This is a genomic window from Streptomyces sp. NPDC002868 (assembly GCF_055563295.1).
The window spans coordinates 1-55,058 of the sequence record NZ_JBVHDR010000018.1; the positions used below are offsets into that span (position 1 = coordinate 1).

A 55,058-nucleotide genomic window follows, 5' to 3' on the forward strand; every position below is an offset into this window, starting at 1 on the left:
CACACCAAGGCACTCGCACTGCCCACCACACAGACCTGATCACAACACCGGCGACGAGCTCAACACGACCGCACACCAATCACGCACGAGGTCGTAAAGCGTGTTGCAGAAGGCTGTGATCTGGGCATTTCCTTTGTATGCGTGGGGTGTTGAGGGCCGAGCCGTTGTGGGTGGAGACGTTCACGGGTCTGCGGATGAGGCAGTTCGAGCGGCTGCTGAAGGTGGTGCGGGAGCGAGGCGAAACGGTCCCGGTGGCGGCTGGCCGTGGTGCCTGCCGCTGGCAGACCGGGTGCTGATGGTGGCCGTCTACTACCGCACGAACCTCACGATGCGGCAGCTCGCGCCGCTGTTCGGGATCTCGCCGGCGACCGTGTGCCGGGTCATCCAGCGGCTGCGGCCCCTGCTCGCCCTCGAGCCGGCCGCCCGTTCCGCCGACGCCGCGGATCGGTTGTGGATCGTGGACGGCACCTTGATCCCGGTGCGTGACAGGACGGTCGGCGCCTCGAGCCGAGATAGGCGCGCCTGGCTGCTCTGCGCTGCTCCTGGAGGCCTGCAGCCTCGTTCCAGGTGGTCTTGGCGGTGTCGCGTGCTTCGGTCAGTTCGACGACTCTCGCTCTGGTGGAGCAGCCGCTTGGCGTTCCCCTTGTCGATTGCGTCGTACATGCGGTCGAGGTGGTGCACCCGCAGGTCTCTGCGCTTGATGTGTCCGAGGTGGGGGACCAGGTAGTTGGTGATGTGCTCCTCGTAGCCGTGTCTGGTTGTGGGCGAGAAACTTCTTGCCCTTGATCCAGCGCACCACGTATTCGCCGAAGGTCTCGTTCGACAGGACGTCGGTGCCGCGGTCGGCGTCACGGTAGAGCTGTGCAGCTTCGGTCTTGGCGTCGTCCTTGGTGGCAAAGCCACCGCGCCGGACGCGGCGTCGCTTGCCGTTTTCGCCTGGCTCAAGCTCGAAGTAGAAGTACCAGCTGCCGTGCCCCTTCTGCCCCAGCCTGGAGCAGGACAGGCCGATCTCCTTCATCTTGGCTGTGCCGTCGTCGTTGAGTATCGGCCTTCCCGCGGAGTCGGCAGCCGACTCCTTGCACTGGCAGCCGGTAATAGCTAGGCGCGAACATCCCATCCCCCTCAGTTCCCGACACGGAGCTGAGAGGCTTCCCGCGATCAATTAATCGCACAGTTGTCCGAAAATCTGGTTACGTGCGACCTCCCGCACACCTAGCGTTGCCGCCGGTCGCAACGGCAACGAGACGAGAGGCACATGCGCATACCACGATTAAGCATCAAGCTCAGAGCGTTTATGTCGGCGGGAGTGGCACTCTTCGCCGTGGCTCTCGCTCCACAAGCCACAGCCCAGCAAGTACCCCAGAACGACACGCCGCCCGTACAGGTCGAAGTAGGCGAACCGCTCGGGATGCCGGGAAACCCGCGGGCAGTTGGCTGTGACGACACCAACTTCACGAACCGAACTGAGTCCTGCTACGTCAACCTCCACCCGCTGATCTTCCGCGCAGTCCAGCCCCCGACCTACCCGATAGTCGGCGAGGCGCTGCTGTACGTGAAGTCCGAGGCAAAGCTCAATCCGAAGAACCGGTACGCGTGGACCCACAGCGTGAGCTTCGAGGTCCGTGATCCCAAAGGTGCCGCCGCTCAGGGAATCAGCGGCAGTGTGGAACTGAACTGCCAGGCATGCGACGCCACAGCTGGCGGAACAAAGGCCCTGCCGGCCAACCAACTGGTAAAGTTCACCATGAGTGTCGCGTCCCCAGGCCGTGCCACCGTGAAGGACAACCAGATCCCCGCAGTCAGTTTCACCGTCCCGACATACCCCGGAGGGACCGTACCCGTCGAGGAAGAGATTCCTGAGGCGGCGACGACGGTTCGCTGTGACAACGACCCTACGATCAACCCAACGCAGGGTGGTTGCGTCTACCCCAACTTCACTCCCACGTACAACGTGTCCACGGTCCTCGCTGACCAGGATCAGGTGGCGTGGCACATCTGGTGGGGGCAGAACAACTTGAACCAAGCCTGGGGGCGCAAGGGGCATGGCCCGGCGCTCAGCCGGACGATGGACCAGACCCTCATCGACGCCAACCGGGCAAAGGCCTGCCCGGCCAGCATTCCCAGGCCGCCTGGCAAGTCGTGTGACGAGTACCCGTTTGCGTCGACTCACGAGGGCGCATCGAAGAACGCCGACTTCTCGTGCCACATGGTTCCTGCAGACGAGAACAGCAAGGAAGGCTCACTGCGCGGCGCGTGGTACGGAGCCAACCGCGTCCTGGAGAAGGACAAGTTCTGGGCCAACGTGATCCTGCCCCCGGCCGAATCCAACATCACACCGCCCCCCGCTCCCCGGGTGCAGTGCCCCGGGTAGGCAAATAACTGGACGGAGCATGGGGTGCGTTGATGCGTGACTTCGTTGACGCACCCCCGTGCGCATCGCGTCCCGAAAGAGGAGAGCCGGATGGCCACACTGCTTGCACGTCTCGAGCCGCAGAAGGAGTTTGCGGCAGACGGGTTCACCATCACTGTCCTGTCGCCGCCCGACGAAAGCGACGATGGATCGTCCACGGACAGCATTCTCCGCGTTCTTCACCTCGGTTCCGTCGTGACCATGCGCACCAAGTCCGAAAACAGATGGGTCACGGTCCTCGCGGAGTTGTGGGACGGGGAGCCACCCATGGACACCCGCGAGAGATGGGAAGCGTCCGGTGAGCTGGACTTCGAGTGGCACCACCAGACGGTGGTCATCGGGCGGAGTCCGAATGTCGATGACGACAACCCCAACTTCTTTCCCCTCTCCCCGGGAGCCTCCAGGGTGCGCGTGCACAGAGTGGGTGAAGAAGGTGAAGAGAGGGTCCTGGTGCAGATCTGGTCACAACACCCGTGAACCAGCATGTCCATAGAACAGGAACGGCCTGCGTGCCGGTCACGGCTACTCAATGTCCGCTGCGAGGACGTTCGCACATAGCGTGCCGCACCTCGTGGCCACGGTCTGGTCATTGGACGGTGTCCTATGTGGTGAGGCGGACGAGTCGTTTGTAGCAGCCGAGGGCGGCTGCGTGACGTGTCTGCCGGTCGACGGCGACGGCCTGGTCGACCCGGCGGCGCTGGCCGGCGCACTCACCGAGTACACGGTGCTCGTCTCGGTCATGGCCGCCAACAACGAGACCGGCGCGCTCCAGCCCATCACCGAACTGGCCCGCATCACCCGCGCCCACGGGGCACTGTTCCACTGCGATGCTGCTCAGGCGGCGGGAGAACCGCTGGACGTACAGGACTTGGGCGTCGACCTGCTGAGACAGTCGTCGGCGACAAGATGTACGCGCCAAAGGGCATCGCCGCCCTGTACATCCGCGCAGGAGTCGCCCTTGAACCGCTGGTCTACGGCGGCGGGCAGGAACGCGGCCTGCGCGCGCCGGCACCGAGAACGTCGCGCTCGCCGTCGCCCTGGGTGCCGCCGCCCAACTCGCCGTCGAACTGGCCGACGGCGGCGACCGGCGCATCGCCGCGCGCCGCGGCCGCCTCCACACCCGCCTTGCCGCCCGGCTCCCCGGCCGGATCCGCCTCAACGGCCCCGCCGACGGCCGCCTGCCCAACACCCTCAACATCAGCATCGACGGCGTCCAGGGCCATGAACTCCTCGCGGCCGTCCCCGACATCGCCGCCTCCACCGGCTCGGCCTGCCACAGCGGCGACCACACACGCTCGCCCGTACTCCGCTCGATGGGCCTGGACGACGACCGCAGCTTTGCCGCCCTGCGGCTCTCCCTCGGCCGCTGGACCACCCCCGACGAGGTCGACCGCGTGGCCGACCTCCTCGCCACCGCCGCCCGCATGACCGCGACCCTGCCCGCGCCACCGGACCAGCCCCTGGTCATCGACGGCACCGGCATGCTCTGCGTGGTCCTGCTGCTGCACCTGCGCGCCCGGATCGCCGACGCCCCGCCCGGAACCGAGGTCCACCTCATCGCGGACGATCCCGCCGCTCCGTTGGACCTGGCCGCCTGGTGTCATCTGACCGGCCACACCTACCTCGGCCCCGTCCCCACATCCGACGGCGGCCCGGTCTACTCCGGCACCGGCACCGGCACCGCGGAGCCCACCCACCCGACGTCGCCCTGGCGACAGTGCGAGAGCGAGAGCGCCGCCCCAGAGCGATAAACAAGACAGCCGACCTGTGCGACCGCGCAGCCGGTACGAGGCGGCACCCCATGACCGACGCCGAGAATGCAACCCCACCCATCCGACGGAAGACATGACCGCAGCCCAGGCTTCCGTCACCCAGCTGGAGCGCCTTGCCGAGAAGCTGGGCGGCCGCGCCTCCGTAACCGCCGTCTACGGCGAACGCGTGGTCAGCGAGGGCGTCACCATCAACCCGGTCGCCAAGGCCGGCTTCGGTTTCGGCGGCGGAGCCGGCCGTGAGGTCGGTGCCCGCTGACGGCGAAGGCTCCACCCCTGCGTTCAGGGTGGAGCCTTGTGCCGTACCGGCTCAGCAGCAGTCGCAGCCGGGGCGGCAGCCACACGCGTCCGACTCCGCGACGGACGGAGCGGTGTGGGCGGTGGGTGCGCAGCAGCCTTTGCCCTGCCAGGCGTCGCGGCCTTCCTTGACGGCAACGGCCGCGATGACGAGGGCAGCGATCGGGTCGGCCCAGGACCAGCCGAGTGTGGCGTTGAGGACCAGACCGACCAGCAGGACCGCGGACAGGTAGGTGCACAGCAGGGTCTGCTTGGAGTCCGCGATCGCGCTGGCGGAGCCGAGGTTCCGTCCGGCTTTGCGCTGGGCGGCGGACATGAACGGCATGACCACCAGGGAGAGTGCGGCGATCACGATGCCGGGGATGGAGCGGTCGGCCTCGCCGGTGCCGGTCAGGGCTCGTGCGGCGTCGACGGTGACGTAGGCGGCGAGGGCGAAGAAGGAGGCGGCGATGATCCGCAGCGCGGTTTTCTCCCGCGCCTCGCGCAGCGCGTGGTCGCGGGCGGAGAACTGCCAGGCGACCGCCGCGGCGGAGGAGACTTCGATGACGGAGTCCAGGCCGAAGCCGATCAGCGCGGTGGAGGAGGCGCTCGTCCCGGCGGTGATCGCAACGACTGCTTCGATGACGTTGTAGGTGATCGTCGCCGCGACCAGCAGTTGTATCCGCCGGGCCAGTGCGTCGCGGCGGGCCGGTGTCGGGCCGAGGGATATCGAGGCCATCTCAGCAGCAGCCCTTGGTCTCGGCATCGCGGCAAGTGCGGTCGGTCTCGACGGCGACGACCGCGGTGCGCAGGTCGTCGAGGGCGTGACCAAGGCGCGGGTCGGCGAGTTCGTAGCGGGTGCGTCGGCCGTCGGGGACAGCCACGACCAGGCCGCAGTCCCGCAAGCACGCCAGGTGGTTGGACAGACGGGTCCGGGAGACGCCGATCCGGTCGGCCAGATCGGACGGGTAGGCGGGGGCGGCTCGGAGAGCCAGCAGTAGCTGGCAGCGGATGGGGTCGGCGAGAGCGCGGCCGAAGCGCGCGAGCACCTCGGCCTCCGGGGCGATGGTCAGCACCCGTCCGACGGTACACGGGATCGTGAATTCATAAAACCTTGGATCATTCGCGAGGGGCCCGCGTGCTGCGTAGTCTGCGGTCACGCCGGAATTCGGCCGCTTTGTCCCTGCGCCGACACCCAGAGTGCCGGCCCTGGACGCGCTCTGGATACGGACAGGCTGTCCTGGCCCTGCGCTTGGGTCTGTCGGTGCGGCCCGGCTCAGCCCACGATCAGGCGCCTGAACTCGGCTCAGTGACGCCGAGGAAGATGCCACCTGGCGTGTTGAGGTCGTCGTTGTAGAGGTGGAATGCCCGGAGCGACCTGGCGACCTCTCGCTGGGAGATGAAGGCGTCGCCGTCCAGGTCCAGCCGCTGGAAGATGATCGTGGCGTCAGTGCTGGGGATCTCGCAGAAGGCCAGGTACCGGGCGAACTCGTCCCTGTTGATCCGCTTGTCGCCGTCGACGTCCAGGACATTGAAGATGGCCTGCGCAATGTCCTCCAGCAGGTGGGACGCATTCGTGCTGTCACCCGCAGCGCGGTGCGCCGCGACGAACTCGTCCCGGGACAGACGGTCCTGCCCGGGGTTCGCCTGCGTCAGGAGTCCCAGCCACTGCGCCCAGTACGCCTTCTCCAGTGACTTGATCCTGTCGTCGCTCTTCGCCAACGCATAGCCGGTCATGTACTTGTCCACGATCCGCTGGTAGTCACCCCACGTGACGAAGCCGTCAACGTCGGTGTCCAGAACCGAGAAAAGTCGCCGGAGTCGACGGGTGATCGGATCGAACGTCGCCATGCGTTCCGTGTCCTTCCGGTAGAGCTGATTGACGATAGTGCTTGCACACGGCGATGACGCTGGTCCATGCCTGCTGCATGCTGTCCGCCCTTCTCGAGAACGAACGTCGATGTGTTAGACGTCCATAGGCCGCCGAAGGTTCACCGCCCGCCGAACGATCATGCAGAAGGCCTGGGTAAATGGGATCCAGGCCACCGGATCTCCCGACAAGGTCGTCGACCATGTCCGGAGGCAGCTCATCGATCTGCTGTAGCTGCGGGACTGCCGTTTCGAGTACGGAAGTCTGCTCGGGCATCCGCCGCAGCTGGAGCAGGACGGCGGGCCCTGCCCTGGAGGCATGAGCTCCTCACGCTGCGCTCGGTGACTGAAAGAGGCCTGTTCAGTGGGGCCGTATGCCACCGACCGGGGTGCGACAGGACCGTATTTCCGGGGGTCGGCGCCCTGGTGCGTAAGAACTCCGTCAAGAGTGAGGCAATGGCCGTAAGAGGCACGTCAACGGAGCGTGTGGCCGCCTGGAACAGAGGTTTCCTCTACACGTCCGTTCAATCCGAATCTCTTCCAGGAGCTCACGATGGCCGACGTGGCCTTCGTCGTCACCACGATCGCGGGTTTCGCGCTTGTGGCGTTCATCGCCAAGGGGGTGGCGAAGCTGTGACCGCCGAGAACATCGTCGGCCTGATCGTGGCCGTCGCCCTGCTGGGTTACCTCGTCCTCGCCCTTGTGTACCCGGAGAGGTTCTGAGCCCCGATATGAGCCCCATCCTCGCTGGTGTGCTCCAACTGCTCGCGCTCATCGCTGCGCTGGCGCTGGCATACCGTCCGCTCGGCGACTACATGGCGCGGGTCTACTCCTCGACGAAGCATCTCCGCGTCGAGAAGTGGATCTACAAGGCCATCGGCGCCAACCCCACCGCCGAGATGCGCTGGCCCGCCTATCTGCGTGGCGTGCTGGCCTTCTCCGCGGTCAGCGTCCTCTTCCTCTACCTGCTGCAGCGCCTCCAGGGCTCGCTGCCCGGCTCGCTGGGCTTCTCCTCCATCGACCCGGACCAGGCGTTCAACACCGCCGCGTCGTTCGTGTCGAACACCAACTGGCAGTCGTACTACGGCGAGCAGGCCATGGGCCACGTGGTGCAGACCGGCGGCCTGGCGGTGCAGAACTTCGTCTCCGCCGCGGTGGGTATTGCGGTGGCGGTGGCTCTGGTGCGGGGCTTCGCGCGTTCCCGTACCGGTGAACTGGGCAACTTCTGGGCCGACATGGTCCGAGGTGTCGTCCGCATCCTGATCCCGATCTCCGTGATCGGCGCGATCGTGCTGGTCGCGTGCGGTGCGATCCAGAACTTCGCCGGGATTCATGAGGTCGGTCAGTTCATGGGCGGCTCTCAGCAGTGGAACGGCGGCGCGGTCGCCTCGCAGGAGGCCATCAAGGAGCTGGGCACCAACGGTGGTGGTTACTTCAACGCCAACTCGGCTCATCCCTTCGAGAATCCGAACGGCTTCACCAACCTGTTCGAGATTTTCCTGATCCTGCTGATCCCGTTCGCGCTGACCCGCACCTTCGGCCGGATGGTCGGCTCACTGAAGCAGGGTTACGCGATCCTGGCGACGATGGTGACGATCTGGATCGGGTTCACCGCGCTGATGATGTGGACCGAGTTCCACCACGGCGGCCCGGCGTTCGACGTCGCCGGCGGGGCGATGGAGGGCAAGGAGACCCGGTTCGGAGTCGGCGGCTCGTCGATCTTCGCGGTGGCCACCACGCTCACCTCGACCGGTGCGGTCAACTCCTTCCACTCGTCCTTCACCGGTTTCGGCGGCGGCATCACCATGCTGGGCATGCAGTTGGGTGAGATCGCGCCCGGTGGTACCGGATCCGGCCTCTACGGCATGCTGATCATGGCGATCATCGCGGTGTTCATCGCGGGCCTCATGGTGGCCGTACGCCCGAGTACCTGGGCAAGAAGATCGGCACCCGCGAGATCAAGCTGGCGGCCTGCTACATCCTCATCACCCCCGCGCTGGTGCTGTGCTTCACCGCCGCCGCGATGGCCCTGCCGACCCCGGTGAACTCGATGACCAACTCGGATGCGCACGGCTTCTCCGAGATCCTCTACGCCTACACCTCGGCCGGCAACAACAACGGCTCGGCCTTCGCCGGTCTGAACGCGGACACGCAGTGGTTCAACACCACGATCGGTCTGGCGATGCTGCTCGGCCGGTTCCTGCCGATGGTGTTCGTCCTGGCGCTGGCGGGCTCGCTCGCCGAGCAGAAGCCCGTCCCGGCCACCGCGGGTACCCTGCGCACCCACAAGCCGCTCTTCACCGGGCTGCTGGTCGGCACGATTCTGATCATCACCGGTCTGACCTACTTCCCGGCCCTCGCGCTGGGTCCGCTCGCCGAAGGGCTGGCGGCATGACCACCAACGTAAAGAAGCAAGAGGAGCCCGGCTCCATGTCCACTGTCACCCCGACCCGGGCGCCGCACTCCGATGTGCCGACCGGTCACAAGACCGAGCCCTCACGTGTCGGCGGGGGGTTGTTCGACCCCAAGCAGCTGATCAAGTCCTTCCCGGTCGCCGTCACGAAGCTCGACCCGCGGGTGATGGTCAAGTCACCGGTGATGTTCGTGGTCCTGGTCGGCTCCGTGCTGACCACGATCTTCGCGATCAAGGACCCGACCGACTGGTTCGGCTGGGCGATCGCCGCCTGGCTCTGGCTGACCACGATCTTCGCCAACCTGGCGGAGGCGGTGGCCGAGGGCCGCGGCAAGGCGCAGGCCGACACCCTGCGCAAGGCCAAGACCGACACGGTCGCGCGCCGACTGTCCAAGGACGGCAAGACCGAGGAGCGGGTGCCGGGCACGGACCTGCGCATCGGGGACCTGGTGGTCTGCGAGGCGGGCGACATCATCCCCGGCGACGGAGATGTCGTCGAGGGTGTGGCGTCGGTCGACGAGTCGGCCATCACCGGTGAGTCGGCCCCCGTCATCCGCGAGTCGGGCGGTGACCGCAGTGCTGTCACCGGCGGCACGAAGGTTCTCTCCGACCGCATCGTCATCAAGATCACGACGAAGCCCGGTGAGACGTTCATCGACCGGATGATCAGCCTGGTCGAGGGCGCTGCCAGGCAGAAGACGCCCAACGAGATCGCGCTGAACATCCTGCTCGCCTCGCTGACGATCGTCTTCCTGCTCGCGGTCGTCACGCTGCAGCCGTTTGCGAAGTACGCGCACGCCGAGCAGACCATGATCGTGCTGGTCGCGCTGCTGGTCTGCCTGATCCCGACGACCATCGGCGCCCTCCTGTCCGCCATCGGTATCGCGGGCATGGACCGCCTGGTGCAGCGCAACGTACTGGCGATGTCGGGGCGTGCGGTCGAGGCCGCCGGTGATGTCTCCACGCTGCTGCTCGACAAGACCGGCACGATCACCCTCGGCAACCGTCAGGCCGCCGAGTTCGTCCCGGTCAAGGGCGTCACGGAGGCCGAGCTGGCGGATGCCGCCCAGCTCTCCTCGCTCGCCGACGAGACGCCCGAGGGCCGCTCCATCGTCGTCCTGGCGAAGGAGAAGTACGGTCTGCGTGAGCGCCACCAGGGCGAGCTGTCGCACGCCGAGTGGGTGGCCTTCACCGCCCAGACCCGTATGTCGGGTGTGGACGTCGACGGGCGCATGGTTCGCAAGGGCGCGACCGGTTCGGTCGTCGCCTGGGTCACCGAGCGCGGTGGCCAGGTCGCCGACGATGCCGACGTAACCGCCAACAAGATCTCGCAGGCCGGCGGTACGCCGCTGCTGGTCGCCGTCGAGGACGACAAGAGCGCCCGCGTGCTGGGTGTCATCCACCTCAAGGACGTCGTCAAGGAGGGCATGCGGGAGCGGTTCGACGAGCTGCGCCGGATGGGCATCAAGACGGTCATGATCACGGGCGACAACCCGCTGACCGCCAAGGCAATCGCGGATGAGGCGGGTGTCGACGACTTCCTCGCGGAGGCGACTCCCGAGGACAAGATGGCGCTGATCAAGCGCGAGCAGGCAGAGGGCAAGCTCGTCGCGATGACCGGCGACGGCACCAACGACGCTCCGGCGCTGGCTCAGGCGGACGTCGGCGTGGCCATGAACACCGGTACCTCGGCCGCCAAGGAGGCCGGGAACATGGTGGACCTGGACTCCAACCCCACCAAGCTGATCGAGATCGTCGAGATCGGCAAGCAACTCCTCATCACCCGGGGCGCGTTGACGACGTTCTCGATCGCCAACGACGTCGCTAAGTATTTCGCGATCATCCCGGCGATGTTCGCGGTGGTCTACCCGGGCCTGGACAAGCTGAACATCATGAACCTGTCCTCGCCCCAGTCGGCGATCCTGTCCGCGGTCATCTTCAACGCGCTGATCATCATCGCGCTGGTGCCGCTCGCCCTGAAGGGTGTGCAGTACAGGCCGACCAGCGCGGACAAGATGCTTCGCCGCAACCTGGGGATCTACGGCCTGGGCGGCCTGATCGCACCGTTCATCGGCATCAAGCTCATCGACGTGATCATCTCTTCCATTCCTGGCATCGGGTGACGACCATGAACAACTCCGTAGGAAACACAGCCCGGTTGATCGGGGCCGGGCTGCGCGCCCTGCTCGTGCTGACGATCGTCTGCGGCGTCATCTACCCGCTCGCCGTCACTGGTGTCGCGCAGGCCCTGTTCAACGACAAGGCCAACGGCTCCGAGATCAAGTCGGGGGGCAAGGTCGTCGGCTCCGAGCTGATCGGGCAGACCTACAACCTGCCGAAGAAGGACCCCAACGACGCGGAGGAGGCGGCGGTTGCGGACCTGAAGTGGTTCCAGCCGCGCCCGTCCAACGGCCTCGGCACCAACAGCGTCAACACCCAGTACAAGCTGATCCTGTCCGGCGCGACCAACCGGTCCGGCGACAACGGCGCGGAGGACGGCCGCTGCCCGGAGGAAGCCAAGAACGCCGAGGAAGGCACTCTCTGCGCCTGGGTCGTCGCCGCCAAGGCCGCCGTGGTCAAGGACAACACCACCGCCACGTACAAGGTCAAGCCCTCGGACGTGCCGCCCGACGCGGTCACCTCCTCCGGCTCCGGCCTGGACCCGGACATCTCCCCGGAGTACGCCAAACTCCAGGTCCACCGCGTCGCCGAGAAGAACAACCTCTCCGTGGCCGAGGTCGACAAGCTCGTCAAGGACAACACCGACGGCCGCACCCTCGGCTTCATCGGCGAGCCCACGGTGAACGTCCTCAAGCTCAACATCGCACTGAAGGCACTCACCGAGAAGTGATCGTCTTATGCCGGCTGGTGGGAGTCCGAGGGGCGAGGTGTCTCTTCGGTCCTCGGACTCCCGCCCCGGTTCACGACGACACGCTCCTCGCGCACGACAGGAAGGCGGCACGCCGATGACTCGGGTGGCGGTGGAGGACGAGCCACAGCTCGGTCCCTCGCGGAGCAGGGTGGCCACATCAGTGGCCGCGGGTACGCGCGGGGCGTGGATGTCGTAGACACCGGGCCCGGCCTCGCGCGGGTACCCGGCCGACGCCGGCTCATCGGCGACCTGCACGTGGGCGGGCGCGGAGCAACCTCATCCTTTGCTCCGCGCCCGCTCCACAGCAGCCCGGGCCCCTCAGCCCCGGCGCCAACCCGGGCCCCTCAGCCCCGGTCGTAGCTGTGGAATCCCCGGCCCGTCTTACGGCCGAGCAGCCCCGCCTCCACCATTCGCTGCAACAGCGGCGGCGGGGCGTACAGGGGTTCTTTGAACTCCTCGTACAACGACTCCGCGATGGCCGCGACAGTGTCCAGGCCGATCAGGTCGGCGAGCTTGAGCGGGCCCATCGGGTGGGCACAGCCCAATTCCATACCGGCGTCCACGTCGGCAGCGGTGGCGAAGCCTGACTCGGCCATGCGGATCGCGGAGAGGAGGTACGGGATCAGCAGGGCGTTGACGACGAACCCGGCCCGGTCCTGGGAGCGGATCGTGGTCTTGCCAAGGGTGTCGCGGGCGAAGTCCTCGACGGCTGTGACGGTCTCCGGTGCGGTGTGGAGGGATGCGACGACCTCCACCAGTGGCAGGACGGGCACGGGGTTGAAGAAGTGCAGCCCCAGGACCCGGTCGGCGCGGTGTGTTGCCATGCCCAGGCGCATGATCGGGATGGACGAGGTGTTGGTGGCCAGAATCGCCTCCGGATCCTCGATCATCTTGTCCAAGACGGCGAAGATTTCGGTCTTGGCGTCGGTGTTCTCCACGACGGCTTCGACGACGAGTTGCCGGTCTGCCAGGTCGTGGAGGCTGCCGGTGAAGACGAGGCGGGCCAGGGCGTCCTCGGCGGAGATACGGTCCAGTTTGCCGCGCTGGACAGCGCGTTCGAGGGAGGTGGTCACACGCTCCCGGGCTCCGCGGGCCGCGATGGCATCTGCCTCGCAGATCACCGTGTCGAGCCCGGCGCGGGCGCAGACCTCTGCGATGCCGGCCCCCATCTGGCCGCCGCCGACCACGCCGACCCTTGTGATGGACCCGTTCATGACTGCACTTCCGATCGGCGGACGAGGTGGCGGACGTAGGCGTCGAGGGTGAAGAACGCCGGCAAGTCCCGTGCCAGTGCTGTGCGTTCGAAGATGGCTCGGACTTCGTCCACTCGGGCCCATGAATACTCCGCCCCCAGGGCTGCTGTCTCATCGTCCAGCAGCTCGACCACGGTGTCGCGCTCGACGGCGCCGTGGCGTATCCACTGCCAGATCTGGCAGCGGGCGATCTCGGCGGTGGCCGCGTCCTCCATGAGCCCGTACAGGGCGACAGCTCCGCTGCCGCGCAGCCACGCGTCGAAGTAGCGCAGGGCGACCGCGATGTTGGCGCGGACGCCCTCGGGGGTGGGCGGGCCGGCGGTGCGGCGGACCGCGACGAGGTCTGCGGCGGTGACGTGGACGTCGTCGCGGGTGCGCTCGATGTGGTGAGGCCGGTCGCCCAGCACGCTGTCGAAGACCTCACGGCAGACGGGAACCAGGCCGGGTGGGCGACCCAGGAGCCGTCGAAGCCGTCCTCGGCCTCGCGTTCCTTGTCGAGCCGTACCTTGGCGAGCGCCGCCTCGTTGGCCTGCGCTTCGCGGCTGGGGATGTGGGCGGCCATGCCTCCGATGGCGTGGGCGCCGCGCTTGTGGCAGGTGTGCACGAGCAGTTCGGTGTAGGCGCGCATGAACGGCGCGGTCATGGTGACCTTCGCCCTGTCCGGGAGGACGAAGTCGGGGCGGTGCGCGAAGTTCTTGATCAGGCTGAAGAGATAGTCCCAGCGGCCCGCGTTGAGCCCCGCACTGTGTTCGCGGAGCTCGTGGAGGATCTCCTCCATCTCGAAGGCGGCGGTGATCGTCTCGATGAGGACGGTGGCGCGGATGGTCCCGCGCGGGATGCCGAGCAGTTCCTGGGCGAGGACGAAAACGTCGTTCCACAGGCGGGCTTCGTAGTGGTTCTCCAGCTTGGGGAGGTAGAAGTACGGGCCGCGGCCGGCGTCGATCTGCTGCCGGGCGCAGTGGAAGAAGTACAGCCCGAAGTCGACGAGCGAGGCCGGGACGGGGCGGCCGTCGATGACGAGGTGCTTCTCCGTGAGGTGCCAGCCCCGTGGGCGGACCATGATGGTCGCCAAGTCGTCGCCGAGCCGGTACTCCTTGCCCTCGGGCGTGGTGAAGTCGATACGCCGGTCGATGGCGTCGAGCAGGTTCAGCTGGCCGCCGATAATGTTGTCCCAGGTCGGCGACGTGGCGTCCTCGAAGTCGGCCATCCACACCTGCGCGCCGGAGTTGAGGGCGTTGATGGTCATCCGACGCTCGGGCGGGCCGGTGATCTCCACCCGGCGGTCGGTCAGGCCCGGCGCGGGCGGAGCGACCCGCCAGTCGGGGTCGGTGCGGACGGCCGGAGTGGCGCGCGAGAAGTCGAGCGGGGTGCCGGAGGCGAGTCGCTCGGTGCGGCGGCGCCGCTCGGCGAGGAGTTCGAAGCGTCGGCCGGCGAAGGCCGCGTCGAGGCGGCCGATGAAGTCCAGAGCTGCGGGGGTGAGGATCTCGTCGTGACGGTCACCCGATGCGCCGAGGACCTGGACTGGGCTGGTCAGAGCAGTGGTTGACATGCAGGTCTCCTCAGCGGGAGCGGTGAGGACCGGACGGAGACGGTCGTCCGGCCCTGGCCTGGACACGGGCTGACTGGACGGGGAGGGGCGAGCCGGGGCTGGGTCGCGGCTCGCCCTTCCCGGTGATGCTTAGTGGAACTGCTCTTCCTCGGTGGAGCCGGTCAGCGCAGTCGTCGAGGAAGCTGGGTTGACGGCGGTGGAGACCAGGTCGAAGTAGCCGGTGCCGACCTCGCGCTGGTGCTTGACCGCGGTGAAGCCGTGCTCCTGGGCGGCGAACTCGCGCTCCTGCAGGTCGACATAGGCGGTCATCCCGCGCGGGCCAGGTCGAACATGCCGTGGTTGAGCGAGTGGAAGCCGGCCAGGGTGATGAACTGGAAGCGGTAGCCCATCGCGCCCAGCTCCCGCTGGAACTTCGCGATCTGGTCGTCGTCCAGGGCGGCTTTCCAGTTGAAGGACGGCGAGCAGTTGTACGCCAGCATCTGGTCCGGGTACTGGGCATGGATCGCCTCGGCGAACTCGCGGGCCTGCACCAGGTCCGGCGTGCCGGTCTCCACCCAGATCAGATCGGCGTACGGGGCGTAGGCGAGGCCGCGGGCGATGACCGGGGCCATGCCGCTCTGCACCCGGTAAAAGCCCTCGGCGGTGCGCTCTCCGGTGACGAACTGAGCGTCCCGCTCGTCGACGTCGCTGGTGAGCAGGTTCGCGGCGAGGGCGTCCGTGCGGGCGACGATGACGGTGGGGACATCGGCGATGTCGGCAGCGAGGCGGGCCGCGTTGAGGGTGCGGATGTGCTGGGCGGTGGGGACGAGGACCTTGCCGCCGAGGTGGCCGCACTTCTTCTCGGAGGCGAGCTGGTCCTCGTAGTGGATGCCGGCCGCACCCGCGGCGATCATCGCCTTGGTCAGTTCAAAGGCGTTGAGCGGGCCGCCGAAGCCGGCCTCGGCGTCGGCGACGATCGGCGCCAGCCAGTCCGTGCCCTCGTCCGAACCGGTCGCGCCGCCCTCGGCGGTCGCGATCTGGTCGGCGCGCAGCAGCGCGTTGTTGATCCGACGGACCACCTGCGGCACCGAGTTGACCGGGTAGAGGCTCTGGTCGGGGTAGGTGTGGCCCGCCTGGTTGGCGTCGGCGGCGACCTGCCAGCCGGAGAGGTAGATGGCCTGCAGACCGGCCTTGACCTGCTGCACTGCCTGGCCGCCGGTGAGGGCACCCAGCGCGTGGATGTAGTCCTGCTCGTGCAGCTGCCGCCACAGCCGCTCGGCGCCACGCCGCGCCAGGGTGTGCTCCTCACGGACACTGCCCGACAGCCTCACGACCTCCTCCGCGCCGTAGGTGCGCTCTATGCCCTTCCACCGCGGGTCCGTCGCCCACCGCCGTGCCAGCTCTTCGGCCGTCGCCGTCGTCGTCCCTGTCTGCGCCATGACCGTCTCCCGGGTCGCGTGAAATCACACGGTTCTTGTGAAGTGTGCGTAAGGCATGTCACTGAGTGACGTGCTACTGATGCGGCCCGCCGCCGTCCGGGTGTGTGGAGCGGTGAGCAATGCGCCCGGATCGTCGGGCCAGAAACCCAGATGCACGACGTCAGGGCTTGAAATCGCGCTCGGAGTTCCGGCTCGGCTGTCCTGTCCGGCGGGCCGCACTAAGACTCTGGCAGTGGCACTCAGTGTCATCAACCTTGGCGGCTTGCCAACCTTTGGGAATCTTCTCCTGGCGTTTTGCCAATCTTGCGAAGGTTGGATTTCACTGTCGCGCGCCTAGACTCACGAGCCGTACTCGCGAGTAGATCGACCCTGATCAGGGGAAGGCCGGACGGGAGTGAAGGGTGAGCAAGACCTACGCGGGGGCGCGGCTGCGGCGGCTGCGTGAGGAGCGCAGGCTCAGCCAGGCGGAGCTGGCACGGGTGCTGGCCATCTCCCCGAGCTATCTGAACCAGATGGAGCACGACTCACGGCCGTTGACCGTGCCCGTGCTGCTGCGGCTGACCGAGGCGTTCGGCGTGGACCCCGGCTTCTTCTCCGAGCGCGACACCAGCCGGGTCCTGGCCGACCTGCGGGAAGCTCTCGCCGACGAGGTCGCGAGCGCCCGGATCTCCCCCTCCGACCTGTCCGAACTCGCCTCCCGACTGCCCGCCGTCGCCACGGTCCTGCTCGACCTGGGGCGACGCAACCAGGCATTGACCGAGCAGCTCGCAGAGGCTTCCGAAGGCCGTGTCGGCGCAGCCGGTGCGGCCGCGCCGCGCACCCCGCACGAGGAGATCCGCGAGTTCTTCTACCGGCGGCAGAACTATGTGCACGACGCGGACCTCGCCGCCGAGGACCTGGCCTCGGAGCTCGGCATCCGGCCCGGCGAGGTGCTGCGGGCCCTCGCCGCCCGGCTCACCGACCGGCACGGCCTGCGCCTGGTCACCGACGGCCCGGACGGCGACCGGCTGCACCGCTACGACTCGGCGACCCGGGTCCTGCATCTGTCAAGCAGGCTGCGCCCGGGCCAGCAGGCATTCCGGATGGCCACCCAGATTGCCCTGCTCGAGTACAGCGAGGAGCTGTCCCGACTGGCCTCGGAAGATTACGAGGAGGACTCCGCCACCTGGTCGCTGGCCCGGATCGGCGTCGCCAACTACTTCGCCGCCGCGCTGATCCTGCCGTACCGCGCCTTCCACAGAGCCGCGGAGGAGGTGCGCTACGACATCGAGCGGCTCACCGACCGCTTCGGCCTCGGCTACGAGACCGTATGCCACCGACTGAGCACCCTCCAGCGGCCGCGCATTCGCGGAGTCCCGTTCTCGTTCGTACGGGTGGACCGCGCGGGCAACATGTCCAAGCGTCAGTCCGCCACCGGCTTCCACTTCTCCCGGGCAGGCGGCACCTGCCCGCTGTGGAATGTCTACGAGGCGTTCGCCGCACCCGGCCGCATCCACGTCCAGATCGCCGCCATGCCAGACGGCCAGCGGTATCTGTGGACCGCGCGCACCGTCACCCGCCACCGCGGCGGATGGGGAGAACCTGGCAAGACCTTCGCCATCGGCCTCGGCTGCGAGATCCGGCACGCCTCCCGGCTCGTCTACTCCACCGGACTCAACCTGGACAACGCCTCCGCCGCCACCCCGATCGGCATGGGCTGCCGCGTCTGCGAACGCCTGGACTGCCCGCAGCGGGCCGTGCCCCCACTGGGACTGCCCCTCGCGGTCGACGAGAACAGCAGCACCTTCGTGCCGTACGCGGTCGAGGACCCCGAACCGCGGTAACGGGGCTGCTCAGGACTCAGTCTGTGTCGGGTACGACGAGGTCCGGCACCGGGCGGGGCCTGCCGTCGGCTTCGCTGCCCACTCCTTCGTGAAGCAGCTGGACGTCATCAGCCCGATGCTGGGCCTGTTCGCGATGGTCACCGCGCTGCCACTGTCCCCGATCGCCACCGAACTGCCGGAGATCATGAACGCGGTGATCTGGGTGCGGCAGGGCAAGACCGCGACCGGGGCGGGTGGTGCCGTGTGGCGCTCACCCGCCAAGTGCGTTCGGCGCGGCCGTGGGTCTTCACGGTGACTGCTGCTTGCGGTGGTAGCGCTCGGCGAGTCTGGCGAGCGCGACTGCGCCGAGGAGCAGTCCGAAGTCGCGCAGCGCAATGTCGTAGTGGCCCGGGATGGTCAGCAGGTTGACGATGATGCCGGCGAGCCATCCGGCCACCAGCCAGCCTCCGAAGCGCGGAGCCAGGGCGACGGCGATGCCTGCCACGATCTCGATCACACCCACTGCGTACATGGCGGCCTGGGCGCTGCCCGGAACGAGGCCGTTGATCCACGGCGCGAGGTAGGCCGGCCAGTCCACGAGCAGGTTGGTGAACTTGTCCAGGCCGAACAGGATCGGGGCCAGGGTGAATCCGGTGCGCAGGATCAGGAACGCCTGGTAGCCCGGGTCGGTGAGCGCAGCCCGCCGGGCGGTCCCGGCAGCGGTGTTGGTTGCGGACGACATGGCGCCCTCCTTCTATCGACAACTCTCATTAACGATAGAAGCACCGTGTTCTCTCTTTAGTCAATGGCTGTGGGTTTTACACTGGTGTTCGTGGACCACGCGAAGGAAGCACAAGACGCTGATGTCTCCGCCGTCGCCGCTCTGGACGAGCCGACGCGCAGGAGGCTGTACGACCATGTGGTGCGCCAGCCGGGCCCGGTCAGCCGGGACGAGGCGGCGGCGGCTCTCGGCCTGGCGCGGCAGACCGCGGCATTCCACCTGGACCGGCTGGCCGACGAATCGCTGCTCGACGTCGTCTACGAGCGGCGCAGCGGGCGCTCAGGGCCGGGTGCGGGCAGGCCGGCCAAGCTCTACCGGCGCTCGGCAAAGCAGGTGTACGTCAGTCTGCCGGAGCGGCGCTACGAGCTGGCCGGTCGGCTGCTCGCCCAGGCCGTGGAGGAATCCGAGGCGACCGGTGAGCCGGCGCGGACCGTGCTGCACCGCAGGGCCCAGGACCTGGGCAACGATCTGGGCAAGCAGGACTGCGCCGGTGTCCTCGACCTGCTGGAGCGGTACGGGTTCGAGCCTCGGCGCGAAGGCGACGCGATTGTTCTCGCCAACTGTCCCTTCCACACGCTGGCCCGTGAGCACACCGAGACGGTGTGCGGCATGAACCTCCACCTGCTCCGCGGTGTCCTTCAGGGGCTGGGCGACGGCGGGTATGGGGCATGCCTGGCGCCTGGTCCCGGCCGGTGCTGCGTCCGTCTGGAGCCGGCCGCCTGATCCGAAACCCGCGGGCCGGCTGTGGCTCGGCGGATGTCTTTGCGTCGGGACGATGCGAGGCCCGCACCGGATGCCGGCAGTCTGCCTGTCGTGGTCCAGGAGTCGGGCCATGCAGCGGGTGTCAGTGAGGCAGGTGCGCTGGCCAGCACTTGCCAGAGCGTGGCGCTCCACTGAGCCCTTTCCAACCTCACGCTGAGGCATGGTGAAGGACGAGGACGGCCTTCACGATGTCGGTGATCCGGTTGGTGCTACAGCGGAGTTTCCGCAGCAGCCGCTAGCCCTTGAGTGTGGCCATGGCCTGCTCGCCGACACATCGGATCTTGGCGTGGGTGCTGTTGTGTCGCCGCTTCCAGCGCTTGAGCCGACGGCCCCGGAAGGGCACGCGGACGGGACGGCCGGCACCCTGGTACGCCTTGTCCGCCCAACACTTCAGCCCTGCGGCGGCGAGCGCGTCGATGATCCCGTGCTCGCGTGCGGCGGTCAGATCGTGGGTGGAGCCGGGCAGGGCTGCGGAAGCCCACAGCAGCCGACCGAGGGGATCGGTGAGGACCTGGACGTTCATGCCGTGCCGCTTGTGCTTGCCGGAGTAGTACGGGGTGTCCGCGGCGATCCGGTCGATCGGCAGCAGGGTGCCGTCCAGGATCACGTATGCCGTGGTCCGGGCGGTCGTCATCGCCTCGGTGAGGGTCGGCGCGAGGGCGGCCAGGATCTCGACGGCCTCGCGCAGGTAGCGGTAGACGGTCGCGATACCGATGTCGAACCCGGCAGCGAGCTGGGCGTAGGTGTCACCGCACCGCAGGTGGGCCAGGACGAGCAGAGCTTGACGGCCAACGGGTAGGCGCCGCCACCGAGTGCCGATCTCCCGCCGCCGGGAGGCGAGTTGCCTGGTCAGACAGCGCAAGGTACGGCTGGACAGATCGATCGACGACGGGTAGACAAGCACGCGGAGCTCCTGATGGAGACGGTTGATCTTGGTCGACAACCCATGTACCAGGAGCTTCGTCGTTCCGTACAGCCCATGCCCGCCAACCGCTAGGCGCCGCGGTCAGGTTGGAAAGGGCTCACTGTGGAATGGCCGTGCACGGGTCGGGTTTCTCAGCGCTGCTGAGCGGCGTCCAGGCTTCCCAGCAGGACCGCGCTCTTCACACCGCCGATCTGGTAGGTGAAATTCAGCGCATGATGGAAGTCGAGAGAACGGGTGCGCACACCAGGGACCGGATCGAATACGAGACCGTCGGCCGGCTGCTCACAATTCGCCGTAGGACATACCTCGCCCCGTTCCATCATGAGGAGGGTCAGCGTGACTCCGAGGCATCCCGCCGGGGCTCCGTTGTGGCCGAAACAGCCTTCCTGGGACGTCATGAGCAGCCCGGCCGCGGCTGAGCCGTACAGGTGCCTGACCGCATTGACTTCAAAGGCGGTGACGACGGCGTCACCGTCGCTGCCGCCGTGAATGTAGGGCACCTGCTCGATGGACCATCGGTCCCTGAGGCATGCACGGACGGCGGCCACGAGCCCCATTCCACTCTCGTCGCTCGCCAGTGGGTTGGCGAGCCCGTCGCGGGTCGTGGCCTGTGCGAGAATCTGGCCGTACGCGTGAGCGCCACGCCGATGTGCGTGGTCCCGGCTTTCCAGGACCAATGTCACTGAACCCTCGCCGTAGTTCACGCAGTCCGCACGCCGGTCGTACGGCCGCATAAGGCGGTCGAACGACGGAAGAAGCGCGGGTTTGCCGGCGGACCGGATGGACGCGTTCGCTTGCTGAGCCACACGTAACAGGCGCTGTGCGTTCCGGACCAGACCGACGTTGAAAACGTCGACGCCGGTCACCACCGCAATGTCCACCACGCCATCGGCAATCATGTGGCGGGCATTTCCGAGCTGGACGGCGGACGACGCACAACCGCAGGACACCGTGTAGCAAGGACCGGTGGAGCGGGTCACCGCTCCCTGCACCAGGGCGACATCGGATGGAGAAACGGCCAGTTCGGTGCTGATGAAGAGATCTATCGCCTCCAGGGCGCTGATCGTTTCAGGGTCGGCCCGGAGGACCGCCTGGTAGCTGCCCACTTGGGCATCCACCCCGCCCCGCCCGGCCAGAATTGCCGCGGCTGTCAGGTCTCCCGCGCACGGGTTCAACTCGGCATCCACGCACGCCTCTGCCAGTGAGACCAGGCCGAACCGATGGGCGGCGGTGAAGTGAGCGGAGAAAACCCCCGGGAATTCGGGCAGCCGTTCCTCGAACATGGCGTCGGAAAGGTGCACCGGGCCGTGATAGACGCCGTCACGTAAGAGACATGAACGTCCGTGCGAGGTGATGTCCCAGACTTCCTCCGCGGTAAAAACGGGCCGGCCCTCACCCGGCAGGCAGAACCCCATGCCGGTAACCACGACATCCCGCGCACTCGCTCCCGCACTTGCTCGAGTTGCCATAGCTCGACCGCTCATGTCACACCTCCGCACGCTGGACGGCATGGCGAAGTACCACACCACTGCCAGGGACTGGGCCGGGTCAGGACCCGGAATGCCGGACGCACCGGTGAGCGGCCCGGCTCGCAGCCGGGACCCGCTCGAACACAACTGGCGTCTTTTCACGGCGAGATGGAGGCCCGGTGTACCTGCCGACCGCCGACAGTCTGAACAAAACCGACTACGGTTTCGCTCTGTAAGGACTGTCCTTACCTCAGGGCCTGACGGGCAGTTACCGATCAGTCGGTGCCACGGCGCTCGAAGCACTGATAACGGCATAACGTGCGCCCGAACTCCACCGGCGTATTCTGCTTCCCGAAGGCCCGGGTTCGATTGCCGAGAAAATCGGAGTCTCTCCGCCGTTTGTCCCGAACGCAAGTGCCGGGCACACTCGCTCGGGCGCGGGGGAGGGTACCCGGACGCTCCCGGCCGTGGGTGGTGAACCTGCTGACGTTATCCGGCGGATTTCAGGGACTTGTACAATACCGCGCAGGGGAGGCCGAGTTGGCGGTCTTCGCGGTGACCGATCACCAGGTAGCCGAGCGCGGTCCAGAAAGCGAGGGCCCTCGGGTTGTTCTCGAGTACGGCGAGCTTGACGCCGGTACGGCCCGCGGCCCGGAACCGTTCCTCGACGAGTCGCGCCAACTGGCGTCCGTATCCGGAGCGTTGCTCGCGGTGGCGGTACAGCTCGGTGATCTCGTTGAGCACCGCCCCGGGCAGCGCGCCGTCCACGGGCACCAGAGATTCGATGATCATATGGCGCACCCTATGCGCAGCTCTATCCGAGGGACCTCTGAAGCCATACCGGCGGCCTGGTGTCGGCGTCAGTCGGCTGTGAGGGCGAATGCCGGTAGAGCGGTGGAGATGTAGTCGACCGCCGGCTCGACCGTCTGCCAGGCTCCGACTTGGTCGAGATAGCGCGAGCCATGGCCGTCGAAGTCGGCCCAGGACTGTTCGGGCTCGGCCTTGCAGGGCCGCATATTCTTGAAGGAGTTACGCACCTTGGAGGATCCTCGGCAACTGGGGGAAGCGACGACATCACCAGAGCCTGCACCAGGTCGAGGTTGAACCGCAGGAGACTCAAGGCTGATCGCGCCTGATGGCGTGACGTCGCTCAAACTCTGTTGTCACGCACTCACTGTTTGCTGGCACAGGACAGAAGCGGCTCAGGCCGCGAGGGTTTTGGGGCGTTCGACGAGGCGGCCGCGTTCGACGCGGGCTCCGGCGCGGACGAGGGCGACGAGTTGGGGTGCGTTCACGGCCCGCCAGCGGGCCTGGGCGGACTCGACCAGCTTGAAGACCATGGCCAGTCCGGCCGCACGGCTTCCGGACCCTTGGTGACTTTGGTCCGCAAACGGACACCGTCGGGACGGCCGGCCGACATGTCCGCGGCGGCCAGGGATATCTCCGGCCGCGAGCCGGTCCCCGACCTACAAGCCCGGTCCGGGTGTGCTGGTTCCCGTTTACCGCGCAGACCCGGAGCAGGGCTGGCCACGACCCCCTTTTTGAGCTGCCATGCCCGTCGGGCACGTGCCGAGCCCACCCTGTCCGGAGCGCGTCCGTGTCTCGAACACGCTCCGGACAGGCCTCTGACCATGCCGGACAGTCGCCCGCTGTCCGGGACACCGGGCTGGTGTGGACGGTCGCCGGACGCCGGTGCCAACGTCGTTCCCGCAAAGGCATGCCGGGGGCAGCGGCCCTCGGATGTCCGGCCGATCCGGCCAGTCCGTTCCAGAAACGTTCTATGAAAGAAGGAAACAAGTCATGCGTATGGGACTTCAGTCGGTCTCCGACCGACTTCTGAACATGGTGGCGCCGAAGGCGGTCGCCTCGGCCATCTCCTGCTGGCAGCGCGACGGCTGCTTCAAGAACTACTGCGGCCGGGGTCGCAACGGGCTGTACGAGGTCGACCCGTGCAACGACCGGCAGCGGATCACTTGCGGTGGCTGCTGACCGCGTGACGGAGTCGTGAACTTGTCCGTATCCGCGGCGGTCGACTCTGCGGCCGGTACGGACGTATCGCGCAACCGCCGGTCCCCGGCCCGGCCGCTCCATGCGGCCGGGCCGGCGACCGCTTCCGGGGCGGTGGCGACGGACGCCCCCCGGTCCAGAAGGATGTGAGAACCGGTGGAGTACTTAATCGACAGCGGCCGGGTATTCCTCGGCCTGGTCTTCCTCTGCTCGGTCGTCGGCAAGGTGCGGGGTGCCGCCGCGTTCCGGGCCTTCCGCGATGCGGTGGGTGAACTCGCGCCCCCACTGCGACGCGCGTCTGGGCCCGTCACCGTAGTGGTGACCGCCGCCGAAGCGACGGTGGTCGTGACGCTCGCTGTTCCGGCAACCGTGGTGACGGGCTTCGCCCTGGCAGCGGCGCTGCTGGTGGCGTTCACCGCGGGACTTCTCGGCGTTCTGCGGCTCGGGAAGAGAACGTCCTGCCACTGCTTCGGCAGCCACAGCGATCCGGTCGCGCCACGGCACGTTGTACGCAACGCACTGCTCATCACCGTGGCCCTCGCCGGGCTGAGCGCGCGGCTGGCCGTATCGGACGTCGGCACGGCGGCGGACGCGCGGCTGATGCTGGCGGCCGGTGTGGCGGCACTGCTCGCGCTGATCACCGTGGCCCTGGACGATCTGGTGGGCCTGTTCGCACCGGCCGGGCGCCAGGGTGCCCCGATGACCGCCAAGGTGCCCCGATGACCGTGACAGGCGCGCTGCTGCTCGGCGCCTTGCCGACCATGCTGGGCGCCCTGGTTCTGGTCCGTCGCCGGTATCTCGTGGTGACGGTCGAGGGCATCAGCATGATGCCCACCCTTGCCGACGGCGACCGTGTGCTTGTCCGCCGCACCCGGCCGAACCGGATAGGCGTCGGCCGACTGGTGGTGACCGAGCCGCCGACCGGCGGGCGCTGGGACGCCATGCGGCTGCCCGAATGGCTGATCAAGCGTGTCGCGGCGGTGCCGGGGGACCTGCTGCCCCGGGAGACCGTACCCGCACTGCGGGATCTGCTCGAGGAGCGGGTACCGGACGGCCAGGTGGTCCTGCTGGGCGACAACCCGGCGGAGAGCCTGGACTCCCGCTTCTGCGGCTACTTCCGGTACGAGGGGATCGCCGGTGTCGTCGTCCGCCCGCTCCCGCGTGCCACGCCCCCGTCCCGGCCCGCCCCGGGCGCTCCGTAACCGATTCACCTACTCCGGAAGGAACACGCGGCCATGGCGTATCTAACCGTGGGCGTCCTGCTTGTGGGACTGCTCGGCGTCCTCAATCTCTTGCTGATGTTCGGTGTTGTCCGCCGACTGCGCGAGCAGTCGGCCGGCTCGGCGGTCAACCTGCCCGACGCGCCGTCGATACTCGCCCCCGGCAGCACCGTCGGTTCGTTCTCCGTACCCGACGCCGCGGGCGTGCGGCTGACCCGGGACAGCCTGGCCGAGGGGCTTATGGTCACCTTCATGTCGCCGGGCTGCCCGGCCTGCGAGGATCTGCTGCCGCTGGTTGTCGAGCGGGCCCGCGAGCATGGTCCCGACCGGGTGGTGGCAGCCGTCGTCCGGGACACGGACGACGAGAGGGCCCTGCGCGAATTCGTGGACAGGCTGTCGGAGGTCGCCCGCGTCGCCGTCACCGAATTCGGTGACGGACTGACGGAGGCGTTCGAGCTGACGGGCCTGCCCGCCTACGTCGAGATGGGCGCCGACGGCCGGGTCGTGAGCAGCGGACGTACCCTGCCCCGTAACACTGCTCCGGCCGGGGCCGGGGCGTGACGCGGCCGCAGGGGAGGCTCGCCCCGCGGGACGCGCTCGCCTGCGGTCGCGCGGCCGTCGCGCTCGCCTGGCGGGCGGCGCCGGGGAGCACGCTCGCCCTGGTCATGATCACAGCTGCAGGGGCAGGTGTGCCGGTGACCGCGGCGTGGCTCATGAAGCTCGTCCTGGACCGGCTCGTCGGGGCGAGCGGCGGCGCACTGCTGGGACTGGCCCTCGGGCTGGCCGGCCTCGGCCTCGTGGCGGCCCTCGTGCCACCGCTCACCACGTACACGGGCAACCAGTTGGGGCGGGCGGCCAGCCTGCGGGCGGTGAGCAGGCTCTACTCCGTGGTCAACTCCTTCAGCGGGTTGGCCCGGCTGGAGAATCCGGCCTTCCAGGACCAGCTGCGGATGGCCCAGTCCGCCGGCAGCCAGGCCATCGGCGGCATCATGCAGAGTGGCCTGCGGATCGCGGGTGGCGCGCTCGCAGCCGTCGGCTTCATCGCCGCCCTTTTCGCGGTGAGCCCGGCAATGACCGTCCTCGTGGTCGCGTTCACTGTCCCCGTTCTCATGGCCGAGCTGAGGCTCTCGCGTCGCCGGGCGCTGAGCGACTGGCGCATCGCCTCGTCCCAACGGCGTGAGATCTTTTACCAGCTTCTGCTGTCGAACCTGGACGCGGCAAAGGAGATCCGGCTGTTCGCCGCCGGTGATTTCCTCCGGCACAGGATGCTCGTCGAACGGCGCGCCGCGGACTCCGAACGGCGCGTGGTGGACAGACGCGATCTGCTGACCCAGGGCGGTTTCGCGGTGCTCGGCGCGGTCGTCAGCGGCATCGGCCTGATCTGGGCGGCGCGCGCGGCACAACGCGGACAGCTGACGGTCGGAGACGTGTCGATGTTCGTCGCGGGTATCGTCGGCGTCCAGAGCGCGCTGTCCGGTCTGGTCCGTTCTCTCGCCGACATCCACCACTTGTTGCTGATGATGCGGCATTACCTGACACTCGTGCACCCCGCTCCTCAACGGGAGCAGGTGGCCGACCGCGTGCCACACGCCGCTCCGTCCACACTGGCCCCACTGCCCGCGCTGTCCGACCTGCCCGCCCTGAGCCAGGGAATCGAGTTCCGGGATGTGTGGTTCCGGTACGACGTTGACCACGCCTGGGTACTGAGGGGGGTGAATTTGTTCATCCCGCAGGGGGAGGCCGTCGCGCTGGTCGGCAGCAACGGCGCAGGCAAAAGCACCTTGGTGAAACTCCTGTGCCGGTTCTACGACCCGACCCGCGGCTCGGTGCTGTGGGACGGCGTCGACATCCGGCGAATTCCCCCCGAGGCGCTGCGCCGCCGCCTGGGGGCGGTGTTCCAGGACTACATGCACTATGACCTCACCGCTGCGGAGAACATCGCCATCGGCGATGTCCGGGTGATCGGCGACCGGCCGGTCCTGGAGGCGGCTGCCCATGAGGCGGGGATCGGCGACGTGCTGTCGGAGTTGCCGAACGGCTACGACACCATGCTGAGCAGAATCTTCTCCAGCGAGAGCGGAGACGACTCGGAGACGGGTGCGCTGCTCTCGGGCGGTCAGTGGCAACGTCTCGCCCTGGCCAGGGCGTTCCTGCGTCCGGAGCCCGATCTGCTGATCCTGGACGAGCCCAGTTCTGGCCTGGACGCGGAGGCCGAACACGACATCCACCTGCGGCTCACGTCGTACCGCGCCGGGCGGACCAGCCTGCTCGTCTCCCACCGGCTCGGCGCCGTCCGCGACGCCGACCGGATCGTCGTGCTGGCAAGCGGCAGGATCACCGAAGAAGGCACCCACGCCGAACTCCTGAACAAGAACGGCACCTATGCCCGGTTGTTCACCCTGCAGGCCAGTGGTTATCAGCCAAGCAGGCTCGCTTAGGCAGTGTCTCTCCATCATCCGATTCGTCGTGCCGGTTATGGCTGGTTGGGGGATCTGACTGATGGTGAGTGGGAGCGTCTGGCGCCGTTTCCGCCGGTGAGTAACGGCCGTTGTGGTCGTTGGCGTGATCACCGGCAGGTGATCAACGGGATCCTGCACCGGGTCCGGACCGGGGGCAGGCGGGCGGCATGCTCGACCAGGTGTCGGCGGTAGCCACCGTCTACCCACGCCTTGCGGATCGTGGGATGGGGCGTAGCGACCCGGAGTTCTCCTTACGTCCTTACGAATGAGGGGTAGGACCACAAGGTTCCTTCAGATCTTCGGCTGGGCACACAACGGGTTCCTCAGCCGTTGTGCTGGTATGCGCCCGCGTCGGGTTTGGTGGCAGGGACGGGTTGGCCGGCCAGATCGGTGGTGTAGCCAGTCGGCACGCCCCGTTCCACGGCTGGGCTGCCTGCCAGCAAACGCAGGTCCGTCGAGCTGCGGTACAGCGGGTCGGCCTCGATGGAGCCGGGGCCGAGCTCGAACTGCGTTTGCTGCCCCCAGTACACGCTGTTGTCCTCGTCCGCTCCGTCACCGTCCTCGTAGCCCGTCTTGCCACCGACCGAGAAGGCGTTGTTGCGCAATTTGAGGATGTCGGCTGCGCAGCCGGCGTAGCAGACCCAGCCTTGGGTGTCCTCGCCGGGAAGGCTGACCGAGTTGTTGACGGCGACCGTGCCTCGGACCGGGCCGAGGCTGTTCTGGGCGCCGCGGGTGACCAGGAAGGCTGCTGTGTCGTGGACGGAGGTGACGAGGTTGTAGGCGTAGACGTTCCCGTCGGCGGTCTCACCGGGTGCGTGACCGAGTTCGGTGAATGTCTCATTGTCGCGGGTCAGGTTGTACTCGACGCGGTTGCGGTCGCCGTTGAAGACTTCGACCGCCGCACCGTCGTGACCGTAGTCATAGCTGCTGGCATAGCTGCCGGTAATGGTGTTGCCGGTGATGAGATTGTCGTCGCCGTTGAGCAGGACGCCGAAGGCGCCGGAGTCGTCGTATCCGCCCGGTGTGTTGACGCTCATTTTGTTGTTGTCGGTCAGGGTGCTGCCGCGCAGGGTGTTCGATGATGCTTCCTCGGTGATGGATACGCCCGTAACGTTGTGGTCGGCGCGCACTGAGGTGAGCGTGTTGTGGTCGCCGCGGATTTCGATGCCGGCCCAGTTGCATCCGCTGGCCCACAGGCCGGTGATGTTCCAGTAGGACCCGTCGACGGTGATGCACTCGGTGACCTTTCCGCCGATTCTGGGCAGGGCGCCGCTGCCGTATGCGCTCACCGTGATCGGGCTGGAGGCTGTCCCGAGGCTGGACAGGTGCAGTGAGCCGGTCCAGGCCTGGCCGCGTTTGAATCTGATGGTGTCGCCGGGGTCGAATGCGGCAGAGTTGACCTTGCGTAAAGTCTTCCACGCTGCGGCGCTACTGGTCCCGCTGTTGCCGTCGCTACCGCCGAGGGAGTCCACGTAGTACGTGGTGGCAGTCGCTGCGTCGGCGGGCGTGCTGACCAGTAACGGGCCTACGCCGATCAGGGCGGCCGCACCGCAAGCAGCCGCCGAGAATATTCGTTTGGACCACACGTCAAGTCTCCAGTGAAAGTCTCGAAGTTCGGCATTGCGCCGCGCCGAGACCGGCCGGATATGACCGGTGCGCGACCCGGAACACTCTTGAGCCCCAGCTGCGACATCTGCAACGTTTTCCCTGTTCGAAGCATGTTCGGGACAGTCACCTGTCGAAGACCTGCCGCAGTTGCGGTCAGGGCCGGGGGGAAGGCGGGATCAAGCCATGGCGCATAAGGGCGGCGCTCCGGATCCGGGGCAGGCGGCGACACCGGCGGAATTCGTCGCCGCGATGCGCGGGCTGAAGGAGTGGTCGGGGTTGACCTACCGGCAACTGTCTGCGCGGGCGGAACAGGCGGGAGACTTCCTCCCGCACAGCACCCTGGCCAGCGTCTTGGCCCGCAATACACTGCCTCGGGAGGACGTGGTGGCCGGCTTGGTGCGCGCCTGCGGTGGCGACGACGAAGCGGTCGCAGACTGGCTGTTGGCCCGCCACGGCATCGCCACCGGATCCCGCAACGTGTCCGAGCCGGGGGCCGAACCACCGGCAGAGGCGGCATCCGGTGGCGAGTCAACCGATGACCGGGCAACTCTTTCGGGCGTGGACCGGCTCTTGGGACCGCTCGGGAAACTGCTCGTCCCTGCTGCGGTACGGATCCGTGTGGGTGGCATAGCGGTCGTTGTCGTATTGGCCGGTGCGGTCGCCGGTGCCGTCGCTGTGGTGGGCGACGGCGGACCTCAAGACCACAGCCCGACGGGGGCCGCTCCGAGCGGCCGGACTCCAGAGCGGAGTGCGCCACCTTCCGGCATGTCGGCGCGCCGTCCGCCAGAGGGCAGGGTACTCATCCGAGCGGCCCACACGGGAATGTGTCTAACCGAGGGGCGAGAGCGCAACGGCAATACGGACCGCCCCCTGGCGGTCCAGCGAGACTGCTCCCTCGTGGCGAAGGTCCCGCCGACCACCCGTCTGGAGCGGGTCACCGATGGGGTGTATCGAGTGCAGTGGTACCACCCCACCCAAGGAGTCGGTTGTCTGACAGTGGACAAGGGTGGCCGCGAAGACGGCCGCCTACTGCAGCCACTGACGTGTGTGGATGACCAGTCCCAACAGCATTTCTTCTTCGAGCCCGTCGACGCACCCAAGGCGGGCGGTTACAGAATTCGCCCCATGCACAGCGGTAAGTGCTTGGGCTTCCTCGACCCGATGCGAGAGGAAGGAGCAGAGGTGATGCAAACGTCCTGTGTGGGGTCCGCCGAACAGGAATTCCTCATCGGCGCCCAGTAGCAAGGGCTAGGGCCTGTCCGATGGGTCAGTCGCTGGACCCGATCGCGCAAGCTCTCGTGTCGTCCCCTGTGACCGAACTTCCCTCGTACCTCTGTGCGACAGCGGATGCCTACGACGCCGTCGCCGTTCGCTACGCCGATATCGCCCGCCATGGGATCGACACTCTTCCGCTGGACCGCGCGGTTCTCGCTGCGTTCGCCGAGCTCGCGCGAGCCACTGATGCCGGGCCCGTCGCCGAGCTGGGATGTGGCCCTGGACACGTGACTGCGCACCTGCGGGACCTGGAACTGGACGTTTTCGGCGTTGACCTGTCGCCGGTGATGATCGACCTTGCCCGTGACGCATACCCTGACTTGCGGTTCGAGGTCGGGTCGATGGATGCCCTGGACCTGGCCGACGGCAAGCTGGGCGGCATCGTGTCCTGGTACTCGGTTATCCATACTCCGCCGCAGGAAATACCGTCGTACTTTGCCGAGTTCCGCCGGGCTCTGACCGTGGACTGCACACTCCTGCTTGCCTTCTTCGAGTCTGAGGGCGGTCCGGTGGCGGCGTTCGACCACAAAGTGGCGACGCCATACCGATGGCCGATTGACGACCTCGCCGGGCTGGCCCGGGAGGCCGGGTTCGTCGAAGTCGGCCGGATGCTGCGCGAGCCCTGCGAGGAGGAGCGGTATCGCCGGGGCCATCTGCTGATGCGCGCGCAGTAGATTCGGTAGCAGCGCCTCAGCCGAGGACGAGCCGCCAAAGGACTGTCCGGCGGGTCACGAGCGGAGCCAAAGGCGCATGGAGGCAACGGTCGCGGTGCCATGGAAGACGTACGCTCGTTTGTCAAAGCGGGTGGCGGCGGCCCGGAAGTGGGTCGGCCGCCAGCGCTGCCGCGGCGTTGGCGGTTGGCCCGCTGGTCCCGGCGCTCGGGAATGGTGTGTCTGATCCGCCGACGCCGAAGATAGCAGCGCTTGCGGGGGGAGCTGTACGCTTTGTCGCTGCTCACACGGGCCGGGCGCGTACGCGGGTGGCCGGCGCCGAGGCGCGGCACGCGCATGTGGTCCAGGACCGGGATCAACTGCGGTGCGTCGCCCCACTGACCTGGCGTGATCAGCACACTCAGCGGACGCAGCCCGCCTTCTCCAGCCAGGTGGATCTTCGTGGTGAGCCCGCCCCGGGAGTGTCCCAGGGCCTCTCGAGGGCCTTGCTGTGCGGGTCGCTCAGCGCATCCTCGCCATGGCTGCCGCCATCTGGCACAACCACACGACTGGCGAGCCTCGGTCATGCGGTCGCTGATCGCCTATGACCATTAACGAATGGTCTGGATTCGTGCGGTCGCGGTCGCCACAGCCACCGGCCTGTCGTCGGGGCCGATGAGTTCACCGGCGAGAAAGCACACGTCCTTGCCGCGCTGCACGATCCGTCCGCGCCCCAGAAGCCGTCCGGGGCGGGCGGGACGGAGGAACTGAACATGGAGATCGAGCGTCGGCGCGAACTGGTTTTCCGGCAATGTCGCGACCAGCGCCGGACCCAGGGTGTCATCGAGCATCGCGGCCAGGAACCCGCCCTGGATCACGCCGACAGGGTTCGCGAACTGATCGCCCGCCTGGAACGCCACCTCGATTGTTCCCTGCTCCGGATCCACGCCGACCAGCTCCCAGCCGAGGAGCACCGCTGCAGGGGGCGGTGGGACCCGCCCCGCCTGCACATCCCAGAACAACCCACGCCTTTGCGTATCCATCTCCATGAGCCACATTGAACAGGCCGCCACTGACAACCTCGGCAGACGGATCCCTCGCACAAGCCCCAGCGCGGAGCCCACGACCGCCGCTCCCACCAGCGCCGCCCCGGATAAGCCGACCGACGACGCCAAGTCGTCGGCGGACGACAACGCCGCGGCCGAGAAGAAGGACGACGACGGCATGTCCCTGGCCATGCCCGTGGGGATCGCAGTCGCCGTCCTCGCCCTGGCCGGCGGCGGGCTGTGGTGGTTCAAGCGACGCGGTGCAGTAAACGCCTGACGGGTCGCGGCAGTCTTCGCCACTGCCCAGGCCGGCTTCTGGTAAAGCACTGCCGACGAGCACCCACACGTATGGACGCCTCGCCTCCGTGACGTAGTACGGGGTGTCGGCGGAGGTGCGGTCGATCGGGAGCAGGGTGCCATCGAGGATGATGAACGCCTTCGTCCGGATCGTCCCCATCGCCTCGGGGAGGGGCGGAGCGAGGCTGCGGGGTTAGTCCCTTCTCCTAAGGTGCTCATGTGGCACCTGACTTTACGAGAGTGGAAAACCACCGACGGATCCCAGCGTCGGCGCGGAAGGCGATGAAGTGCACGGAACGATGCAGCTGTCCGTGCATACCTTTCACATATGATTGATCTTCTGTAGTTCGACGTTCACCTACTGGAAGATTTTCTCATCCAGGAAATGCGCCCACCATTCGATGCCCAGACCGCGCGGAACCTTCACCAAGGTTTCGATGGTGAGATTCGTTCCCTCGGCGGACTCCGCTGCTGTCAGGGTGCATTTTGAGACACCGGCGCGCTCCGCCAGTTCCGGTAGAGCGAAAAGGCCCTCCGGGTGGTATTGTCGGATATGGCGCAAACGCTACGCGACTGCAGGCTTCGTAGTCTTCATCTCGGTGTCCTGTCGTAACTGGCTAAATTCCCGAAGGTCGTCTTTTATTGCTGACCACTTCAAGACTTCCAGGTGAAGCGTATATGTAACATTGCCAGAGCCTGCTCGGTCTGTCGACCTTCACTCCGCAACGCTCTAGTGTTTTGAGGTTACTTCTTGGAAGCGGGGGGTATGTATGGATGCATCAAAATCTCAGCATGCCTGTGCTGCGAGATCAGAGAATTGGGGAAAGCCCCCACTCGCCGCTGCGGGCATTCTGTGCGTGTGGGGCCAATTTATTTCTGGCGGCCTAGGTGGCTGATATTCCTAAGTCAGGGGAGGTTTACATGCTTGTAAACCTCCTGGGCGCCCTGGAGGTAATGGAAGACGGGGTTTCCGTCGTTTTACCCGGCGAGAAACTACGAACCATCATTGCCACTCTCGCACTCTCAGCAGGAATACCGGTTCCTTTCAGTGATCTCATCGACGAGTTATGGGGAGAACGGCCTCCGCGGAACGCTTCGAATTCCCTCCAGAGTCATGTCGCCCGGCTGCGCCGCATTCTTGTGGAAGGTTCCGGAAAGCCGCACATGCGAGAGGTGATCGAGACCACGCACTCCGGGTATGTGCTGCAGGTCTCCGCCGACAACGTGGACGCTCTCCGGTTCGACCGTTACGTCGTCTCGTTGGAACGGATGGACAACGCGTCGCCGCAGCGGGTGGTCGAACTGCTCACCGAAGCTCTGGCGCTCTGGCGGGGCCCCGCGCTGATGGACGCCGGGCACGGGATGATCTGCCGGACTGCCTACGCCGGCCTGGAGGAGACCCGGCTGATCGCCCGCGAGCGGCTGATCGACGCGCGGCTCGTTCTCGGCGAGCACCAGGCGGCCGTCCCGGAGATTGAACAGCTCTGCATGCAATATCCGTTGCGGGAACGGTTCTGTGAGCAGCTCATGACCGCGCTGTACTGCTCCGGTCGGCAGGTGGAGGCGCTGGACACGTATCAGCGCATGCGTTACCGGCTGGCTCACGATCTGGGACTGGAGCCGAGTGAGAGGCTGCAGGCCAAGTTCCAGGAAATGCTGCGCCGTTCGCCAGTAGGGCACTGAACCGGGCCACCTGTCATACCGACTTGGTCACCCGTAGGATCTGCCAGATGGCTCCCGGGCTCGCCCTGCCCTCGAAGGCCAGATACTCCGGAAGTACCAAGTGCGGCCCCCACTTCTCTTTGTAGGCAAGCTGGCTGCGCGATGGGTAGACGGACTCGCCGCGCTCCGCCAGCAGTCGCATGAATTTCGCCGTCAACCGGCTGTGCCGGGGAAGTTCGTGCTCGGCACCCAGCCCAGTGAACGGGGTGAAGCCGAAATGCAGCCACCCTGCCTCCTCCTTCCGGAAGATATCCATCGCTGTGAAATTGAGGGTCTCCATCACGCCGGGGGGAGTATCTGGCATGCGCCGACTGAGGTCGTGCAGCCAGCCGGGGAACGACCCGTAGGACGGCGAGTATGAGATGTAGGCCATTGGCGTATCGTCCATGAGGCCGACGAAGAGCCTCCGACACTGCTGCACGGGGCCTCCCAGCTGGCCCACCAGGAATTCGATCTCCTTGACGTGGCGGCCCTTCGAACGCAACCAGGTCCGGTCGATCTGAGCCAGCTGCTCACCGTACTCGCCGAGTGTCGCTTCCCGTATCTGCAAGCCGCTGCGTTTGGCGCGCGATATCTTGTTGCGCAGTTTGACGAACTTCGATCCACGCAGTGAGAACTCCGGCAACTTCACCGAGTAGGATGCGCCGACCTGGTTGACCACAAATCCCTCGGCATCGTACAGCCTGGCATCTGACGCCTGTAGCTGTATCCCGACGACGCGACGTCTTTCCTCGCGGGCGAATGACTTGAACTCTCGCAACAACGCGGTCTGTCGGTCGACGGGAGCGAATACGCCACCGAACTGGATCAGATAACGACCAGCTCGACGGTATGCTATGAATCCATCTTCCCCGGGCATGGAGAAGAAATCGTTCCCCGTGTTGAGTGCAAGAAAAGCGCTCGGGTTCTCCGCGTACTTCTCGATCGCCGGCTGCGCCTGCTTCTGCTCCGCCTCCAGGTCGTCCCGAGAATCCCGAACTTTCTCTGCGTGTCCCTCGGATCGCTTCATACAAGAACCGCCCTTCGCGCCGCCAGTATCAGGCGGAAATAATTTAGCAATTTCTCCAAAAAAGCTACTGACGGGACGGTTTCAGTGGGCTTTCAGCGCATTTTCAGTCCTCACTGACAGAGTTTTCCGAGAACTTCGGAATCTTCCACGGAGTACGAGAACAGCGATGGCAGGGAGTGAGAGTGGGGATCACGCAATTGTCCCACCCGAATCCGGCTCCACCGAACCCGGCACCCGAAGCCCCGACGCCGCTCCGCTCTTACCCCTCCTATGTGAACGGGCAGAACGTGGACAATGGCGCGTGGGTCTACGTCGTGGACGCCGGGGTACTTCTGGACGATGCGTTCGCGAGCTTGACGCTCAAACGGAAACTGGAGCAGGGGCGCATCCCACCGGAATCACTACCGCCGAGCATCGTCGGCCGCGTCGCCAAGGCTGACCGTCCGACCGTCGAGGCGGCGCTGGAAGCCGCCGCGGCCGCCGCGCCGGTCTGGGGGGCCTTCCCACTGGAGACCCGGCTGGAGGGGGTCGGCGAGTTGCTCCACCGCCGGCTGTGCGAGCGGGCAGAGGAGATCACACGGATCCTGGTGGCTGAGGGACACCCATTGGTCCTGGCCCGCTGGCAGGTCTCGGGAATGCTCGACTGCTTCGGCCCGGAGTCGGTCGGCTTCTACCGCTCGCAGATGCTCCAGGAGTTCCGGCACGGCGAGCGCCGCATCCAGGTGCGTCGCCGCCCGGACGGCGTAGTGTGCCTCAACCCGCCGCAGAACGCGCCGCTGTCCAGTGCCCTGCTGGGCGTTACCTCGATCATGGCGGGAAACTCTCTGGTCGTCCGTGCCCCGCGGAGCGCGCCCCTCGGCGTGATGTACGTATTGCACGAAGTCGTGGTGCCGGTACTGGAGGAGGTCGGCGCACCGCCCGGCACCCTCAACATGGTGTGCGGGGACCCCGCGCCGATGCTCTCGGCCTGGGTGGACAGCCCGCATGTGAACGACATCATGTACTTCGGCAGCAGCGAGAACGGCGTCCGATTCCAGCAGCGCTGCGTCGTCGCGGGCAAGAAGCCGATCCTCGAACTCGCGGGCAACGACGTAGTCGTGGTCTGGAAGGACGCCAATCTGGAGTTCGCGGCCGAGGCGTTGACGGAGAGCTTCTACGGCTCGGGCCAGCTCTGCATGATTCCCAATCAGGTGCTCGTGCACCCTGATGTAGCAGACGACCTCATCGCGCGTCTGGTCCGCCAGATCGGCCACGTCCGACCCGGCCGGCCGGGCGAGGAAGATGTACTGCTCACTCCGGTGCTGCGGAACGAGAAGTTCTTCAGTTGCCTTCGCGACGCCCTGGACAAGGGGGCCGAACTGGCCTGCGGCGGCCACGCGATGCAAGCCGACGAGAGCCGCGACGCGGCCGGAATCTTCCTGGAGCCGACCGTCGTGGTCGTGCGTGGGTTGGCGAAGGCGCGGGAGGTCGACGCGGTACGGCATGAAACGTTCTTCCCGCTGCTGCCCCTGGTGGTCGCGGAACCGGCCTCGGACGAAGTGCTGCTGGTGCAATTCATCGACTACGTGAACAGCAACGAGTACGGCCTGCGCAATTCCGTGTGGGCCACTTCCCCTCCGATCGTCGACGCCTTCCTCGCCCGCATCCGCAGCGGCGGGCTGCTGAAGATCAACGACTCCCACATCGGCTTCCTGCCCTACTTGCCCACGCACGGCGGCACCGGCCTGACCGGCGGCGTCCTCGGCGAGGCTAACTACCCGATTCTGCGGACCAGTCATCTGCAAGGCGTCAGCGTCAGCCCTGGATCCCGGCCGCGGGAGGCGGTGTTCGGGGCCTGGCAGGCCCTGCGGAGGAACGGTTCGTGAACCGCGCCGCCGGTGACGATCCACCGGTTCCCGACCACGAGGAGTCGCGAACTCTCATGCGTTCACTCGAAGCAGCACGCGCGACCTGTGAGGCGTTCCTGCCCGGCCTGTTGGACAAGCTGGCCGCTGTCCCGATGGCCGAACTGGAGCAGCCGGGAAGTCCGTCGATCGGCCTCTTCCGCTCACACGGCGGCCCCGGTCTGGTGATTCCCAAGACCTACGCCGGCGCGGGCGCCAGTCCGATCCAGGCGCTGGAGGTGACCCGCGCCCTGGCGGCATCAGCGCCGTCGCTGGCGGTCGCGACCACGATGCACCACTTCTCGGTGGCGACGCTCTTCACACTCGCCGACAGCCTGCAGAGCAACGGCGTCGAGTGGGCGCTGCTCGAAGGCATCAGTGAACAGAAACTGCTGGTCGCCTCCGGGTTCGCCGAAGGGCGCCCGGGGCGGGGCATCCTGGCCCCCACCATGCGGGCGCGAGCCGTCGAGGGCGGCTACGCGATCGACGGTGCGAAGAAGCCGTGCAGCCTGTCCCGCTCGATGGACCTGCTCACCGCCAGCGTGGCGCTGCCCAGGGCGGACGGCGGCAGCGACATGGCGGTGCTGCTCGTGCCCCGGCAGGCCGAGGGCATCACCGTGCACCCTTTCTGGTCGAGCTGGGCGCTGGCTGGCGCGGAGAGTGACGAGATCCGGCTCACCGACGTCTTCGTCGACGAGCAGCAGCTCATGCGGACCGAGTTGGGCGACGCCGGTGAGCTCGACGAACTCCAGACGGTCGGCTTCATCTGGTTCGAACTTCTCATCTCCGCTTCGTACGTGGGCATCGCCAGCGCACTCGTGGAGCGCGTGGTGGACCAGGGCCGTGGCAGCGACTCCGACCGGGCCCAACTGGTCGCGCGGCTGGAGTCGGCGATGCTCCTACTGGAGGGCTCCGCGCGCATGATCACGGATGGTGAGGCGGGCAACACGGCTCTCGGCAAAGCCTTGTTGGCTCGCTTCGGTGCCCAGGACGCGCTCGGCGACGCAGTGCGACGCGCCGTAGAGGCGCTCGGCGGCATGGCGTTCATCGGCTCCTCGGACGTGGCCTACCTCGCCGCCGCCTCGCACGGCCTCTCCTTCCACCCTCCATCCCGCTCCAGCTTCACCGGCCCCTTCCTGGAACACGTCGCGGGCCGGCCGCTGCGGCTGACATGAGGACACCGATGAGCACGACATCAGCAGCCAGGACCGTGCCCGTGGGGGACGACAGGTGGGCGTACGACCGAAGCACTCTGGGGCAGCTGTACCGGGCCCGATTGAACAGGGGCCGGGCCTTCCTCGGTGAGATGTTCGGCGGGCACGTCGAAGTGGAGTCCCAAGGTGCCTGGGTGACCACTGCTGAGGGCAAACGCTTCCTCAACTGTGGCGGCTACGGCGTGCTGTTCCTGGGGGCCCGCCACCCCACCGTCGTACGCCTCGTCGAGGAGCAGCTGCACCGTAACCCGGTCGCCACCCGGGTGTTCCTCGAACCGCAGGCGGCCCTGGCGGCGGACGCCCTGGTCGCGGTGGCCCCAGCGGGCCTGGAGCGGGTGCACTTCGCCGGCTCCGGCGCAGAGGCCGTCGAGACTGCCATCAAGATGGCGCGTACGCACGGCAAGAACCAGCTGGTGGCCATGCGCGAGGGCTATCACGGCAAGACCATGGGGGCGCTGAGCCTCACCGGTAAGGAGATGTTCCAGGCCCCGTTCCGGCCGCTGCTGCCCGACGTGCGCCACGTGCCGTTCGGGGACGTCGAGGTTTTGGACGAGTTGCTCGGCACCATGCCGGGCCGCGGCTGCGTCGTCGTCGAGCCCGTCCAGGGGGAGGCGGGCGTGGTACTGCCGCCCGATGGCTATCTGCGCGCGGTGCAGGCGGCGTGCCGTCGCCACGACGCGTTCTTCGTCCTGGACGAGGTGCAGACCGGACTCGGCCGTCTCGGCAACTGGTTCGGGGCGGACCGCGAGGGCGTCACACCCGACGCACTGCTGGTGGGCAAGGGGCTGAGCGGAGGGGTGATCCCGGTCTCGGCGGTGGTCGCAACGCCGCGGGCATTCTCAGTCTTCGACCGCGACCCCTACTTGCACACCTCTACGTTCTCCGGGGTGCCGCTCGCGATGGCCGCGGCACGAGGCGCGCTCATGGCCATCACGGAGGAGGGTTTGGTCGAGCGCTCCCGTGAGCTGGGCGCCGAACTGCTCATGGTACTCGGCGGCATCGTCCACGAGCACTTCGGCGACGCGGTGCGCGTACGCGGGCGGGGGCTCCTGCTGGGCTTCGAGTTCGCGGAGCCAGGTATCGCGGGCGACCTGCTGATCGAACTGGTCTCACGGGCCGTCATCGCCAACCACTCTCTCAACTCGCACCTGGTACTGCGGCTGACGCCGCCCGCGATCCTCGACGACGCGGAAGTGGCGTTCCTGTACGAGGCGTTCGACAGCGCCTGCCGGGCGCAAGCGGCCCGGTACGCACCGACTTCCGAAGGTGGCTCTGCTCATGCGTAGCGTTCATGTGGCTCTTGTCGTGCCGGACACCGATTCGGGCGCGGTCTTCGACCGGGTGCGGGACTTTGCCGCCTACCCCGGGCTGGTCCCGGTGGTGCGGGAGGTGACCGTGCACGAGGTCAGTACCGAGGAGGAGACCAGCGACTGGGAAGTCTATTTCCGCAACGGAATCCTGAGCTGGACCGAGGAGGACCGTTTCGACCGAGCCGGCCTGACCATCGTCTTCTCACAACTGGACGGTGACTTCGAATCGTTCGCCGGGACCTGGCAGATTTCCCGGGAGGGGGCGGGCTGCCGGGTGGACTTCGACGCCGAGTTCGACTTCGGCATCCCGAGTCTGGCCGGAATCCTCGACCCGGTCGCGGTGCGGGTCTTCAAGGAGACCATCGCCCGCATTGTCAGTGGCCTGTTCACCGGCACCACGGTGGTCGGCGACGAGGCGGTCACAGCGGCCTTAGCGCGGGCGGCTTGATGGACACCAAGAACCTGTTCATGACCCGCACCACCGCGTGGCTGATCCGTGCGGAGTACGGGCTGGGGCTCCTGGTGTCGGTTGTCCTGTTCTTCGCGCATCTCGGTGAGGTGCGCTGGCTCCCGGCCATCGCGCTCTTCGTCTACATCGACCTGATCGGGTACCTGCCGGGCGCGTACCGCCACCACCGGGCCCGGAGCAGGGACAAGGCCGGGGGCAGGACCGGGGGCACGGAGATCGCAAAGGTCTACTACGTCCTCTACAACGTCATGCACAGCCTGGTGACCCAGGGCCTGGTCGCCTTGGTATGGATCTCGGTGTGGGGCTTCGAGTGGGCCCTGCTGGCGCTGCCCATCCACTTGTTCGGCGACCGCGCGCTGTTCGGGAACTACCTCAAGCCCTTCGGCCTGAGTTTCGAACCTGAGCCGCACCCTGCGTACGGGCGCTTCCGCAGCGAGTTCGATGCCGCGGCCGACGGAGTGCGCGCCCCGCAGTCCGTACGGACGGGCACGCTGTGACCGGCGCTACCGCGGAGCGGCTGCGCGCGGCATGGCCCCCCGACCTGATGACCGAAATGCCGGGTATCGCGACGGAGCGGCTGGCCACGGGAGTGGTGGTACTGACCTGCGGCGGCGAGGCGGATGTACAGGGCGTTACGGTCAGCACGCTGGCCTTGGCGTCGGTCGAGCCGCCCGTGGTGTCCATCGCGCTGCGCCGCGGCAGCCGCGCCCTGCGGGCGCTGCTCGGCACACCCGCCTTCGTCGTCAACGTGCTGGGCTCACGGCAGGAGGCGCTGGCGCGGCATTTCGCCAGCAGATGCCGGGCGGCCGGTATAGGTCAGCTGGACCGGGAGGCGTGGGCGGGCTGCACTGAGGACGGCGTTCCGGTGCTGGGCGGCGCCGTCGGCTGGCTGGCCTGCAGCGTTCAGCGCACGGTCCCGGTGGGCGACCACGACCTTGTGCTGGCCCGGGTGGGCCGAGTCGTACGGGGCAGCGGCACCCCTTTGCTCAACTTCGCCGGCGGACTGCATCAGCTGCCCGCCGCCTCGACTATGGAGAGGGACTGACCATGGCTTCCGCGAACATCCCGGCAGAGGCTCACTGGGCGCTGGCTCCGTCGCTGATGGACGGGGCGATCGAGCTGGAGCTCACCGCGCAGTCGTGCGATCTGCAGTACTGGCTGGCCGCGGTGCCGCAGGGCACTCTGCAGGGCAACGTGCTGGGCCACGCCGACGGCGTACGCCCGCACCCGGTGATGAGCGAGCCCGGACCGCTGAACAGTGCGCTCACCCAGGAGTTGGCGTTCCGCTCCATCGCGGAGGAGAAAGCGACCCGGGCCATCGCCTACTTGGTGGCGCTCGCCCCCGACAACGACAGCCTGGAGTTCTACTCCACTCAGCTCCTCGACGAGGCAAGGCACGCAATGGTGTTCCGCAGCCATCTGCTGCAACTGGGTGTCGAGCGTGACGAATTGTGGCAGACCATCGACCGCCTGGCGGCAGTCGACCGGGACACGGTGCTGGTGCCGCTGGAGGAGTTCGGGCTGGGCGCCCTGCGCGAGCGGGGCGACTTCATCGGCGGCGTGCTGGTGTTGACCGTGCTCGTCGAAGGCGTGCTGGCGCCGTCCGCCGAGCTGAGCGAGCGCAAGTGGCGGGTCTTCGATCCTGCCGCAGCGGATATCGAACGTGGTGCGGGAATCGATGAGATCCGGCATCTGACCGTGGGCAGCTCCATCGTCCGCGATCACTTGCTCAAGCATCCCGAGGACAAGCCGCGGGTGCTCGATCTGATGCGGGAGGGCTACCGGCTGTGGGACCGGCTGCCGGCCACGGACATGCTGCTCCGCCGGGAGAAGCTGTTCCAGCAGGGCATCGAGCAGCACGGCCGGCTGCTGGGCGACTACGAAGCATGGCCCGGTCGCAGGCTCGTCGACACCACGGTCGACGAGCGGGTGGCGACCGGCCAGGAGTGGGCCGAGCGCATGCAGCGCTCGCGGCTCGCGTATATGGGCCTTGAGGAGGCGATATGACGCACCTGGACGAGGGATCCGCCGCCGCGCCTGAGGTCGGCGCGCCGGGTGCCCCGGACGCCAGGCCGGCCAACTACGAGGAGGTCAACCGGCTGGTGAAGGCCGCCGGCCTGATGGACCAACAGCCCGGCTATTACATCTACAAGATCACGTTCAATCTGCTGCTGCTCGCCGCGGCGTGGACCGTCTTTGGGTTGGTCGGCGACAGCTGGTGGCAGCTCGCGACCGGGGTGCTGCTCGCGTTCTGCTTCGCCCAGACCGACCTCGTGGGCCATGACGCCGGCCACCGGCAGATCTTCCGGACCCGCAAGGCGAGCGACGTCATCGGCTACCTCCACGGCAACCTGCTGACCGGGGTCAGTTTCGGCTGGTGGGTGGGGCACCACACGCGGCATCACAACTACCCCAACCACCTGTCCCTCGACCCGGACATCACGCGCCGTCAGGTTGTCTTCGCGAGCAAGGACCGCAGCAAACGCACTAGCACCGCTGGCCGGTTCATCGTGCGCCACCAGGCGTGGATGTTCTACCTGCTGATCATGATGGAGGGGCTGCGGCTGCACCTGTCCGGCTATGTGGCGGCCCGCAAGGGTGCGCTTCAGCACCATCGGGCGGCTGACCTCGGCCTGCTCACCTTCCACCTGGTGTGTTACCTCGCCGCGGTGTTCTGGGTGCTGCCGCCCGGCAAGGCCGTCGCCTTCATCGTGATCCACCAGTCTCTGTTCGGCTTCTACATGGGCCTGCTGTTCGCACCGAACCACAAGGGCCTGCCGGTGCGCGACGGGGAGAAGGAGGAGCTGGACTGGATCACCCGCCAGGTGGTCACCTCACGCAACATGCTCCCCAGCCGTGTCACGCATTTCTTCTACGGAGGGCTCAACTACCAGATCGAGCACCACCTCTTCCCGTCGATGCCGCGCCGGAACCTGCACCGCGCCCAGCCGCTGATCAAGGACTACTGCCTGAGCCACGGTCTGCCGTACGCCGAAGTGCGGCTGATGAAGTCGTACCTCGACGTCTCCGACTACCTCGGCGAAGTCAGCCAGGAGGTACGGACCTTGGAGCGGCAGGATTCCGCGGCCGTCCCCGTACAGGCGCAGCGGTGAGCCGGGCCGCGGTGCTCAGAGGTCTCGGCACCTGGTTGCCGCCCCGGGTCGTCACCAATGACGAGCTGGCCGAGGAGCTGGACACCACCGACGAGTGGATCCGCAGCCGCACGGGGATCGCCCGGCGGCACATCGCCGACCCGGGCACGGCCACCTCGGATCTCGCGGTGGAGGCCGGCCACAGGGCGCTCAAGTCCGCTTCCGCGGACTCCGCGGACTGTGTGATCGTGGCCACCACCACGCCGGACTGGATCTGCCCGGCCACCGCGCCCCTGGTCGCCTCCCGGCTCGGACTGGGCACGCCGGCCGCCTTCGACGTGGGTGCGGTGTGCACCGGCTTCCTCTACGGGCTCGCCGCCGGGGCGGGCCTCATCGCGGCGGGGACCGCCGAGCGGGTCCTGGTGGTGGGCGCCGAAACCTTCTCCAGCATCCTCGACCCCCAGGACCGCTCGACTCGGGCTGTCTTCGGGGACGGGGCGGGCGCGGTCGTGCTGGCCGCGGGCGATCCGGACGAGCCGGGCGCGCTGGGCCTCTTCGACCTGGCCAGCGACGGAGCGGGCAGCGACCTGATCGCCGTACCTTCCGGCGGCTCCCGCGCCCCGTTCCGCGCCGCTTCGGCCAGCACGGCCGACCCGTACTTCCGGATGGCGGGCAAGGCAGTCTTCCGCAACGCGGTGGAACGGATGGCCGCCTCCGCCCTCGGGGTGGCCGAAGGAGAGGGATGGAGCGCACGGACGGTGGATCTGCTGGTGGCCCACCAGGCGAACCTGCGCATCATGCACGCCGTTGCCGACCGGATTCGGCTGCCACGGGAACGCTGTGCGGTGAACGTGGACCGCGTCGGCAACACCGCGGCCGCCTCCATCCCGCTCGCACTCGCCGACGCGATGGCGGACGGCACGCTGCGTGCGGGCCACCGGGTGGTGCTGACCGCCTTCGGCGGCGGACTCACCTGGGGCTCCTGTGCCGTGCGCTGGCCCGACCTGGTGCCCGGGTGAGAGAGGCGACGACCGCCGTGCCGGCACGACCGCCGTGCCGGCACGACCGCCGTGCCGGCACGACCGCACGAACCGCATCGATCACACAGACCGTAGTGACCGCTGGGACGAACCGAGGAGACACCCGATGAACGACATTTACGAGCGTCTGGTGGCATTGCTGGCCAGCGGCTTCGGCCTGGAGCCCGGCGAGGTCAGCCCCGACCAGACCTTCGACGAGCTGGAAATGGACTCACTCGCCCTGGTCGAGCTGGGCCTGACCGCCCAACAGGAGTTCGACGTCGCTATTGCGGATGACGACATACGGTCGAGCGACACCATCGCCCAGGCCGCCAAGACCATTGAGGTCAAGGTGGCGAGCCTCGCATGATCTCCGGTCGAGAGCCGCTGCACGCCGCCGTCACCGGCATCGGCATGGTGACCGCGGCCGGGATCGGCGCCGAGACCGCGTGGCGGACCATCCGTGCCGGCGAGGCGACAGCCGCGGCGCCGGTTCCGGCGCTTGAAGGGACCCCCGCCGACTTCGGCTGCCCGGTCATCGATTTCGACCGGGCGAGCCCGGTTGAACGACGGAAGGCGTGGCGGCTGGACCGCAGCAGCCAGTTCGCGGTCGTCGCCGCCATGGAGGCGCTGGCGGACTCCGGCCTTGACCCTGCCACCTGGGACGGCGCGCGCGTCGGCGTCGTACTCGGCAGCGGCATGGGCGGGGCGGCCACCTGGGAAAAGCAGCACCGGGTGTTGCTCGATGACGGGCCCCGACGCGTCTCGTCGATGCTCATACCGATGCTTGCCATCAATATGGCAGCGGGATATGTGGCCATGGAGTGCGGAGCCCGTGGCCCCAACTTCGTCACGGCGACCGCGTGTGCCTCCGGGACGACGGCAGTGGGCGCGGCCCGCGAACTGCTGCGCTCTGGGGCCTGCGACGTCGTCATCACCGGAGGCACCGAGGCGTGTCTGGTGCCCTCCATCATCTGCGGCTTCAGTCAGATGGGGGCGCTGTCCGGACGTCGCGGTGATCCGCACGCCGCCTCCCGGCCGTTCGACAGCGACCGGGACGGTTTCGTGCCCGCGGAGGGCGCCGCCGTCCTGGTGCTGGAGCGCGTCGAAGACGCGCGCGCCCGTGGCGCGCGGGTACGCGCCATGGTCAGCGGTTACGGGGCCTCGGCCGACGCGTACAACGCCACCGCCCCCGACCCTGAGGGCGCGGGCGGGGAACTGGCGCTGCGGGCTGCCCTGGCAGATGCCGGAATCGGCCCCGGAGACGTCGACCACGTCAACGCGCATGGAACCTCCACCCCGTTGAACGACATTACTGAGGCGAAGCTGATCAGGCGCACGCTCGGCGAGCGGCCCGCCGTCACCTCGGTCAAGGGTGTCCTCGGACATGCACTGGGCGCGGCCGGTGCGATCGAAGCGGCGGTCACCGCGATGACCCTGGAGCACGGGTTCATCCCGCCGACCGCCAATCTAGACAGCCAGGACCCGCAGATCGAGATCGATGTTGTCTGCAAAACCGGCCGCGACACCCGGCCGAAGGTCGCTGTGAGCAATTCCTTCGGATTCGGCGGACAGAATGCTGTACTGGTGCTCACCTGCGCCTGAGCAGGAATTCACCGGGAGGCGATCGGATCCCGGCGGCACAGGATCTCCTGGAGCTTGGCGCGCAGTGCCGCGCCGGGCTCCAGGCCGAGGTCCTGGGTCAGCCGGTGGCATGTCCGGCGGTAGACCTCCAGGGCCTCCGCCTGCCGTCCGGATGCGTGCAGTGCCGTCATGAGCTGTTCACTGAAGCGCTCGCGCAACGGATAACGAACCGAGAGTGCTTCGAGCTTGGGGACGACGCTCCGGTACAAGCCCATCGCGAGTTGTGCGTCGAAGAGCCACTCAAGGGCGGTGAGCCTGGTTTCCGTGAGACGGGTACGGGCCATCTCGCAGATCATGCCGTTGCCGGTGTCCATCAGTATGGACCCGTGCCATAGTTCCAGTCCCTCGGTGAGCAAAGCCACGGCCGCTTCCGGTCGCTGCTCGCGTATTGTCTCCACGCGGCTCACGAGATGGCAGAATCGCACCGCGTCGACGCCGGATTCGGGAAGCACCATGGTGTATTCGGAGTTGGAAGTCTCGATCAACTCGCGCGGGTCATCTTTTCCGGGACTCGTGCCGATGATCCGTCTCAGTCGGGCAATGTGCCCCTGGAGTGAATTCTCCGCATCGATAGGACGGTTGTCCGCCCAGAGTTCGGTGATCAGTTGGCTCCGTGACACCGGACGATTCGGGTTCAGTGCAAGGGCGGCGATGATGGCCCGTAGCTTCTCCCCGGGAATTCTTATAGGGATGTTGCCGTCCAGCAATTCGAGCGGTCCTAGAAGGTTCACCTGCATATGAGTCCGAGCCTCCCTCCGTGGAGCCGGCAGAACGGAGTGCGTTCTGCCGGCGCGGCACCAGGTGTGACCCTAGGCCGAGCCATTCCGGCAGGTCAATGCTCGGGCGCTGAGTGAGATTCGGAATTCCGTTACGGCCACCGAGAGTTTCAGCGAGATACTCAAAGTAGCTATGGATGATCTCAGCGGGATTTCAGCGGCATCCGTGACAATGGATTCCGGCTGACGCCCTGGGAGGGGCCTAAATGGCCTAAAAGGCTGTGCAAATTTCCCGGACCCGGCTGTGGTCCACCGCGATCGGAAGCTGTGCGAGGTTTCCACAATGCCGAAAGCGAATACTCCAGCAGACCTTCGTACCCACTACGACGACGCGAACCGACCGCCGGCATCGACCGGCGACGCACCGGCCGATGACACACCGGCCGACGGCCCATCACCCGGCGGTTCGCTGACCGGGGTCCTCGCGCACTGGGCGTCCGGGCTGCGCTACCCCGATCTGCCTGGCCGCATCACGTCCTATGCCACCAGCCAGCTCATCTCGCACATCGCCGTCGTCCGGGCCGGTATGGCGCATCCCCTCGGCCACAGGCTGCTTGAGGCATTCGGGCTCCCGACCGCGGCCTCTCCCGATCGTGCCGCTTACGTGCTGGCGGCGCTGTCCACCTGTTTGTACTACGAGGACAGCATGTACGTGGGCCATGTGTCGCACTCCTCGGTCGGCGTGCCCCTGGCTTTCCGCCGCGAACAGCATCTGACGGGCGAGCAGTTACTGACGGCAGTGGTCGCCGCCAACGAATGCGCCGCCAGGGTGACCGCGGCGGCCGCCCTGGGGCCGTTCCGCGGTCAGAGCGCCGCGTACGCCCAACTCGTGGGCGCCGTCGCGGCGAAGCTGCACGGCGCGCGCGCTCCGGCGAGGCAATGGACCGACGCCTGGGGACTGGCGCTGGCCGCCCCGCCTTGGTCCCTGCGGCGCGCCTTCCTCGGCAGTGACGCCAAGGTGCTCTCCGCCGCCGTGCCGGTACGGATCGGCCTGGACGCATGCGCCGCAGCTGCCGCAGGCCTGAAAGGGGCCGCAGACATCCTGGAACACCCGGGCGGTCTGCTGGCCAAGGTCTCCGATGTGCCCTCGCCCGAGGTGGTCACGGCGGGACTCGGCGCCCGCTGGCACACCGAAACGCTGTCCTTCAAGGTCCATCCGGCCAGCGCCTATGTCGACGCGGCCATCGACTGCGCGTCCGAGCTGCACCACCGGCTGACCCCGGCGTGCATCGACGACATCGACGACATCGTGGTCCGCGCCGCGCGGCTGACCATGGTGATGGACCGGGAAGCGGCGCCCTATCTCGACCGTGAGCGTTCGGCGATCCTGGCGCTCAACCTGTCCGTGGCCTACAACGTGGCGACCGCGCTGGTCACCGGGTCGGTGACGGCCGCAGACCTCGCCGAGCCGGCCACCGCCGATCCGGTGCGCTGGGCGCTGGCGGCGAAGGTCCGGCTGGAATACGACCCCGAGCTGAGCCGCCGTCTGCTGGGGGCCACGGCGCCCCTGGGCGAGGCGTTGCGGCAGGCTGAGGGGCGGGCGGAGGAGTGGTTCGCCGCATTCTCCGGCGGGCGGACTGCCCCGGGGGTGTTTCCACAGGGCCACCCGAGCGCCTCCTTCGAGTACGCCACCAAGGCGATCGGCGCCCGGATCGGAGTCACCCTACGGGACGGCCGCGACATCTGGGCCGCTCGCGCGCACGCTGCCGGCTCGGCCGGTCCAGAGACCCGGCGCGACCACCGGGCGATCGCCCGGAGCAAGCTGGCGGCCACCGGGGCGTCTGCGGAGGTGATCGAGGCGCTGGACCGCACGGCGTCGCTCGGCGCGGCCGAACTGGACGCCGTGCTGCGGGCGGCGCTGTGCCCGTGACCGCCGACGACTCCAACTATCCATCGGGGCCACGACCCGTCAGTGAAAGGAGGTACCTCATGACGGCGCGTCAGTACTTGCGAGCCGCCTTCTTCGACGTCGACGAGACCTTGATCACCGTCAAGAGCATGTTCCGGTTCCTGAAGTTCCACCTCTCGGCGATCGGCAGACCGCCGTCCGCCTACACCGCGGTGGTCGATGAGCTGCGCGGCCTCGTCGCTGCCGGCGCGTCCAGGGTGGAGGCCGCACACGCCTACTACCGCGTCTACCAAGGGCAGCGCGCTTCGGAGCTGTCCGTCCAGGGACGCGAGTGGTTCCGGAGCGAGCAGCGCTCGGGAGGGCTATTCCTGCCCAGCGGACTGCAGGCATTCCGTGCGCATCGCCTCGCGGACGACCTCACCGTGCTGGTGTCCGGCTCCTTCGCGCCCTGCCTCGATCCGCTCGCCGACTGGCTGGAAGCCGCGGTGGTGTTGGGCGCCAGGCCCGAAACTGTCGATGGTGTCCATACCGGGCGGCTGATCACCCCCATGCTGGGCCGCGACAAGGCGGCCGCGGCTCGAGCCGTGATGCGTGCACACCGGATCGCTCCCGCCGACTGCCGAGCCTACGGCGACCACGCGTCGGATCTGCCCATGCTGTTGGCCGTCGGGCACCCGGTTGTGGTGGGGAACGACCCCGAACTGGTCAGGCACGCGGTGGCCGGCGGGTGGCTCCGACTGCCCGGGGTGTCTGAGGGAGACCCCGCCGGGACCACGGCGGAGGATGGTGGCGGAAACTCGCCAGCCCACCGTTCGGCGGGCTGGCATCGTTGATTCCATTCCCGGCGAATCTCTGCGAATCCCCGTGGACGCCGCCGGGCCCCGCTCCCGCCCCGGCACGGACCGTCCAACCAACCCTCAGCTAGGAGTTCCCGGCATGACAGACACGACGCAGTACGCCCCCGAGGCCCACGACCCGCATCTCCTGGCGGTGGGCGAGAGCGCTCGCTTACTGGCAGGCGCACCGTGGAAGCGCCTCGCGGTGGTGGGGGACAGCGGCGCCGAAGGGGTCACCGAGGCGTTCGCGGGCTACCGCCACCTCACCTGGGGGGAGCGCTTCGTACAGGAGTTGCGGACCGTACAACCGGACCTCAAAGCCCTCCACCTGGGCCAGCGGAACCTGTTCGCCGTGCAGGTACGCGAGACACAGCTGGCGCCCGCGCTGGAGTTCCGGCCGGATCTGGCGATCGTGTTCTGCGGAGGCAACGACCTGTTGCAGCGGAACTTCGACATCGACGCGGTCGAGGCGGAACTGGCGCTCATCATCTCCCCGTTGCGGGACGCCGGCTGCACCGTCCTGACGTCGGGACTGTTCGACATCACGGTCTCCCCGTACGTCGACGAGCGATACCGCAAGCCAATGAGCGAGCGCATCGCGGCCTGGTCGGAGCGGACCAAGCAGCTGGCGGCCCGGCTGGGGGCAGTCCACGTCGACCTGCCGAAGCACCCCGCGGGCACGGAGGAGATCTACAGTACCGACGGCCTGCACCTCAACGCGCGCGGTCAGGCCATCCTGTGCACCGAGATCGTGCGGAGCCTGGCGGGACATCTCCAAGCCGACTGACCAGGAGCGACGCCTCCCCGCGCCGCTTGACCGCAACCGCTCGGGAAGGGAATCCGCGATGGCTGGCTCGCACCTGTGGGTGGCTGCCACCAAGGACGACATCCGACGCCTCGGCGGGTCCTACATGAAGAGCCCGGAGGCTCGGCAGGCCGCAGCGGAACTCGGTATGCCCCGGTTCGGCTACTACTTCCGTGGGCGCGGTGGGGTGCTGGGCCCGGTCAGCCCGGACGTCACGGCGGCCGTCTTCGGTTTCTTCCCGGTGGACTTCGTCCGTCGGCACTGCGGCGGATCGCAGCCCGGGCCGACGGCGCAGGAGATCACTCTCCGGTACGCGGAGTCGTGTCGCGCTTGGGGACGTCGCTGCCTGGCGGGCTTTTCGTCCGCCGGGCGGCTCGCCGAACTCCTGGAGACCGTGGTGGACGGGGCGGATACTCCGGGCACCCCGCTGTTCGCCGGGTGGCGCGCGGTCGCCCGTCCCGACGACGCCCCCGCCCGGGTTGCGCAGCTGGCCCATATCCTGCGGGAGCACCGCGGCGGCCTCCATCTCGCGGCGGTGCTGGCGACCGGAATGACTCCGGTCGAGGCCACGCTGACCCGGGACAACGGAGTCGAACGCGCGGGGTTCCTGGGATGGGAGCCGCCGTACCCCCGGATCGACGGACGGACGCACATCAACCGTGCCGTGGCCGAGAACCTCACCGACCGGATGGCCGCGCCCGCCTACGCCGTGCTGAGCTCAGCTCAGGCAGACGAGCTGGGTCGGCTGCTGCGCGCCGCCTCGGTCGTGGCGATGGCGCAGCACCGGCCCGCCGCGTCACAGGCTGTCGGCAGTTCCGGCACCGCCTGACAGTACTTCGTTGAGCTAGTGCTGACTGGCGGGGTTCTGGGTTGGTAAGTGGCGGTGGTAGGTGGGGCATGCGCCGGTCCAGGCTCGTATCAAGTCCTGGAGCGTGTCGAGGTCGAACTGCTGTTGGCCGACGGGGGCTTCACCGGCCTGGAGCTGTGGCCGGCGCCCTCGGCCGGGCGATGCCGATCTCTGCGGCGGTTCCGCTCCCACCAAGTGCTGCCGTCCGCAAAGAGCTGCCCGACGGCTCGTACCTGTCATACATCGTCGCGGCCCCGGCCCGGCCTCGTGGGAGCCCGGTCAGGCTCGGTACTCGGCGACGCCGAGCAGGTAGTGGCCGCGGATACGGGTGTAGGCGCTACACACCTCAGCCTGTGGCGGGCAGCTCGGGCATGAATTGAGCGGCGATGAAAGGGTCTTCGGTGGGGTGATCGAACAGCAGTCGGTAGCTGGGCCCCGCCAGGGTGTGAGCTGTGACCTCGTCGAAGCTGAGCCTGCGCCGGAAGCACCTCCGTGCACAGCCGGTGAGAAATGCCGGTCGTGATCTGTCGACTCGAGCGGCTGTGAGGGGAGACGTCTGCATTCGTACCGCCTGGGTCGGAGGTCATAGGAGTGAAGTGGCATCCGTCGTCGACGGGGCACTGACCCGGCGTCCGAGCCTATTCGGAGACGGCGGCGCCGAGAGCGATGCTCTCTTCGACCTCCGCTGCCCGCGCGAGCGCTTGCCGGCGTTCCCGGTCGAGTTCGTCGGCCTGTGCCTCGTCTGCCTCCATGAGCTTGACCAGGTCGCTGTTGGCCATGTCCAGCACGTCCATGTCCTCGTACGCGCCGCGGACGGCCGGACCCCACAACCCGATGTCCTTCACACAGGGCACAATCCGCGCGAAGAGTAACGACCGGAAGGCGCGCATCCGCGGCCCGCGGTTCATGTAGTCCATGCACTCCTTCATATCGAAGCCGAGGTTCTCCCACACCTCCTGCATACGGAGGCGATCCCGCATCAGATAGCACCCCTCGACCACGAACTCCTCGCGCTCCGCTATTTCCCGGCTCGACAATTCGGCGTAGTAGTCCCGCAACGCCAGCCTCCCGAAGGCGACATGACGTGCCTCGTCCTGCATCACGAACGCCAGGATCTGTTTGGGCAGCGGTTTGTTGGTGCGATCCCGCAGAATTCCGAACGCCGCTAGTGCGAGACCCTCGATGAGCACCTGCATTCCGAGGTACGGCATGTCCCAGCGCGAGTCGTTGAGCGCGTCTTCCAGCAGGGACTTGAGGTGCGGGTTGATCGGGTAGGAGAGCCCGATTTTCTCGTTGATGAAGCGGGTGAAGACCTCGGCGTGCCTGGCTTCGTCCATGACCTGGGTGGCGGCGTAGAATTTGGAGTCGATGTCCGGGACCGACTGGACAATGCGCGCGGAGCAGATCATGGCGCCCTGCTCGCCGTGCAGGAATTGGCTGAACTCCCAGGCCGCCATGTGCTGGCGCATCTCCTGACGCTCTCGCGCATTCAGTTTCTCGTACTGCCGGGATCCGTACAGTGCCAAGGTCTTCTCAGGGGTTCCCAGTACGTCGAAGGGGTCAACTTCAAGTGACCAGTCGATGCGCTGGGTACTGTCCCACTGCTTTGCCTTTCCCTTCTGGTAGAGGCTGAGCAGTCGTTCACGGCCCGAGTCGTAGTCCCAGGTGAAGTAGTTGTCGCCGGCGGCGGGGAACGTCCAACTCGAAGTTCCCGCGGGCCCGCCGGGGACACCGGTGTCGTTCATGAACGGCCCTCCGTATTCGGCTTGCCTGCGGCCTCGCTCAACGCGTTCGGCCCGAGGACGGGAAGGATGTCGGCCAGCACCTCGATGGTGTAGCGGTCGGCGCTGTCGATGAGGAGTTCACCATCGTGCTCGAACGTCAGGGGCTCGCCGTCGGTGCGTTCGATGGTGATGCAACGGCCCCTGGCGTAGACGGTTTCGGGGCGTTCGAGGTGGCTGCCGTCGGCCGTCAGACCGGGGAGTGCGGCGGGGTCCAGTTCACCGCCCACGACGCACACATCCAGCAGGCCGTCGTCGAGCACCGAGCGGGGCAGCACCTTGAACTGCCCGCCGCGGTAGCGGCCGCCACCGACATTGGCCAGCACCGCTGTGCCCTCATGGACGGTCACGCCGTCCACGGTCACTCGGCCCGGATACGGCATGAAGTGCCGCAGCGTCTGCGCCACGGCCTGCCTGTAGCGTTCCCGGCCCGCCAGTTCCGGGAGCCAGCCGGCGGTCACCAGCGCTTCCGCGACCAGCCCGGAGCAGGCCCCGAGCAGCACCAGGGTGCCCGTCTCGACGATCCGGGCCATGTCGATGCCACGCACCAGCGGGTGCTCCGCGGCGAGAGCGGCCTCCAGGGACCGCTGCCAGGGGTGGTCCGACCAGATTTCACGATAGAAGGAATTCCCGGTTCCGGCGGGGAGATTGACCATGGCTGTGCTGCAGGCGCTCGTGGTGCCGGGGTTGGCCAGCCGGGCGCGGGCGATCCCCGAAGCAACCTCGCGGGTGGTGCCGTCGCCGCCCAGGACGATGATCACATCAATGCCGTTGTCATACGCCTTCGCGGCCGCGTCTTCCGCCTCGCCGCGGTACGCCGTACGCACCAGGGTCAGGGAGTCCACACGGGAGTCGCAGTAGCGGGCCACCTCGTCGACGAGTCGTGCGTCCACCCCACCCGCCACCGGGTTCACGATCAGTACTCCGGTCCGGGCCCATCGAGCTGCGGGCATGTCACATCTTCCTTCTCTCGCTGGAGAGCCCCTTGGTCCCCGTCACCCTGGCAGCCGCCGCTGGAACGGCGCTGAGACCGCGGTGCCAGCGGCGGGTGGGCAAGCTGGTCAGCAGCCGGACGCACGGAGCAGCAGGGCTTCTCCCAGGCCGGCTTCGCCGCAGACCCCGGCGACCCCCAGACCGCCGCCTCGGCGCTGCAACGAATGTGCGAGATGCAGGACGATGCGCGCCCCCGAGGTGCTGGTCGGATGGCCCAGCGCGATGGCACCTCCGTGCGGATTGATCCGCTTCATGCTCGCGCGCAGCGTGATCAGAGACTGGGCCACCACGGCCGCGGACGACTCGTTGACCTCGATGAGGTTGAGATCGCCCACGTCGAGGCCGAGCGGGGCAAGCGCCTTGCGAATAGCCAGCGAAGGCTGACGGTGCAAGGTGTCCACTGGCCCCGACACCGTCCCGTGGCCGATGATCTCGGCGAGCCAGTCCAGCCCTCGTTCCTGTGCGAGCGAGCGGCGCATCACCACCACGGCCGCCGCTCCGTCGGCGGCCCGCGAGGCGTTGACGGCGGTGACGGTGCCGTTCGGGATATACAGAGGTTCGGCCGCGGCCAGCATCCCAGGGTCAAGGTCCGCGCGGATGCCCTCGTCGTCGTGGGCGAAGCCCCCGCCGGCGTGTTCAGGCAGCCCGACCGGGACGATCTCCCCGCCGAAGACGCCGCCGAGCTGGGCGCTTTTGGCACGTTTGTGGGACAGTGCCGCGATCTCGTCCTGAGTGCGCCGGTCCAGCTCCAGCGGACGGCGGCGCGGGCACCACCTGGGTCCGGGCGCGGAGCCCGGGCCACCGGGACGGGGCGGGCCGCCCGGGAGCCTTCCGACGGCGAGTTGGGCGGCGGTCATGGACTCCATGCCGCCGGCCACGACGATGTCGTAGCCGCCCGAGCAGATGAGCTGGTCTGCCACGGCGATGGCGTTCAGCCCGGACAGTGACCTCCGTCTGATGACGTGTAAGGGCACGCTCGACGGGATCCCCGCGCTCATCGCGGCCGCGTGTGCGGAGCGGTCCTCGGGGTCGTTGACCACCGAGTGCCCCAGCAGGACCTGGTCGACTTCATCGCCAGCCACCCCCGCGCGTTCCAGTGCCGCTCGAATGGCCACCGCTCCCAACTGCGCGGCGGACAGGGCCCGCAAGCAGCCGAATGGGCGGCCCAGGGGCGTGCGGGCACCGGCGAGGACGACTGACTCGATCACTGGCGATTCCCGTCTGTGGGGCCGTGGGCCATTCCGGATGAATGGCAGGTACGGCTTATACAGAAGCAAGGGCTCGGCCGGATGACCCTGACACAACTCCCGGCGGCGTGCTGGCAGGTTCCCGCCGTCAACGACCCGCGACGCGACGGTGGCCCGCCCCATCCATGAGCGGGAGGTTGGCGGCGGAAACTCGCCAGACAGCGGCCCGGGGCTCCCGCCAGGATTGCATGACTCCCGTACCCGGAAGGGCCGACCGTCGTATCGCGACCCGGCCGTCGGACTGCGTTGTGCGCAATCCGCGGGCTGTACGCACGTGTACGCAATCCCCGCTGAACGGATCGCCGTCGTTATGGCAGCCGCGGTCGCCCGCTCGTAATCCCGTCTGGAGGACTCTGGCGATGTTGAAGAAGAAGCCGAGTTGCGAAACGTGCGATTCGCTCGCGCCCGGGGACCGGGCGATGATCTGTAGTT

The 55,058-nt window shown here is 67.6% G+C and carries 52 protein-coding genes and 12 pseudogenes (1 of these 64 running past the window's edge); 40 read left to right on the forward strand and 24 right to left on the reverse strand.

What is annotated here, in order from left to right; genetic code table 11:
- Positions 1-137 precede the first annotated feature (137 nt).
- A pseudogene (locus ACZ3H8_RS34840) lies at positions 138-520 on the forward strand (transposase family protein); the annotation flags it as partial.
- Between the two features lie 75 nt (positions 521-595).
- Here the strand turns inward: ACZ3H8_RS34840 and ACZ3H8_RS34845 are convergent.
- On the reverse strand, positions 596-1,018 hold the full coding sequence (locus tag ACZ3H8_RS34845; RefSeq protein WP_467408619.1) for an Arm DNA-binding domain-containing protein: 423 nt from the start codon (positions 1,016-1,018) through the stop codon (positions 596-598).
- Positions 1,019-1,306: 288 nt separating this feature from the next.
- Between ACZ3H8_RS34845 and ACZ3H8_RS34850 the strand changes: the two genes are divergently transcribed.
- The 5 genes and pseudogenes from ACZ3H8_RS34850 to ACZ3H8_RS34870 all read left to right on the forward strand — a co-directional run bounded on the left by ACZ3H8_RS34850 (position 1,307) and on the right by ACZ3H8_RS34870 (position 4,438).
- Positions 1,307-2,371 carry a NucA/NucB deoxyribonuclease domain-containing protein gene (locus ACZ3H8_RS34850; protein WP_467408621.1) on the forward strand — a complete coding sequence of 355 codons (1,065 nt, stop codon included), beginning with the start codon at positions 1,307-1,309 and terminating at the stop codon, positions 2,369-2,371.
- 90 nt (positions 2,372-2,461) lie between these two features.
- Positions 2,462-2,887 (forward strand): hypothetical protein, encoded by a 426-nt coding sequence (locus ACZ3H8_RS34855; protein WP_467408623.1) that lies wholly within the window; start codon positions 2,462-2,464, stop codon positions 2,885-2,887.
- 52 nt (positions 2,888-2,939) lie between these two features.
- Positions 2,940-3,248, forward strand: a pseudogene (locus ACZ3H8_RS34860) (aminotransferase class V-fold PLP-dependent enzyme); the annotation flags it as partial.
- 199 nt (positions 3,249-3,447) lie between these two features.
- A complete protein-coding gene (locus tag ACZ3H8_RS34865; RefSeq protein ID WP_467408777.1) occupies positions 3,448-4,161 on the forward strand; it encodes a sulfurtransferase TusA family protein in 714 nt (237 codons plus the stop codon).
- A 94-nt stretch (positions 4,162-4,255) separates the two neighbouring features.
- Positions 4,256-4,438: a hypothetical protein gene (locus ACZ3H8_RS34870; protein WP_467408624.1), complete on the forward strand. Its 183-nt coding sequence runs from the start codon at positions 4,256-4,258 to the stop codon at positions 4,436-4,438.
- Positions 4,439-4,489: 51 nt separating this feature from the next.
- On the opposite strand, the gene ACZ3H8_RS34875 is transcribed toward ACZ3H8_RS34870, so the two are convergent.
- The 3 genes from ACZ3H8_RS34875 to ACZ3H8_RS34885 all read right to left on the reverse strand — a co-directional run bounded on the left by ACZ3H8_RS34875 (position 4,490) and on the right by ACZ3H8_RS34885 (position 6,306).
- Positions 4,490-5,194, reverse strand: a complete 705-nt coding sequence (locus tag ACZ3H8_RS34875) for a cation efflux transmembrane domain-containing protein (protein ID WP_467408626.1) — start codon at positions 5,192-5,194, stop codon at positions 4,490-4,492.
- 1 nt (position 5,195) lies between these two features.
- A complete protein-coding gene (locus ACZ3H8_RS34880) occupies positions 5,196-5,531 on the reverse strand; it encodes an ArsR/SmtB family transcription factor (RefSeq protein WP_467408627.1) in 336 nt (111 codons plus the stop codon).
- Between the two features lie 211 nt (positions 5,532-5,742).
- Positions 5,743-6,306 carry an EF-hand domain-containing protein gene (locus tag ACZ3H8_RS34885; RefSeq protein ID WP_467408630.1) on the reverse strand — a complete coding sequence of 188 codons (564 nt, stop codon included), beginning with the start codon at positions 6,304-6,306 and terminating at the stop codon, positions 5,743-5,745.
- A 502-nt stretch (positions 6,307-6,808) separates the two neighbouring features.
- On the opposite strand from ACZ3H8_RS34885, the gene ACZ3H8_RS34890 reads away from it, so the two are divergent.
- From ACZ3H8_RS34890 to ACZ3H8_RS34910, 5 genes and pseudogenes are all read left to right on the forward strand, one after another.
- Entirely contained in the window at positions 6,809-6,961 is a 153-nt protein-coding gene (locus ACZ3H8_RS34890; protein ID WP_467408632.1) for a hypothetical protein, read from the forward strand.
- Positions 6,958-7,047 carry a K(+)-transporting ATPase subunit F gene (gene kdpF, locus ACZ3H8_RS34895; RefSeq protein WP_063801986.1) on the forward strand — a complete coding sequence of 30 codons (90 nt, stop codon included), beginning with the start codon at positions 6,958-6,960 and terminating at the stop codon, positions 7,045-7,047. The genes ACZ3H8_RS34890 and kdpF overlap by 4 nt, the downstream gene beginning before the upstream one ends.
- Positions 7,048-7,055: 8 nt before the next feature.
- Positions 7,056-8,719 (forward strand): annotated as a pseudogene (kdpA, locus tag ACZ3H8_RS34900) (potassium-transporting ATPase subunit KdpA).
- Complete coding sequence (gene kdpB, locus ACZ3H8_RS34905; protein ID WP_467408633.1) at positions 8,716-10,860, forward strand: potassium-transporting ATPase subunit KdpB; 2,145 nt, start codon at positions 8,716-8,718, stop codon at positions 10,858-10,860. Before kdpA ends, kdpB begins: the two are co-directional and overlap by 4 nt.
- Positions 10,861-10,865: 5 nt before the next feature.
- Positions 10,866-11,588: a potassium-transporting ATPase subunit C gene (locus ACZ3H8_RS34910; protein WP_467408635.1), complete on the forward strand. Its 723-nt coding sequence runs from the start codon at positions 10,866-10,868 to the stop codon at positions 11,586-11,588.
- Positions 11,589-11,696: 108 nt separating this feature from the next.
- Here ACZ3H8_RS34910 and ACZ3H8_RS34915 read toward each other — a convergent pair.
- The 4 genes and pseudogenes from ACZ3H8_RS34915 to aceA form a co-directional block, all read right to left on the reverse strand.
- Positions 11,697-11,879 (reverse strand): annotated as a pseudogene (locus tag ACZ3H8_RS34915) (hypothetical protein); the annotation flags it as partial.
- Positions 11,880-11,953: 74 nt separating this feature from the next.
- Positions 11,954-12,823, reverse strand: coding sequence for a 3-hydroxybutyryl-CoA dehydrogenase (locus ACZ3H8_RS34920; protein ID WP_467408637.1), 870 nt, complete (start codon positions 12,821-12,823; stop codon positions 11,954-11,956).
- Positions 12,820-14,411: pseudogene (aceB, locus tag ACZ3H8_RS34925) on the reverse strand (malate synthase A). Before aceB ends, ACZ3H8_RS34920 begins: the two are co-directional and overlap by 4 nt.
- A gap of 129 nt (positions 14,412-14,540) precedes the next feature.
- Positions 14,541-15,829 (reverse strand): annotated as a pseudogene (gene aceA, locus ACZ3H8_RS34930) (isocitrate lyase).
- Between the two features lie 401 nt (positions 15,830-16,230).
- Between aceA and ACZ3H8_RS34935 the strand changes: the two are divergent.
- Positions 16,231-17,652, forward strand: coding sequence for a short-chain fatty acyl-CoA regulator family protein (locus ACZ3H8_RS34935; RefSeq protein WP_467408640.1), 1,422 nt, complete (start codon positions 16,231-16,233; stop codon positions 17,650-17,652).
- A gap of 88 nt (positions 17,653-17,740) precedes the next feature.
- The gene (locus ACZ3H8_RS34940; RefSeq protein WP_467408642.1) at positions 17,741-17,947 is read left to right on the forward strand and encodes a hypothetical protein; all 207 of its coding nucleotides are present in this window, start codon (positions 17,741-17,743) and stop codon (positions 17,945-17,947) included.
- On the opposite strand, the gene ACZ3H8_RS34945 is transcribed toward ACZ3H8_RS34940, so the two are convergent.
- The gene (locus ACZ3H8_RS34945) at positions 17,939-18,373 is read right to left on the reverse strand and encodes a hypothetical protein (RefSeq protein ID WP_467408645.1); all 435 of its coding nucleotides are present in this window, start codon (positions 18,371-18,373) and stop codon (positions 17,939-17,941) included. The two genes, ACZ3H8_RS34940 and ACZ3H8_RS34945, sit on opposite strands and share 9 nt — an antisense overlap.
- 84 nt (positions 18,374-18,457) lie before the next feature.
- Between ACZ3H8_RS34945 and ACZ3H8_RS34950 the strand changes: the two genes are divergently transcribed.
- Entirely contained in the window at positions 18,458-19,135 is a 678-nt protein-coding gene (locus tag ACZ3H8_RS34950; protein ID WP_467408778.1) for a helix-turn-helix transcriptional regulator, read from the forward strand.
- Positions 19,136-19,322: 187 nt separating this feature from the next.
- Here ACZ3H8_RS34950 and ACZ3H8_RS34955 read toward each other — a convergent pair.
- From ACZ3H8_RS34955 to ACZ3H8_RS34975, 5 genes and pseudogenes are all read right to left on the reverse strand, one after another.
- Positions 19,323-20,078, reverse strand: a pseudogene (locus tag ACZ3H8_RS34955) (transposase family protein).
- 152 nt (positions 20,079-20,230) lie between these two features.
- On the reverse strand, positions 20,231-21,583 hold the full coding sequence (locus ACZ3H8_RS34960) for a beta-ketoacyl synthase N-terminal-like domain-containing protein (protein ID WP_467408647.1): 1,353 nt from the start codon (positions 21,581-21,583) through the stop codon (positions 20,231-20,233).
- A gap of 474 nt (positions 21,584-22,057) precedes the next feature.
- Entirely contained in the window at positions 22,058-22,360 is a 303-nt protein-coding gene (locus ACZ3H8_RS34965; protein ID WP_467408648.1) for a GNAT family N-acetyltransferase, read from the reverse strand.
- 68 nt (positions 22,361-22,428) lie between these two features.
- A complete protein-coding gene (locus ACZ3H8_RS34970) occupies positions 22,429-22,605 on the reverse strand; it encodes a hypothetical protein (RefSeq protein WP_467408649.1) in 177 nt (58 codons plus the stop codon).
- 165 nt (positions 22,606-22,770) lie between these two features.
- Positions 22,771-22,964, reverse strand: a pseudogene (locus ACZ3H8_RS34975) (IS256 family transposase); the annotation flags it as partial.
- Positions 22,965-23,368: 404 nt separating this feature from the next.
- On the opposite strand from ACZ3H8_RS34975, the gene ACZ3H8_RS34980 reads away from it, so the two are divergent.
- The 6 genes and pseudogenes from ACZ3H8_RS34980 to ACZ3H8_RS35005 form a co-directional block, all read left to right on the forward strand.
- Positions 23,369-23,557, forward strand: coding sequence for a hypothetical protein (locus tag ACZ3H8_RS34980; RefSeq protein WP_467408652.1), 189 nt, complete (start codon positions 23,369-23,371; stop codon positions 23,555-23,557).
- A gap of 174 nt (positions 23,558-23,731) precedes the next feature.
- Entirely contained in the window at positions 23,732-24,298 is a 567-nt protein-coding gene (locus ACZ3H8_RS34985) for a MauE/DoxX family redox-associated membrane protein (protein WP_467408653.1), read from the forward strand.
- A complete protein-coding gene (locus ACZ3H8_RS34990; RefSeq protein WP_467408655.1) occupies positions 24,295-24,777 on the forward strand; it encodes a S26 family signal peptidase in 483 nt (160 codons plus the stop codon). The genes ACZ3H8_RS34985 and ACZ3H8_RS34990 overlap by 4 nt, the downstream gene beginning before the upstream one ends.
- A gap of 33 nt (positions 24,778-24,810) precedes the next feature.
- Positions 24,811-25,356: a TlpA family protein disulfide reductase gene (locus tag ACZ3H8_RS34995; protein WP_467408657.1), complete on the forward strand. Its 546-nt coding sequence runs from the start codon at positions 24,811-24,813 to the stop codon at positions 25,354-25,356.
- A complete protein-coding gene (locus ACZ3H8_RS35000) occupies positions 25,353-27,233 on the forward strand; it encodes an ABC transporter ATP-binding protein (protein WP_467408659.1) in 1,881 nt (626 codons plus the stop codon). Before ACZ3H8_RS34995 ends, ACZ3H8_RS35000 begins: the two co-directional genes overlap by 4 nt.
- A gap of 45 nt (positions 27,234-27,278) precedes the next feature.
- Positions 27,279-27,407, forward strand: a pseudogene (locus ACZ3H8_RS35005) (transposase); the annotation flags it as partial.
- Between the two features lie 2 nt (positions 27,408-27,409).
- Here ACZ3H8_RS35005 and ACZ3H8_RS35010 read toward each other — a convergent pair.
- Both ACZ3H8_RS35010 and ACZ3H8_RS35015 read right to left on the reverse strand, forming a co-directional pair.
- A pseudogene (locus tag ACZ3H8_RS35010) lies at positions 27,410-27,496 on the reverse strand (IS5 family transposase); the annotation flags it as partial.
- Positions 27,497-27,577: 81 nt separating this feature from the next.
- Positions 27,578-28,840 (reverse strand): right-handed parallel beta-helix repeat-containing protein, encoded by a 1,263-nt coding sequence (locus ACZ3H8_RS35015; RefSeq protein WP_467408662.1) that lies wholly within the window; start codon positions 28,838-28,840, stop codon positions 27,578-27,580.
- 205 nt (positions 28,841-29,045) lie between these two features.
- On the opposite strand from ACZ3H8_RS35015, the gene ACZ3H8_RS35020 reads away from it, so the two are divergent.
- Entirely contained in the window at positions 29,046-30,104 is a 1,059-nt protein-coding gene (locus ACZ3H8_RS35020) for an RICIN domain-containing protein (RefSeq protein WP_467408664.1), read from the forward strand.
- Between the two features lie 68 nt (positions 30,105-30,172).
- Positions 30,173-30,811, forward strand: a complete 639-nt coding sequence (locus ACZ3H8_RS35025) for a class I SAM-dependent methyltransferase (RefSeq protein WP_467408779.1) — start codon at positions 30,173-30,175, stop codon at positions 30,809-30,811.
- Positions 30,812-30,865: 54 nt separating this feature from the next.
- Here ACZ3H8_RS35025 and ACZ3H8_RS35030 read toward each other — a convergent pair.
- Together ACZ3H8_RS35030 and ACZ3H8_RS35035 are read right to left on the reverse strand one after the other, a co-directional pair.
- Positions 30,866-31,389, reverse strand: a pseudogene (locus tag ACZ3H8_RS35030) (transposase); the annotation flags it as partial.
- A 9-nt stretch (positions 31,390-31,398) separates the two neighbouring features.
- Positions 31,399-31,836, reverse strand: coding sequence for a PaaI family thioesterase (locus ACZ3H8_RS35035; protein ID WP_467408666.1), 438 nt, complete (start codon positions 31,834-31,836; stop codon positions 31,399-31,401).
- On the opposite strand from ACZ3H8_RS35035, the gene ACZ3H8_RS35040 reads away from it, so the two are divergent.
- Positions 31,835-32,110, forward strand: a complete 276-nt coding sequence (locus tag ACZ3H8_RS35040; protein WP_467408668.1) for a hypothetical protein — start codon at positions 31,835-31,837, stop codon at positions 32,108-32,110. The two genes, ACZ3H8_RS35035 and ACZ3H8_RS35040, sit on opposite strands and share 2 nt — an antisense overlap.
- 93 nt (positions 32,111-32,203) lie before the next feature.
- Here the strand turns inward: ACZ3H8_RS35040 and ACZ3H8_RS35045 are convergent.
- A pseudogene (locus ACZ3H8_RS35045) lies at positions 32,204-32,317 on the reverse strand (IS5/IS1182 family transposase); the annotation flags it as partial.
- Between the two features lie 734 nt (positions 32,318-33,051).
- Here ACZ3H8_RS35045 and ACZ3H8_RS35050 point away from each other — a divergent pair.
- Complete coding sequence (locus tag ACZ3H8_RS35050; RefSeq protein ID WP_467408669.1) at positions 33,052-33,813, forward strand: AfsR/SARP family transcriptional regulator; 762 nt, start codon at positions 33,052-33,054, stop codon at positions 33,811-33,813.
- A 13-nt stretch (positions 33,814-33,826) separates the two neighbouring features.
- On the opposite strand, the gene ACZ3H8_RS35055 is transcribed toward ACZ3H8_RS35050, so the two are convergent.
- Entirely contained in the window at positions 33,827-34,861 is a 1,035-nt protein-coding gene (locus tag ACZ3H8_RS35055) for a bifunctional lysylphosphatidylglycerol flippase/synthetase MprF (protein WP_467408672.1), read from the reverse strand.
- Between the two features lie 272 nt (positions 34,862-35,133).
- Here ACZ3H8_RS35055 and ACZ3H8_RS35060 point away from each other — a divergent pair, with 272 nt between their 5' ends.
- The 11 genes from ACZ3H8_RS35060 (at position 35,134) to ACZ3H8_RS35110 (ending at position 45,453) form a co-directional block, all read left to right on the forward strand.
- Entirely contained in the window at positions 35,134-36,726 is a 1,593-nt protein-coding gene (locus ACZ3H8_RS35060; RefSeq protein ID WP_467408673.1) for an aldehyde dehydrogenase family protein, read from the forward strand.
- 56 nt (positions 36,727-36,782) lie between these two features.
- On the forward strand, positions 36,783-37,919 hold the full coding sequence (locus ACZ3H8_RS35065; protein WP_467408675.1) for an acyl-CoA dehydrogenase: 1,137 nt from the start codon (positions 36,783-36,785) through the stop codon (positions 37,917-37,919).
- An 8-nt stretch (positions 37,920-37,927) separates the two neighbouring features.
- A complete protein-coding gene (locus ACZ3H8_RS35070; protein ID WP_467408676.1) occupies positions 37,928-39,244 on the forward strand; it encodes an aspartate aminotransferase family protein in 1,317 nt (438 codons plus the stop codon).
- Positions 39,237-39,716 carry a type II toxin-antitoxin system RatA family toxin gene (locus tag ACZ3H8_RS35075; protein ID WP_467408679.1) on the forward strand — a complete coding sequence of 160 codons (480 nt, stop codon included), beginning with the start codon at positions 39,237-39,239 and terminating at the stop codon, positions 39,714-39,716. The genes ACZ3H8_RS35070 and ACZ3H8_RS35075 overlap by 8 nt, the downstream gene beginning before the upstream one ends.
- Positions 39,716-40,234: a hypothetical protein gene (locus ACZ3H8_RS35080; RefSeq protein ID WP_467408681.1), complete on the forward strand. Its 519-nt coding sequence runs from the start codon at positions 39,716-39,718 to the stop codon at positions 40,232-40,234. The genes ACZ3H8_RS35075 and ACZ3H8_RS35080 overlap by 1 nt, the downstream gene beginning before the upstream one ends.
- A complete protein-coding gene (locus ACZ3H8_RS35085) occupies positions 40,231-40,782 on the forward strand; it encodes a flavin reductase family protein (protein WP_467408682.1) in 552 nt (183 codons plus the stop codon). The genes ACZ3H8_RS35080 and ACZ3H8_RS35085 overlap by 4 nt, the downstream gene beginning before the upstream one ends.
- A 2-nt stretch (positions 40,783-40,784) precedes the next feature.
- Positions 40,785-41,744: a VlmB-like protein gene (locus ACZ3H8_RS35090; protein WP_467408685.1), complete on the forward strand. Its 960-nt coding sequence runs from the start codon at positions 40,785-40,787 to the stop codon at positions 41,742-41,744.
- Positions 41,741-42,850, forward strand: a complete 1,110-nt coding sequence (locus ACZ3H8_RS35095; protein ID WP_467408686.1) for a fatty acid desaturase family protein — start codon at positions 41,741-41,743, stop codon at positions 42,848-42,850. Before ACZ3H8_RS35090 ends, ACZ3H8_RS35095 begins: the two co-directional genes overlap by 4 nt.
- Positions 42,847-43,848 (forward strand): beta-ketoacyl-ACP synthase III, encoded by a 1,002-nt coding sequence (locus ACZ3H8_RS35100; RefSeq protein WP_467408688.1) that lies wholly within the window; start codon positions 42,847-42,849, stop codon positions 43,846-43,848. Before ACZ3H8_RS35095 ends, ACZ3H8_RS35100 begins: the two co-directional genes overlap by 4 nt.
- A gap of 127 nt (positions 43,849-43,975) precedes the next feature.
- On the forward strand, positions 43,976-44,218 hold the full coding sequence (locus ACZ3H8_RS35105) for an acyl carrier protein (RefSeq protein WP_467408690.1): 243 nt from the start codon (positions 43,976-43,978) through the stop codon (positions 44,216-44,218).
- On the forward strand, positions 44,215-45,453 hold the full coding sequence (locus ACZ3H8_RS35110; RefSeq protein WP_467408693.1) for a beta-ketoacyl-[acyl-carrier-protein] synthase family protein: 1,239 nt from the start codon (positions 44,215-44,217) through the stop codon (positions 45,451-45,453). The genes ACZ3H8_RS35105 and ACZ3H8_RS35110 overlap by 4 nt, the downstream gene beginning before the upstream one ends.
- A gap of 8 nt (positions 45,454-45,461) precedes the next feature.
- Here ACZ3H8_RS35110 and ACZ3H8_RS35115 read toward each other — a convergent pair whose 3' ends face one another.
- Positions 45,462-46,229 (reverse strand): AfsR/SARP family transcriptional regulator, encoded by a 768-nt coding sequence (locus ACZ3H8_RS35115; RefSeq protein ID WP_467408694.1) that lies wholly within the window; start codon positions 46,227-46,229, stop codon positions 45,462-45,464.
- A gap of 322 nt (positions 46,230-46,551) precedes the next feature.
- Here ACZ3H8_RS35115 and ACZ3H8_RS35120 point away from each other — a divergent pair, with 322 nt between their 5' ends.
- From ACZ3H8_RS35120 to ACZ3H8_RS35135, 4 genes are all read left to right on the forward strand, one after another.
- The gene (locus tag ACZ3H8_RS35120) at positions 46,552-48,138 is read left to right on the forward strand and encodes an MmgE/PrpD family protein (protein ID WP_467408696.1); all 1,587 of its coding nucleotides are present in this window, start codon (positions 46,552-46,554) and stop codon (positions 48,136-48,138) included.
- A 59-nt stretch (positions 48,139-48,197) separates the two neighbouring features.
- Complete coding sequence (locus ACZ3H8_RS35125) at positions 48,198-48,950, forward strand: HAD family hydrolase (RefSeq protein WP_467408698.1); 753 nt, start codon at positions 48,198-48,200, stop codon at positions 48,948-48,950.
- A 103-nt stretch (positions 48,951-49,053) separates the two neighbouring features.
- Positions 49,054-49,740, forward strand: a complete 687-nt coding sequence (locus ACZ3H8_RS35130; protein WP_467408701.1) for an SGNH/GDSL hydrolase family protein — start codon at positions 49,054-49,056, stop codon at positions 49,738-49,740.
- Between the two features lie 58 nt (positions 49,741-49,798).
- Positions 49,799-50,587 carry an SCO6745 family protein gene (locus ACZ3H8_RS35135; protein ID WP_467408703.1) on the forward strand — a complete coding sequence of 263 codons (789 nt, stop codon included), beginning with the start codon at positions 49,799-49,801 and terminating at the stop codon, positions 50,585-50,587.
- A 656-nt stretch (positions 50,588-51,243) separates the two neighbouring features.
- Here the strand turns inward: ACZ3H8_RS35135 and ACZ3H8_RS35140 are convergent.
- From ACZ3H8_RS35140 to ACZ3H8_RS35150, 3 genes are all read right to left on the reverse strand, one after another.
- The gene (locus ACZ3H8_RS35140) at positions 51,244-52,350 is read right to left on the reverse strand and encodes a ferritin-like domain-containing protein (protein ID WP_467408706.1); all 1,107 of its coding nucleotides are present in this window, start codon (positions 52,348-52,350) and stop codon (positions 51,244-51,246) included.
- The gene (locus tag ACZ3H8_RS35145) at positions 52,347-53,339 is read right to left on the reverse strand and encodes a diacylglycerol/lipid kinase family protein (protein ID WP_467408709.1); all 993 of its coding nucleotides are present in this window, start codon (positions 53,337-53,339) and stop codon (positions 52,347-52,349) included. Before ACZ3H8_RS35145 ends, ACZ3H8_RS35140 begins: the two co-directional genes overlap by 4 nt.
- A 108-nt stretch (positions 53,340-53,447) precedes the next feature.
- A complete protein-coding gene (locus tag ACZ3H8_RS35150) occupies positions 53,448-54,587 on the reverse strand; it encodes a thiolase family protein (RefSeq protein ID WP_467408710.1) in 1,140 nt (379 codons plus the stop codon).
- A 398-nt stretch (positions 54,588-54,985) separates the two neighbouring features.
- On the opposite strand from ACZ3H8_RS35150, the gene ACZ3H8_RS35155 reads away from it, so the two are divergent.
- Positions 54,986-55,058: the start of a DUF1272 domain-containing protein gene (locus ACZ3H8_RS35155; protein ID WP_467408711.1), read on the forward strand. It continues 110 nt past the right edge of the window; only the first 73 of its 183 coding nucleotides appear in the window; its start codon is at positions 54,986-54,988; its stop codon lies beyond the right edge, outside the window.

Bases quoted from the DNA above. Each gene is read 5' to 3' on its own strand.
- ACZ3H8_RS34965 (WP_467408648.1), bottom strand. From the start codon at position 22,360: ATGATCATCGAATCTCTGGTGCCCGTGGACGGCGCGCTGCCCGGGGCG.
- ACZ3H8_RS35125 (WP_467408698.1), top strand. From the start codon at position 48,198: ATGACGGCGCGTCAGTACTTGCGAGCCGCCTTCTTCGACGTCGACGAG.
- ACZ3H8_RS35105 (WP_467408690.1), top strand. From the start codon at position 43,976: ATGAACGACATTTACGAGCGTCTGGTGGCATTGCTGGCCAGCGGCTTC.
- ACZ3H8_RS35135 (WP_467408703.1), top strand. From the start codon at position 49,799: ATGGCTGGCTCGCACCTGTGGGTGGCTGCCACCAAGGACGACATCCGA.
- ACZ3H8_RS34990 (WP_467408655.1), top strand. From the start codon at position 24,295: ATGACCGTGACAGGCGCGCTGCTGCTCGGCGCCTTGCCGACCATGCTG.
- ACZ3H8_RS35070 (WP_467408676.1), top strand. From the start codon at position 37,928: ATGAGCACGACATCAGCAGCCAGGACCGTGCCCGTGGGGGACGACAGG.
- ACZ3H8_RS35115 (WP_467408694.1), bottom strand. From the start codon at position 46,229: ATGCAGGTGAACCTTCTAGGACCGCTCGAATTGCTGGACGGCAACATC.
- ACZ3H8_RS34845 (WP_467408619.1), bottom strand. From the start codon at position 1,018: ATGAAGGAGATCGGCCTGTCCTGCTCCAGGCTGGGGCAGAAGGGGCAC.
- ACZ3H8_RS34945 (WP_467408645.1), bottom strand. From the start codon at position 18,373: ATGTCGTCCGCAACCAACACCGCTGCCGGGACCGCCCGGCGGGCTGCG.
- ACZ3H8_RS34885 (WP_467408630.1), bottom strand. From the start codon at position 6,306: ATGGCGACGTTCGATCCGATCACCCGTCGACTCCGGCGACTTTTCTCG.
- ACZ3H8_RS35035 (WP_467408666.1), bottom strand. From the start codon at position 31,836: ATGGAGATGGATACGCAAAGGCGTGGGTTGTTCTGGGATGTGCAGGCG.
- kdpB (WP_467408633.1), top strand. From the start codon at position 8,716: ATGACCACCAACGTAAAGAAGCAAGAGGAGCCCGGCTCCATGTCCACT.
- ACZ3H8_RS35080 (WP_467408681.1), top strand. From the start codon at position 39,716: ATGGACACCAAGAACCTGTTCATGACCCGCACCACCGCGTGGCTGATC.
- ACZ3H8_RS34910 (WP_467408635.1), top strand. From the start codon at position 10,866: ATGAACAACTCCGTAGGAAACACAGCCCGGTTGATCGGGGCCGGGCTG.
- ACZ3H8_RS35120 (WP_467408696.1), top strand. From the start codon at position 46,552: ATGCCGAAAGCGAATACTCCAGCAGACCTTCGTACCCACTACGACGAC.
- ACZ3H8_RS35075 (WP_467408679.1), top strand. From the start codon at position 39,237: ATGCGTAGCGTTCATGTGGCTCTTGTCGTGCCGGACACCGATTCGGGC.
- ACZ3H8_RS35065 (WP_467408675.1), top strand. From the start codon at position 36,783: ATGCGTTCACTCGAAGCAGCACGCGCGACCTGTGAGGCGTTCCTGCCC.
- ACZ3H8_RS35090 (WP_467408685.1), top strand. From the start codon at position 40,785: ATGGCTTCCGCGAACATCCCGGCAGAGGCTCACTGGGCGCTGGCTCCG.
- ACZ3H8_RS35020 (WP_467408664.1), top strand. From the start codon at position 29,046: ATGGCGCATAAGGGCGGCGCTCCGGATCCGGGGCAGGCGGCGACACCG.
- ACZ3H8_RS34855 (WP_467408623.1), top strand. From the start codon at position 2,462: ATGGCCACACTGCTTGCACGTCTCGAGCCGCAGAAGGAGTTTGCGGCA.
- ACZ3H8_RS35040 (WP_467408668.1), top strand. From the start codon at position 31,835: ATGAGCCACATTGAACAGGCCGCCACTGACAACCTCGGCAGACGGATC.
- ACZ3H8_RS34995 (WP_467408657.1), top strand. From the start codon at position 24,811: ATGGCGTATCTAACCGTGGGCGTCCTGCTTGTGGGACTGCTCGGCGTC.
- ACZ3H8_RS35140 (WP_467408706.1), bottom strand. From the start codon at position 52,350: ATGAACGACACCGGTGTCCCCGGCGGGCCCGCGGGAACTTCGAGTTGG.
- ACZ3H8_RS34870 (WP_467408624.1), top strand. From the start codon at position 4,256: ATGACCGCAGCCCAGGCTTCCGTCACCCAGCTGGAGCGCCTTGCCGAG.
- ACZ3H8_RS34960 (WP_467408647.1), bottom strand. From the start codon at position 21,583: ATGAGCGGTCGAGCTATGGCAACTCGAGCAAGTGCGGGAGCGAGTGCG.
- ACZ3H8_RS35050 (WP_467408669.1), top strand. From the start codon at position 33,052: ATGCTTGTAAACCTCCTGGGCGCCCTGGAGGTAATGGAAGACGGGGTT.
- ACZ3H8_RS35095 (WP_467408686.1), top strand. From the start codon at position 41,741: ATGACGCACCTGGACGAGGGATCCGCCGCCGCGCCTGAGGTCGGCGCG.
- ACZ3H8_RS35055 (WP_467408672.1), bottom strand. From the start codon at position 34,861: ATGAAGCGATCCGAGGGACACGCAGAGAAAGTTCGGGATTCTCGGGAC.
- ACZ3H8_RS35130 (WP_467408701.1), top strand. From the start codon at position 49,054: ATGACAGACACGACGCAGTACGCCCCCGAGGCCCACGACCCGCATCTC.
- ACZ3H8_RS34875 (WP_467408626.1), bottom strand. From the start codon at position 5,194: ATGGCCTCGATATCCCTCGGCCCGACACCGGCCCGCCGCGACGCACTG.
- ACZ3H8_RS34920 (WP_467408637.1), bottom strand. From the start codon at position 12,823: ATGAACGGGTCCATCACAAGGGTCGGCGTGGTCGGCGGCGGCCAGATG.
- ACZ3H8_RS34980 (WP_467408652.1), top strand. From the start codon at position 23,369: ATGCGTATGGGACTTCAGTCGGTCTCCGACCGACTTCTGAACATGGTG.
- ACZ3H8_RS35110 (WP_467408693.1), top strand. From the start codon at position 44,215: ATGATCTCCGGTCGAGAGCCGCTGCACGCCGCCGTCACCGGCATCGGC.
- ACZ3H8_RS35145 (WP_467408709.1), bottom strand. From the start codon at position 53,339: ATGCCCGCAGCTCGATGGGCCCGGACCGGAGTACTGATCGTGAACCCG.